Raw genomic sequence first — 57,671 nt, 5'->3', positions numbered from 1 at the left:
ATCGAGGACGAACTTCTCGTCGTCGTGGATCTTGTGTACGGCGGGATCGAGGCGGGGGAAGGCGTAGAGGGCGCCCTTGGGCTTGACGCAGGAGACGCCCGGGATCTCGTTCAGCCGCTCCCAGGCCCGGTCCCGCTGCTCGCGCAGCCGGCCGCCCGGCAGCACCAGGTCCTCGATGCTCTGCCGGCCGCCGAGTGCGGCCTGGATGGCGTACTGCGCGGGGGCGTTCGGGCACAGCCGCATGGAGGCGAGGGTGCCCAGGCCCTCCAAATAGTCGGCGGCGTGCTCCTTGGGGCCGGTGACCACCAGCCAGCCGGAGCGGAAACCGGCCACGCGGGAGGACTTGGACAGGCCGCTGAACGTCAGGCAGACCAGGTCGGGAGCGAGCACCGCGGCGTGGTGGTGGACCGCGTCGTCGTACAGGATGCGGTCGTAGATCTCGTCGGCGAAGACCATCAGCCCGTGGCGCCGGGCGAGATCGAGCATCCCGTCGAGCAGTTCGCGCGGATAGACCGCTCCGGTGGGGTTGTTGGGGTTGATGATGACCATCGCCCGGGTGCGGTCGGTGATCTTCGAGGCGAGGTCGTCGAGGTCCGGCAGCCAGTCCGCGGACTCGTCGCAGAGGTAGTGCACGGGTTTGCCGCCCGCCAGTGAGGTGACCGCCGTCCAGAGCGGGAAGTCGGGGGCCGGGATGAGGACCTCGTCGCCGTCGTCGAGGAGGGCCTGCACCGCCATCGAGACGAGTTCGGAGACGCCGTTGCCGAGGTAGATGTCCTCGACGCCCACGTCGGGCAGTCCGCGCTGCTGGTAGTGCTGGGCCACCGCACGGCGGGCCGAGAGGATGCCCTTGGACTCGGTGTAGCCGTGTGCGCGGGAGAGGTTGCGCATCATGTCCTGGAGGATCTCGTCCGGGCACTCGAAGCCGAACAGCGCCGGATTGCCGGTGTTCAGCCGCAGCACGCTGTGGCCCGCCTCCTCCAGCGCGTCCGCGTGCTCGATCACCGGCCCGCGGATCTCGTAGCAGACGTCGGCCATCTTGCTGGACTGCTTGAACTGCATGCGGTGGCCTCCCGGTCCCTCGCTCACCGCGCGGCGCGGCAGCATTCGACACAACGTACTTGGTTTTACCAAGCCGGTACTTGGAAAGTCCAACCTCTGTCTATGCTGGTGTCATGCCGCGCCGAAGCTATGACCAGTACTGCGCCGTCGCCCGAGCCCTGGACGCCGTCGGCGACCGCTGGACGCTCCTGATCGTCCGGGAACTGCTGGGCGGCCCCCGGCGTTACACCGATCTGCACGCCGACCTGCCGGGCGTCAGTACCGACATGCTCGCCTCCCGGCTCAAGGACATGGAGCGGGACGGCCTGGTCACCCGCCGTCGGCTCGCCCCGCCCGGCGCCGCCTTCGTCTACGAACTCACCGGCCGCGGGCGCGCGCTGCTGCCCGCGCTCACCGCCCTCGCCGACTGGGGAGCGCCCGCTCTCGACGAGCGGCGCCCGACGGACGCGGTACGGGCCCACTGGTTCGCGGTTCCCCTCATGACGAGGCTGGCCCGGCACTTCACGGACGGCGTCGACGTGGTCGATATCGCCCTGGACGAGGGGGAGTTCCATGTCGTCCTCCGCGGCGACGGGCCGGAGGCCGGCGGCCCGGAGGGCGGGGCCCGTTACGCGGACGGTCCGGCCGAGCGCCCTGATGTCCGGCTGCGCATGGACACCGCGACCTGCGCCGCGCTCGCGTACGGTCGCCTTTCCCTCGCGCGGGGGATCGAATCCGGCCGGATCGTGGTCACGTTGCCCGAGGGGTCCGGTGAACGGCAGCGACGGAAGAGGACGACAACGGCATGACGACGCGCCCCCTGGCGGTCTTCGACCTGGACGGCACGCTCGCCGACTCCGGCCACCGCCGGCATCTGCTGCAGCGCACCCCGAAGGACTGGCGGGCCTTCTTCGCGGCGGCCACCGAGGACCCTCCCCCATGCCTTAAGGGCATGGGAGGTACCCCCACCCCGCCGAGGGGGTGGCCCTGGCCCTGCGCAGCACCGAGGACTGCGACGACGATGAACTCGTCTGCGACGCCTGCGAGGAAGCCGGCTTCCGGGTCGTCCGGGCGCGGTGGGCCACCCCGTCCGAGACCCTGAAGGACGCCCAGCAGCGGGCCGGACGCACGTAGCGCCCGAGCCGCCGGGTCCTTTGCGCCGGCCCCGGTCCGCCCGGCCCGCGTCCGCCCGGCCCCCGGCCGCGTCCGTTCGGCGGAACTGACGATACGTCAGGAGCGGGACCGGGTAGCGCTCGGGAAATGGATCATGTATCAGGAACCCGGGCGCGCACCGGGGCGGCGCTACTGCTGGCCATGGCATTGCTCACCGGGCTCTGGGCCCCGGCGTCCGCGGCGACCAAGGAACCCCGCAGCTCCGGGCGTACCGGATCGGCCTGGCTGCCCTACTGGGGTGATGTCGACGCCGCCTACCGCGACGCGCTCCGGCACGCCTCCCAGCTGCACACCGTCAGCCCGTTCTGGTACGAGACCTCCGACGACACCACCGTCAAGGGTCATCAGGGCGCGGGGCGGCGCGACATCATCGACGGGCTGCACGACGCCGGGATCGATGTCGTGCCGACCGTGACCGAGACCCTCGGTGCCGGGAAGATGGCCGCGCTGATGCACGATCCCGACCGGCGGCGGGACCATGTCGACACCCTGCTGGACCTCGTCGACAGCCGTTCCTACGACGGGCTCGACCTGGACTACGAGGCGATGGCCCTCACCGGCGACCGCGAGGACCGCGACCGGGTGCGGACCGGCTACAACAAGCTCGTCGAGGAACTGTGCGCGCGGCTGCACGACGAGGACAAGCAGTGCGTGGTCACGGTGCTGGCCCGGGTCCGCGGCAGCGGCCAGGCCTTCGACTACGAGCGGCTCGGCCGGTACGTCGACGGGTTCCGCATCATGGGCTACGACCTGCACTGGTCGGGCGGCGACGCGGGCCCGCTCTCCGCCAAGGACTGGTACGACGCGTTCCTGCGCTACGCCACCGGCACCGTCCCCCGGCACAAGATCGAGGTGGCCTTCCCGGGCTACGGCTGGGACTGGGTCAGCGGGGTCACCGGCCATGCCGCCCATGTGACCTGGAAAGAGGCCGAGGCGCTGCGCGAGCGGGAGGGTGCGGAGTACCACTTCGACGAGGAGTCCGGCACCCCGCACTTCAGCTACCGCAAGAACGGCGAGCGGCACGAGGTCTGGTACCAGGACGGGCGCGGCGTCCGCGAGCAGCTGCCGCTGCTGAGGAAATACGGGGTACGGGGCACCGGCCTGTGGGCGCTGGGCTTCGAGGACCCGGACTTCTGGTCCGCGCTCCGCGACGCCTAAGGGGTGTCGAGGCGCCGCCCCGGTCGCCCCTGTCCCTCCCTGTCGTCCCGGTCTCCGCCGCCCCGCCGTCTGTCACCCCGTGCCTTTCGGTGGTGTGGCGGAGACTGTTCCCTGACGGATACCGACCGCTTAGTATGTCGCTGGCGAGGGGCCGGTGCGCTCTTCGCCCACCCGCGTATCCGAGTCTGTGGAGGCACCAGGTGAAGGCATGGCGCGTACACGAGAACGGCGAGCCGCGTGCGGTGATGCGGCTGGAGGAGGTGCCGGACCCGCAGCCGGGACCGGGGCAGCTCCTGCTGCGGGTACGGGCCGCCGGCGTCAACTTCCCGGACGCACTGCTGTGCCGCGGCCAGTACCAGGTGCGGCCGCCACTGCCGTTCACGCCGGGCGTGGAGATCTGCGGCGAGGTGCTCGCCGCGGGGGAGGGCGCGGCCGGTGCGGCCGGGGCACGGGTGCTGGCCCAGCCGCCGCTGCCGGACGGCGGCTTCGCCGAACGCGTGGTCGTCGACGCGGCGACGGTGCGCCCGGCGCCCGAGGCCCTCGACGACGCCGAGGCCGCCGCGCTGCACATCGGCTACCAGACCGGCTGGTTCGGACTGCACCGCCGCGCCCGGCTCCAGGCGGGCGAGACCCTGCTCGTGCACGCCGCGGCGGGCGGCGTCGGCAGCGCCGCCGTACAGCTCGGCAAGGCCGCGGGCGCCACGGTCATCGGCGTCGTGGGCGGCGCCGACAAGGCTCGTACCGCCCGCGAACTGGGCTGTGACCTCGTCCTCGACCGGCGCTCCGACGACCTCGTCGCCGCCGTGAAGGACGCCACCGGCGGCCGCGGCGCGGATGTCGTCTACGACCCGGTCGGCGGCGAGGCGTACGCCAAGTCCGTCAAGTGCATCGCCTTCGAGGGCCGGATCGTGGTCGTCGGCTTCGCCGGCGGTGCCGTCCCCACCCCGGCCCTCAACCACGCGCTGGTGAAGAACTACGCGATCCTGGGCCTCCACTGGGGCCTGTACACCACCAAGGACCCGGCCGCCGTCGACGCCTGCCACGAGGAACTCACCAAACTCGCCGACCGGGGCGTCATCAAGCCGCTGATCGGCGGCCGGGTTCCGCTGGAGGAGGCCGCCGACGCCGTCCAGCGGGTCGCCGACGGCACCTCCGTCGGCCGGCTCGTGGTCATCCCCGGAGCGGGGGAGGCCCGATGACCGACGCCGACGACCTGCGCCGGCGCACCGCCGAACTGCTCGCCGCGCACCCTCCCGCCACGACGGACCGGCTGGAGTTCCTGCGCGCCCGCTTCGACGCCGGGCTGGCCTGGGTGCACTTCCCCCAGGGGCTCGGCGGACTGGACGCGCCACGCTCCCTCCAGGCAGTGGTGGACGCCGAGTTGGCGGTCGCGGGAGCCCCCGACAACGACCCCGGCCGGATCGGCATCGGCCTCGGCATGGCCGCGCCGACGATCCTGCGCTTCGGCACCGACGAGCAGAAGCAGCGCTTCCTGCGCCCTCTGTGGACCGGCGAAGAGGTCTGGTGCCAGCTCTTCAGCGAACCGGGCGCGGGCTCCGACCTGGCGGCCCTGGCGACCCGCGCGGTGCGGGACGACGGGGGAGACTGGACCGTCGACGGCCAGAAGGTCTGGACGTCCAGCGCGCACCTCGCCCGCTGGGCGATCCTGATCGCCCGCACCGACCCCGACGTCCCCAAGCACCGCGGCATCAGCTACTTCCTCTGCGATATGACCGACCCCGGCGTCGAGGTGCGGCCGCTGCGGCAGATCACCGGCGAGGCCGAGTTCAACGAGGTGTTCCTCACCGGCGTCCGGATTCCCGACGCCCACCGTCTCGGCACGGTCGGCGAGGGCTGGAAGGTCGCCCGGACCACGCTGATGAACGAGCGGGTCGCCATCGGCGGCGCCCGTATCCCCCGCGAGGGCGGCATGATCGGCATCGCCGCCGCCGACTGGCGCGGCCGCCCCGAACTGCGCACCCACGCTCTGCACCAGCGGCTGCTGAAGCTATGGGTGGACGCCGAGGTCGCCCGGCTCACCGGCGAGCGGCTGCGGCAGCAGTTGTCCCCCGCTCTCAACTCCGTTCGAGCGGGAGGTGCCCCCATGGGCCAGCCCGGCCCCGAGGGCAGCGGCATGAAGCTGGCCTTCGCCCGGCTCGCCCAGGAAATCAGCGGCTGGGAGGTGGAGTTCCTCGCCGAGGACGGACTGACCTACGACGACTGGACGATGCGCCGCCCCGACGGCGTCGACTTCACCGGACGCGAGGCCGGCTACCGCTATCTGCGCGCCAAGGGGAACTCCATCGAAGGAGGCACCTCGGAAGTGCTGCTCAACATCGTCGCCGAACGCGTGCTGGGGCTGCCGCCCGAGCCGCGTACCGACAAGGACGTCGCGTGGAAGGACCTCCCCCGATGACCGACGGGATCACCCTGCCCGGCGCCGACCCCGACCTCCTGTATTCCGAGGACGAGAACGCGCTGCGCGCCGCCGTACGCTCGCTGCTCGCCGACCGTAGTGATCCGGCCACCGTGCTCGCCGGCCTGGAGTCGGATGTCGCCTACGACACCGGCCTGTGGCACGCCCTGGCCACCGAGATCGGCACCGCGGGCCTGCTGGTGCCCGAGAAGCTCGGCGGTGCGGGCGCCAGTGCCCGCGAGGCCGCCGTCGTGCTGGAGGAGACCGGCCGCTCCGTCGCGCCCGTCCCCTATCTGACCAGCGCGGTCCTCGCGGTGACCGCCCTGCTCGGCTGCGATCACGACCGGGCGGACGTCGCGGTGCCGCTCACCGCGCTCGCCGAGGGCCGCACCGTCGGTGTGCTCGCGGTCCCGCTGCCCACCGCTCCCGGCGGGCTCACGGCACCGGCGTCCGTACGGGCCGATGCGAGCGGCGCCCTGACCGGCCGGGTGACCTCGGTCGCCGACGCAGCGGGCGCCGAACTCCTGCTCGTCCCGGCCGAGGGGCCCGACGGCCCGGCCCTCTACGCGGTGGCGGCCGCGGCGGACGGCGTGCGCGTCGACACCGTCACCCCGCTCGACCTCACCCGCCCCCTGGGCCACGTCACCCTCGACGGTGCCCGGGGCCGTCTGCTGGCCGGCGGGGACCGGGCCCGCGCCGCCGTCGACCGCGCCCTGCTCACCGGCGCCGGACTGCTCGCTTCGGAGCAACTGGGCGTCGCCGAATGGTGCCTGACCGAAACCGTGCGCCACACCGCCGAGCGCACCCAGTTCGGCCGCCCCGTCGGCTCGTTCCAGGCGCTCAAGCACCGGATGGCGGCGCTCTGGCTGGAGGTGGCCTCGGCCCGCGCCGCCGCCCGTAACGCCGCCGACGCGCTCGCCACCGGCAGCCCCGACGCCCCGGTGGCGGTGGCCGTCGCCCAGGCGTACTGCGCGCCGGTGGCGGTCCGTGCCGCCGAGGAGTGCGTCCAGCTGCACGGCGGCATCGGCATGACCTGGGAGCACCCGGCCCATCTGTTCCTCAAGCGGGCCAAGAGCGATGAACTCGCCCTCGGCTCGCCGGGACGGCACCGGGACGCCCTGGCGGGGCTGGTCGGGATCCCCGCGCCGTAGAGCCCGTCCGCCGGTCCGCCGGTCGCCCACTGGTCGGTCCACCGGCCCGGTGCGGCCGGTGGCGGCGGTCAGTCGGTGATGGCGAAGGTCCGGCTGAAGCCGCTGACCGCGCCGTCGGCGGTGGCCACCTCCAGGAAGTAGCGCTTGCCCGGCGCCACCCTGGGCAGCGTCACCAGCGTCTCGCCGGTCCGCCCTTCACCGGCCCGGGTCGCGACCAGCGCCACCCGCTCCGACTCGCCCTGGCCGGTCGCCGTGCGCAGCCAGATGTCCACCTGCTCGCCGGTGCTGTTGTTCCAGGCCACCGAGAAACTGCCGTGCGCCTTGTAGTCGACGCCGGGCGCCGGGGCGGTCACCTCGATCCGCCCCGTCGTCGGCGAGGCGAACTCCTCGGGCTCCGCCGTCCCCTCCGGGCCGGCCGCGGGGGCGGCGCCCGCGCCGAGGGCGGAGGTGGCGGCCCGCGCGGCCGAGCCCGCATGGCCGGAGGCGGCGGCCATCGCGCCGCCCGCCGCGGGACCGCTCTTCCCGGTGTCCGGGTGCGTCGGCGCCAGCGAGATCACCAGTATGCAGCCGACGGCCGTGGTGGCGACGGCGACGGCCAGATTGGTGGCCATCGAGGTGGCCCTGCACATCGTTCCTCGTTTCGTCGGCGGGGGTGGCGAGCCGAACATCCCCGGCACTCCGGGCGTCAAAAACGACGCGCTGAGCGATCACCTGGATGGCCAGCTCCGGCGCGACAGCCCCCTGGACACCGGGGAGAATCCACCGCTCCGGACCGCATCGGGCGCGGCTTCGGTGATGTCCTGAAAGTGCGGTTCGGGTAGCGTCGAACACATGAAGACCGCAACGCGTCGTGCGCTGATCGGACCAGTCCTCCTGCTGGTGGCCGCGCTGCTGGCGGTGGCCGCCGCGATGGCACCGGGGGCCCGTGCCGCCGGTGGGCTCGACGAGGCCGCGGCGGCGCTCGGGAAGGGCCCGGTCTACGTCGATCCCCGCGCCGCCGACCTGCTCTCCGACGCCCAGGCCGACGCACTGGCCAAGAAGATCACGGACGCGGACAAGCCGGTCTTCGTCGCCGTGCTGCCGCGGACCGCCGACTACCCGCCCAGCACGCTGCTGCGGGATCTGCGTACCAAGGTCGGCGTCAGCGGCGTCTACGCCGTTGAGCTCGGCAACGGCTTCAACGCCGGCGCCGACCCGAGCGTGATGTCCCGCAACGCGGTGCAGAACCTCGTCGGATCGGTCAAGAGCTCCGGCTACCCGACCGTCAACGAGCGGCTGAACAGCTTCGTCGACACGGCGCTGCGGTCGGCACACGGCCAGGCCCCCGCCTCCTGGGGCGGCTCGGCCGGCAGCGGCTTCGGCACCGGAACCGCGATCGGCCTCGGGGTGCTGGTGGCCGTCGGCGGTGGCGGCGCCTATGTGATCGCCCGCCGCAACCGCAGGAGGCGGATCGAGGAGGAGCGGGCCGCGCTGGAGGACCTGCGGGTCGTCGTCGACGAGGACATCACCGCCTTCGGCGAGGAGCTGGACCGGCTCGACTTCAACCCCGGTGAGCCCGGCGCCGATGACGCGATGCGCACGGACTACAGCCATGCGCTGGACTCCTACGAGACCGCCAAGTCGGCGATGGCGGCGGCCGGGCACCCGCGCGAGGTGCAGACGGTGACCCGGGCCCTGGAGGACGGCCGGTTCTCGCTGGCCACCCTCGCCGCGCGACGGGAGGGCCGGCCGCTGCCCGAGCGCCGGCTGCCCTGCTTCTTCGACCCGCGCCACGGACCGTCCGTCGTGGACGTCCAGTGGGCACCGGAGGGCGGCGCCGAGCGCACCGTGCCGGTCTGCGCCGCGGACAAGAGCCGTCTGGACGACGGGCGGGAGCCGTTGGCCCGTACGGTCCGCACCGCGAGCGGCGACCGCCCGTACTGGGACGCGGGTCCGGCCTACGGCCCCTGGGCGGGCGGCTACTTCGGCGGTGGTCTGCTGCCCGGCCTCCTGGTGGGCACCCTGCTCGGCAACGTGATGATGTCGTCGCCCGCCTACGGCGCCGACTGGGGCGGTGCGGGCGCCGACGGCGGCGACTACACCGGATCCGACTTCGACGGCGGTGACTTCGGCGGCGGCTTCGGTGACGGCGGTGGTTTCGGGGACGGCGGCGGCTTCGGCGGTGGCGGCTTCGACGGCGGAGGCTTCTGAGCGCTCGGCGCCCGCCCCTCAGAGCCCCGGCGGCTCAGCGCCCGGTGCCCGGCCGGCCCGCTTGACGCGCTTGGTGCCGAGGAACCGCCCGTAGCGCGGCCGCGCCGCGAAGTCCGCATAGCGCCACACGACGGGCCGGCCGGCCTCCCGGCACAGATGCAGCACCTCGTCCGGTCCGAGGTGGACACCGACGTGCGCGCCGTAGCCCGGTGGCCGTCCGGCGGCCGGTCCGCCGTCGAACAGCACCAGATCCAGCGGCTGCGGACGGTCCACGCGGTGGGTCGCGCGGGTGTCGGCCCAGAGTTCCGCCGAGCGCAACGGCGGTATGAGCAGGCCGAAGTGGCGCAGCACGGCGTAGGCGTAGCGCTGGCAGTTCGCGCCCCGGTCCAGGTCGTCGAAGGGGCCAGGGGCGGGTCGGCCGGCCGGCCCGCCCGCCGTGTGTGACGGGCATTCAGGTGTCGTCGCTCCCGGATGGCGGGCGCCCGAGTAGGTCACATTGCGCAACGCCTCCGGAAGCTGCCGGAACGCCACCGTGCCGTGGGCGGTGGGGACTTGACGGCTCGATTCACCGAACACCCGGACATCATGCCGGGGCCTGACTCGTGCCGCACGCCCCGGTGTCGAGCACGCTCACCACATTCGTCCGACGTGCACTCGACACCGCGAGGAGACCCCCGATGCAACGCCGCTTTCGCAAGGCAGCTCTCTGGGGCGCGACCGTCGCCGCCGTCGCGGCGGCGGTCGGCCCGTTCAGCCCGGCGCACGGCATGCCCCGGCCCGATCCGAAGCACCGTCCCTCGCCCCGCGGCATGCTCGACGCGATGCGCCGGGACCTCGGGCTGACGGCGGTGCAGGTACGGACCCGGCTCGCGCAGGAGACCGATGCACACCGCGCCGCGGCGACCGTGCGCCGGACGCTGAGCGCTCCGCCCGCCGGGATGTGGTTCGACCGGACCACCGGAAAGCTCGTCGTCGCGGTCACCGGCGCCGCCGACGCCCAGCGGGTGCGGGCCGCCGGGGCGGTCCCCAAGACGGTGCCGCACAGCCGGGCCACGCTCACCGCCCTGGTGGGGCAGATCACCGACCGGGCCGGCGACGGGGTCCCCGGCGTCACCGGCTGGGGCGTGGACGAGCGCGCCAACGGTGTGGTGCTCCGCGTCGACCGCACCCGGCACACCGTCCGTACCGCCGCCTTCGAGCAGACCGTCCGCGGCATGGGAACGCGGGCGAAGATCCCGGTCACCGTCGAGCGCAGCGATCAGACGCCGCGTCAGCAGGGCGGCACGGTGGTCGGCGGTGAGCGCTGGATGCCCGGCAACGACGGCATCTGCTCCATCGGCTTCTCGGTGACCGGCCCGGGTAGCTTCCAGGGCTTTCTGACCGCCGGGCACTGCACGCTCACCGCCGATCAGGCCGCGTACGGAAAGGACGGCAGCCGCATGGGGACCTCCAACCAGGGCGGCGGGCACAGCGTCAACGACCGCGAGGGGGACTTCGGGCTGGTCGAGGTGGACGATCCGGACTGGACGGTCAGCGCGCAGGTGGCCGGGCAGGGCGGTGCGCCGGTCACCGTCACCGGCGCACAGGAGGGACTGGTCGGCATGTCGATCTGCCACTCCGGGCAGAGCAGCGGCTGGCACTGCGGGGAGATCACCCGGAACGACCAGACCGTGGACTACGGCAACACGGTCATCGAGGGCCTGTCGTTCACCAACGCCTGCTCGGCGCCCGGCGATTCGGGCGGTTCGTACGTCACCCAGCCCAACGCCCCGAAGGCGCTGGGCGTGCACTCGGGCGGCGGCGCGGCCGGCTGCGGCGCCTTCGGCGGTGCCACCCTCACCATCTTCCAGCCGGTCGGCGAGGCCCTGGACAAGTGGAATCTGCGGCTGAAGACCGGCAGCCCCTGACCGGTCCCGGACTCCGCCGTCACCGGGTCCCGCCAACCGCCGGCCGGCCGGGACCCCGGTGACGGGCGCGGGCGTCCGGCCGCTGGACCGCCGTGCCTACGATGTGAAGCCAGTGGCCGATGAGGCCCCGGGGCCCGAGGGGGCGGACCGGTGCCTACGGGGAGCGGGAGGCAGCACGTGACAGAAGCGGCGGAACCGGCAGTGGGGACGGACGCGGCGGGGCCGTTCACCGTCGGGATCACGGTGCGCGGCTACGAGACGGACACCCAGGGCCACCTCAACCAGAGCGTCTATCTCCAGTACGCCGAGCACGCCCGCTGGTCGCTGCTCCAGGAGAGCGGCATTCGCCAGAGCACCATGGTGGACCGCCGGGTCGGCCCGGTGACCGTCGAGACCACCATCCGCTATCTGCGGGAGCTGCGGGCCGGTGACGAGGTCGAGGTGAGCTGCGCGTTCGCCTGGGGCGAGGGCAAGACCTTCCGGATCGAGCAGACCGTCCGCAAGACCGACGGGACGGTGGCCGCCGAGGTGAGCGCCGTCTGCGGACTGCTCGACCTCACCGAGCGCAAGCTGCTCAAGGACCCGCGGGCGGCCTTCCGCGACCTGGCCGAGCGGCCCGCGCTGCTGGGCCTCACCGACGGCTGACCGGAGCGGTCGATGGCGCCGCCCGGCCGTCGCGCAGGGCACCGGGCGGCCGCCGCCCCGAAGGGGTGAATCCGTTCATCCATTGCGATGCCTGGACGTCACCGCGGACCGCGGGCTGATCCACGTTTGAGCCGTCGGGGGCACCACACCCGCCCAGCGAAAGGCTCCTCGGTGGACACGCAGATCGTCCAGCTCAAGATCCATCCCACGATCGGCATCGCCCGGGTCGGCAACAGCGACCAGCCGCCCTTTCTCGGGCCGGAGTCCCCGGACCAGCCGCCGCTGCCGTCCGGCTCGTACAAGGACGGCTCGGGGAAGATCATCCGGCAGGCCGCCCGGTTCCGGGTCTACGGCTACAACCAGGCGGGGGAGGCGGTCCGGGAACTCAAGCTGGGCGAAGCGGGCGTCACCGAGATCAAGTGGTCGGTGCACCTGGCCAACAAGAAGGCCGCCTGGTACCAGTTCCAGCTCGCGCTGGACATCAAAGAGGCCCTCGATCTGAACGCGACCCAGCTGCGCCGGCGGAACTTCGACGTCGAGGGCGCCGACCGGAAGAAACTCGTCATCGACGCCGGCCGCAAGCAGATCCGCGCCTCCCTGCACGAGACCGCCGCCCTCGCCGGGAAGATCATGAACCGGCCGGTCCCCCTGGGGTCGATCGCCACCCAGGCCGACGGCCGGCTGCTGGTCGTCGGCGGCGTCGGGAAGTCGGCCTCCTACGCCGATCCGGAGCGGCCGATCTCCGGGGTCGTCAACAATGACACCTGGTACGACGACGTGTCCGACGGGCCGGTCACGGCCGAGGTCACCCTCGGGGGCGTCACGAAGACCGCGAGCCCCGCATGGGCCGTGGTCGCCCCGCCGCACTTCGCGCCCGGGGTGAAGACCGTCCGCACCCTCTACGACCTGCTCCACGACCTCTTCGTCGCCGAGCACACGCTGCCCGCCGTGCAACAGGTCTCCTACCCGGACCACATCGAACCGCTGCTCAGCCGGTTCTGCGGGCTGCAGTGGGTCAACCACGGCTTCGCCGCTCAGTTCGGCCGGTCGGGCCCGCACGACTTCCTCGACCCGGACCTGCGCACCCGGCTCGCCGACCCGGGCGAGGCGAGCCGGGAACTCCGCCGCCAGGTCTATGTCCAGATGCGTGACTACGACCGGGACGGGACCTCGCCCGTGCCCTGGCCGTGGCTCTACGGCGACGCCATGTCCAGCAAGAAGCCCACCTCCGTCCGCCAGCACCTGAGGATCTCCGGCGAACAGGACCGGATGCTGGCCAAGTGGGCCGACGGAAAGTTCACCACCGGCCCGCCCCGTAAGGGCCACCCGGACGTGGACACGGCACCGGTCGCCGCGCAGCCGGGGCTGCTGGACCGGGGCGCGCTGGAGAACTGCGCCGCCGACGCCTTCCACCCCGGCTGCGAGGTCACCTGGCCGATGCGGCACACGACCCTCTACTCCGAGCCGTTCCGCATCCTGCACCGCGCACCGGACACCCCGGACCCCGACTACGGCGATGTGCTCACCGTGCAGACCGCCCTGGGGAAGAACGGCCCGCTGCACGCCCAGGGGCCCGGCGGCCTCACCCGCTGGATGGCCGCGCCCTGGCAGTGCGACGCCGCGAGCTGCCGCTCCGGCTACCAGGTGCTGTCCGGGCTCGGCCCCCGCTACAGCCCCTATCTGCCCACCTTCTGGCCCGCCCAGGTACCCAACCACGTGCTCAAGCAGTCCGACTTCGCGGCCGTCAACACCCCGCCGGGCGGCACCGACGACAGCGCCCGGGAGAAGGCCTTCGAGAACCGGGCGGTCTGGCTGCGCGGCCTCAAGGGCACCGATGTCAACAAGCAGCGCCGGCAGATGATCGACGACTGGTACAAGTTCGGCATCGTCGAGCCGCGCGAATACACCGTGGGGGACGCCAAGTTCCCCCGGTTCCTCCAGGTCGAGTCCGAGCCCGGCTATCCGCCGGCCGCCGACCACGCCAATCTCATCAACATCCAGGTGCCCGAGGCGGGCGTGCCCCAACGGGCGGGCGTGACCGAGGCCTGGAACGGTGAGGTCCCGGCCGAGACCGTCGAATCCCTGCTGGTCCAGCACGCGGTCGAGGAGGTCATGGCGGCGACCGGCCAGGACGAGACGGCGATCGCCGCCGGATACCTGGAGAAGCTCGACCCCTTCCACGACGCCCGGTGAGCCCCGGACCCGCCTACGACGTCGTGGTCGCGGGCGGCGGCCCGGCCGGCTGCGCCGCCGCGCTCACCCTCGTCCGGACCGGCCGGACGGTCCTGCTGGCCGACGCCGGCACCGGCCCGCCCAAGACAGGCGAGGCACTGGTCGCCACGGCCCGGCTGCTGCTCGCCGACCTCGGCGTCGCCGAACCGGTCCTGGGCAGCGGCCATCTGCCCTGCCACGGCAACCTGTCCGCCTGGGGATCGCCCGAACTGCACGCCGTGGACTTCCTCCACGACCCGTACGGCCACGGCTGGCACCTGGACCGTCCGCTCTTCGACCGGCGGCTGCGCGCCGCGGCCCGCGCGGCGGGCGCCGAGGTCGCCGAGCACACCGCCGTGCGGAGCCCCTCCCGGCAGCCGGACGGCACCTGGCGGCTCGCCCTGCGCGACCGCACCGACGGGGCCGGGGACCGTACCGTGCGCTGCCGCTGGGTGGTGGACGCCACCGGACGGGGCGCGGCGATCGCCGTCCGCCACGGCGCCCGGCGGCACACCGGAGACCGGCTGACCGCCCTCCACCTCACCCTCGACCCGGCGCCCAAGGCCCCCGCCGACGGCCGCTCGCTGGTCGAGTCCGACCGGGACGGCTGGTGGTACACCGCCCTGCTGCCCTCCCGGCACCGGCTGGTCGCCTACTTCACCGACCCCGATCTGCCGGTCGCCACCGCCCGGGGCGCCGAGCGGTTCCGCCAACGGCTGCTGGCCACCCGGCACATCTCCCGCCGGACCCGCCCGCACGGCATCGACGCCCTCCGCCCACCCCGCCGCGCCCCCGCGCACAGTGCCCATCTGGACCGGGTGCACGGCGACGGCTGGACGGCCGCCGGGGACGCGGCGGCCGCCTTCGACCCGCTCAGCTCCCAGGGCATCCTCACCGCCCTCTACACGGGGCTGAGCGCGGGCCAGGCGGTCGACGCCGCGCTGCGGGGCGACCGGACCGCGCAGACCGACTACGCGGCCAAGGTCGGCACCGCCCGCACCGCCTACCAGCAGGGCCACCGCGCCGTACACGCCCAGGAAGCCCGCTGGCCGGACCGGCCCTTCTGGGCCCGGCGGCACCGGGACCGCCGGCCCGGGGCCTCACCCGCGCCCGGCGGGGCCGGGCCCTGACCGCCGCCTCCGTGTCGGGCCCCGGCCCCGATCCCGTCGCTGACCTGCACACTTCGCACACGTTCCGGCACTCAGCGCGTTTGAGCCTGACCGGGGGCTCGGGCATCCTGGAAGTGGCCTGAGTGAGGTGGGTGCCCATGAACACCTACGACGCCCCTCCGTACGCACGGCTGTCGGACACGGAGCTCGCGCCCGTGATCATGATCGACGACCGAGGGGCCGTCTCGGGCTGGAGCCGGGACGCCGAGCGGCTGCTCGGCTACCCGGCCGGAGACGCGGTGGGGCGACCGGCCGCCGAACTGCTCGTCCCCGACGGCACCCCGCCGTTCTGGAGCCTTCCGGCAGGGCAGGACGGCTGGTCGGGAAAGCTGTCCGCGCGGCGGCAGGACGGCGGACTGCTCGCGCTGCGCGGGCTGGGCTACCGCTTCACGGACCACAGTGCCCGCGGCCAGTGGATGCTGGTGGCCGAGGCGCCCGGCCGGTTCCTCCCGCACGAGGCCGAACGCACCATGCTGAACTGGCTGTTCACTCGCTGCCCGGTCGCCGTGACGCTGTTCGACACGGAACTGCGGTGCGTACGGCAGAACGCCGCCATGAGCGAGCTGACCGGCGTGTCCGAGACCGAACGCCGGGGCAAGCGGCTGCTGGAGGTCGTCTCCGGGGCCGATCTGCAGGCGTGGGAAGGGCGGATGCGCCAGGTGATCGAGACCGGCGAGCCCGCCTTCGGCAACGGTCTGCACGGCCGGATCCTCACCGCCCCCGACCACGAGCGGGTCTTCTCCGTCACGGCCTCCGCGCTGCACGACGCGCGGGGCACGGTGCTCGGACTGTGCACCACGGTCGCGGACGTCACCGAGCAGCACCGGGCCCGGGAGCGGCTGACCCTGCTCAACGAGGCCAGCACCCGCATCGGCAGCACGCTGGACGTCATGCAGACGGCCCAGGAACTGGCCGCGGTGGCCGTGCCCCGACTCGCCGACTGGGTCACCGTCGACTTGCTGGAGACGATGTTCACCGGCGACGAACCGCGCCCGTTCGCCGGTGTCGTGGTGCTGCGCCGGGTGGCGAACCAGTCCATCCTCGAAGGCGCTCCCGAGGCGGTCCACCAGCCCGGGGACGCCGACTACTACCCTGCGCACTCACCCCCGGTGCGCTGTATGGTGACGGGCCGCTCGGCGGTCCACCGCGTGACCGACCCCGCCATGCGGGCCTGGCTGTCCGACGACCCGGCCAGGGAACGCAAGTTCCAGGAGTACGGCTTCCAGTCGATCATGAGCGTCCCGGTGCGCGCCCGGGGCATGACGCTGGGCGTCACCGTCTTCTTCCGGCGGACCGGCGAACCCTTCGCGGACGACGACCGCCTGCTCGCCGAAGAGCTGGTCGCCCGTGCCGCGGTCTGTCTGGACAACGCCCGCCGCTTCACCCGCGAACGCACCGCCGCCCTCACCCTCCAGCAGAGCCTGCTCCCACAGGGCGTCACCTCCCGGACGGCCATCGAGACCGCCTCCCGCTATCTCCCCGCGGGCGGCCAGTCCGGCCTGGGCGGCGACTGGTTCGATGTGATCCCGCTGTCCGGCGCGAGGGTGGCGCTGGTCGTCGGTGACGTCGTCGGCCACGGCCTGATGGCCGCCGCCACCATGGGGCGGCTGCGTACGGCGGTGCGCACCCTCGCCGATGTCGATCTGCCGCCGGACGAACTGCTCACTCACCTCGATGACGTGGTCATCCGGCTCGCCACCGAGGACACCGAGTCCACCGGCGACCACGCCGTCCTCGGCGCGACCTGCATCTACGCGGTCTACGACCCGATCACCCGGAAGTGCTGCCTGGCACGGGCCGGACACCCGCCGCCGGCCGTGGTCTCCCCGGCCGGCGAGGTCCAGCTCCTCGCGCTGCCCGCGGGACCGCCCCTCGGCCTGGGCGATCTGCCCTTCGAATCCACCGAGATCGAACTCCCCGAAGGCAGCCTGCTCGCCCTCTACACCGACGGACTGCTCGGCGTCCGCGAACGTGACCCCGATGACGCGCTGGAGTGGCTGTGCCGCGCCCTCGCCGAGCCCGCGCCCTCACTGGGCGCCCTGTGCGACCAGGTGCTGGAGGCCTCGCTGCCGGAGCGGCCCGCCGATGACGCCGCCCTGCTCATCGCGCGCACCCAGGCCCTGAGCAGAGATCAGGTCGCCTTCCTGGACGTGCCGGTCGACCCCTCGACGGTGGCCACCGCCCGCTCGTGGGCCACTGCCCAACTCGCCGCGTGGGGGCTGGAGAACGCCTCCTTCATCACGGAGCTGGTGGTGAGCGAACTGGTCACCAACGCCATCCGCTACGCCGCCGCACCCGTCCAACTGCGCCTGATACGGGACCGCACCCTCATCTGCGAGGTGTCCGACGGCAGCAGCACCGCCCCGCACATGCGCCGTGCCCGGCTGTCCGACGAGGGCGGACGCGGTCTCCTCCTCGTCGCCCAGCTCACCCAGCGCTGGGGCACCCGCCATACGCGCGAGGGCAAGACCATCTGGTGCGAACAGCTCATCGCCGAGGGCTGAGCGCGCATCCGACAGGCCCCGGGGAGAGTGCATTCCGGGGCCGCGTTCCCGGGCGCATCGCGGGCGAAGCCGCACCATGACAACTCCCCTTCCCCTGCGCGGAGTTCCCGGGCCGGCTGTGACATTCCCCCACCCTTCCGCGCCTTCCGGTCACCTCTGTCACCTGCGCATACTCCAGGGCCGCCGTGCTGTGAACCGTCGAGCGGCGACGGCCGGCCGTCGGGCGCGAGGAACGGGCGAGAAACCCAAGGAGCTGAAGCGCAACATGACAACGGACACGGTCTCCGCGGCAGCGGCGGGCACCTGGTTGCTCGGGGACCTGGAGATCAACCGGCTCGGCTTCGGTGCCATGCGCCTGACCGGCAGTGCCGCTTTCCACCAGGGCACGCCCAGGGACCGGGGCACGGCGATCGAGGTATTGCGCCGCGCGGTCGCCCTCGGCGTCAACCACATCGACACCGCGGACTTCTACTTCTCCCGGCTGCGCTCCGCCAACGAACTCATCAACACGGCGCTCGCGCCGTACCCGGACGACCTCGTCATCGCCACCAAGGTCGGCCCGGCCAGGGACGCCTCCGGCGCGTGGACCACCCCCGCCCGGCCCGACCAGTTGCGCGGCCAGGTCGAGGCGAACCTGCGCCAACTCGGCCGCGACCACCTGGACCTGGTCAACCTGCGCCTGATGGGACAGGACTCCCTCGGTGAGCACTTCGGGGCCCTCGCCGAGCTGCGCGACGCGGGGCTCATCCGCCACCTCGGCCTCTCCAACGCCCGGCCGGAGCACCTCGCCGAGTCGTCGGCGATCGCTCCGGTGGTGTGTGTCCAGAACCGCTACGGCATCGACGCACCCGGCGGCACACCGATGCTGCGCGCCTGCGCGGACCGGGACATCGCCTTCGTGCCCTTCTTCGCCATCGCCGGGGACGGGCGCGAGGCGGGAGCCGTCCGTGCCGAGCGGGACGGGGTCCTGGCCGTCGCCCGTGCCCACGGGGTGTCACCGGCGCGGGTCCGCCTGGCATGGATACTGCACCAAGGCGCCCATGTGCTGGCGATCCCGGGTACGGGCAACCCGGATCACCTCGTCGACAACGTGGCCGCCGGCGCCCTGCGGCTGACGGACGACGACCTCACGCTGCTCGACGGGGCCGGCCGCACGGCAGGCTGACCGGGGCAGCAGTCCCGCCCCGGCACCCGCCACCGGGCGGCCCCGCTCAGTCGAGCCACTGGGAGGCGAGGCCGGTGAGGTAGGAGAGCGACAGGGCCGTGGTGGTGATCTGGAACCCGGTCGTTCCTCCGCTCCAGTGAGTGAGGGCGGCCATGGTGGAGCCCACCCACACGCTCGTACACCAGCCGCAGTTGACCAGGTAGGAGGGTTTGGAGTCGTCACCGAAGCGGTCGGCGACCCAGGACCGCAATCCGGCCGCGAGGGTGTCTTTCGTGAGGAATCTGGTGAGGCGGCAGGTGGCGCCGAGGGCGAGCAGGAACTCCGGAAGGCTCATGAGGCCCACCCCCGCCGCCGCCCTGAAACCGCACATCCTCCGGGGCGGTTCATCACTGCTGGATGATGAGGATGGTGCCGGTCCCGCCGGCCCGTTGGTTGGCCGCCTCGGCCTCCTGCCAGGTGTAGTAGTGGCGCACGGTGCCGTCCGGCAGGGTCAACTGGTAGAGAGTGACGGTCCTGCGGGCACCGCCGCCGCAATTGCAGCCCATGTTCTGCTCCTTCGGTGACTTTTCGCGAGGGGGGCAAGACGGCCCGGCCGGCGGGGGAGAATGCCTCCGGGCCTGTCGTCGGGGCCCGGCAGCCGTCCCCCGTATGTCCGTTACGGGGGACGGCTGCTTCACCGGCGCGGGGGCGTCAGGTGAGGCACATGGCCAGGGTGCTGGACGAGGTGAGCGTGCCACCGTCGGACGGGGTGGTCGCGGTGTAGCTGCCGAACAGCACCTGCGCGACGTTGAGCGTGGCCGTGCAGCTGGCGTTGCCGCTCGCGTCCGCGACGGCGGTGCACACCACGGGGCCGGCCGGACCGTCCAGGTGGAAGGTCACCAGTGCGCCCGGCGTCGCGCCGCTGGCGCTGAACGTGGCGTGGGCGAAGGCCCAGGGCAGCGGCGGGAAGTTGACCGAGTAGCAGGCCGGGTGCGCCGTGAATCCCTTCGTCAGGCCCACGGTCACGGTTCCCGTCCCGGAGGCCCCGGTGCAGGAGCAGGTGGTGCCGCCGAGGAGGACGGTGGCGGTGACGACGGTGCTGCCGACGGGCAGCGCGGTGGTGACCACGCTGGCCTGCCCCGAGGCGTTGGTGATGCCGATTCCGAGGGGGCCGCCGGTGGTGCTGAAGAGGACGATGGCGCCCGGGACGGGGGTGCGGCCGCAGGTGACGGTGGCTGTGACGGTCACCGGCTGGCCGGCCGTCGGCGAGGCGGGCGTGGACGACAGGGTGACCACGCAGCTCGGCGGTGCCGTGACGGTCACGGTGGTTGTGGCGGCGATGCCGACGCAGGTGCAGGTGGTGGCGGCGGTGGTCACGGTGGCCGTGACGACGTTGGCTCCCAGCGGCAGGGCGCTGGTGGTGAGGCCGGCCTGGCCGGCCAGGTCGGTGATGCCGATTCCGAGCGGGCCGCCGGGGGTGGTGAAGAGGACGGTGGCGCCTACGACGGGTGCCCCGCCGCAGGTGACGGTGGCGGTGAGGGTGACCGGCTGGCCGGCGGGTGCGCTGGACGGTGTCGCCGACAGCGAGACCACGCAGCTCTGCGGTGCGGTGATGGTCACGCTGGTGGTGGCGGCGATGCCGACGCAGGTGCAGGTGGTGGTGGCGGCGGTCACGGTGGCTGTGACGGCGTTGACGCCGGTGGGCAGGGTGGTGGTGGTGACGCTGGCTTGTCCGGTGGCGCCGGTGACGCCGACGCCGAGGGATCCGGCTGTGGTGGCGAAGGCGACGGTGGCGCCTACGACGGGTGCGCCGCCGCAGGTGACGGTGGCGGTGAGGGTGACCGGCTGGCCGGCGGGTGCGCTGGACGGTGTCGCGGTGAGGGTGACCTCGCAGTTTTGCGGTGCGGTGATGGTCACGCTGGTGGTGGCGGCGATGCCGACGCAGGTGCAGGTGGTGGTGGCGGCGGTCACGGTGGCCGTGACGACGTTGACGCCGGTGGGCAGGGTGGTGGTGGTGACGCTGGCTTGTCCGGTGGCGCCGGTGACGCCGACGCCGAGGGATCCGGCTGTGGTGGCGAAGGCGACGGTGGCGCCTACGACGGGTGCGCCGCCGCAGGTGACGGTGGCGGTGAGGGTGACCGGCTGGCCGGCGGGCGCACTGGACGGTGTCGCCGACAGCGAGACCTCGCAGCTCTGCGGTGCGGTGACGGTCACGCTCACCGTGGCGGAGACGCCGACGCAGGTGCAGGTGGTGGTGGCGGCGGTCACGGTGGCCGTGACGACGTTGACGCCGGTGGGCAGGGCGCTGGTGGTGACGCTGGCCTCTCCGGCGGCACTCGTGATCCCGACGCCCAGGGATCCGGCTGTGGTGGCGAAAACGACGGTCGCGCCCTGGACGGGTGTGCCGTCACAGGTGACGGTGGCCGTGACGGTCACCGGCTGACCGGGGGTCGCGGGGTCCGGTGTCGCCGACAGCGTGACCACGCAGTTCTGCGCCGCATTGACGGTCACGGTCGCCGAGGCGGCGCCACTGGTGGGACCGGCGGCGACCACCACTCCCGTCGTGGTCCCGGTGAAGGTGGCGGTCGCGGTGCCGGTGGCGTCGGCGATGACGGTCTGCGGGGTCGCCGCACCGTAGGTGAAGGTGATTGCTTCGCCCACTGCGGCACCGGTCACCACGGCTTGGAAGGTCTGCCCCGCCGTGACCGTTGACGGGGTGAGGGTGAGAGCGAGTGCCATGTTGGACAGCCCCTTTCGAAGGCTCCGTAAGGAGGTGGGGGGCCGTGCACGCCGGAGGGTTCGAATTTCCGAGCGCGCTCACCTGCCGGGGTGCCCAGAGAACGACGGCGCCGCATCATGCCGGCAGCGTCCATGGTCCCCGCCAGGGGATGGGCACCCCACCGTCGGTTACCCCCGATTGAAGTGACAGGCCTGGTGCCACACCATGGCCGACGGTCGAGTTAGCCCGAATGGCGCAGCGCGCTTCGGCGCGCACATCCGTCAGGTCGCGGCAGCGCCCCCCTCCGGTGCCCGGCCGGGGTCGGTGGCTCCTGGCGAACTCGGCGTGATCGGCGACCAGTAGCCGCGGCCGGTGCTCCGCTGTGCCAACCCCGAGGTGCTGTGGGCGGGTTGTGGCCCGGGGGTCGGGTTTCGGTCGCCGCCGCGGCGGTGGAGCGGCCCGACAGGGCCCGTACAGGGACGGCGTACGGCAACGAAGCGCAGGTCGGCGTGGGGGAGCGGGGGGCACGGGGCGCTCCGGGGGCCGCGGTCGTGACCTTGGCGCAATCAACCACCGCCTGTTGCGCCTGCGTTGACAGTGCACGGGGGTGGCCTCACGATGCAACGCGGCATCAGCGGGCTTTACCGCTGGTTACCACAGGTGGCAGTGGTCAGCGTGTTCGCCCCCCTCAGCAGAAGGAGCGCCCGTGGTCCCCCGGCCCCCGTTCCCCGGCACCCCCCTCTCCAGATCTTCCGGCCCCGATGCCCCGCCCGCCGGCCCCGGCTCCGGCCGTCCCGTCGGACCCGAGCCCGTTGCAGCCGCCCGGACCCCTGGCTCCTCCTGCCCGGACGCCGCCGCCCGCGAGCTCGTCGTGGTGCTCTCGCCGTTCGAGGAACCGGGCGAACGGATCGTCCTCGCCGCCGCCCGCGCGGGCGCGCTCGGCCTGCTGGATCTCGGCCGGGACCCCGGCGCGGCACGCACCGCGCTCGCCCGGCTCGGCGGGGTCTCCTACGGGGTCCGGATACCGGTGGGGTGCCCGCTGACCCCCACCGACCTGCCCGCTGACGTCGACACGGTGCTGCTCGCCGACCCACGTGCCTGTGCTGATCCATGTGCCTGTGCTGACGCATGCGTCTGTGGCGGCCCATGTGCCTGTGCTGACGCATGCGTCTGTGCCGACCCACGCACCTCCGTCGCCCCCGAGCCGCACACCGCCCCCGAGCCGCACCTCACCGGCGCCCACGACACGGCTCCGGCGCGGCCGGCCGACTGGGCCGACGGCGGGCGGCGCCGGGTCTGGGCCGAGGTCACCACCCCCGAGGAGGCCGCGGCGGCGTGTGCCGCCGGGGTCAGTGCGCTCGTCGCCCGTGGCCACGAGTCGGGCGGCCGGGTGGGCGAACTCACCACCTGTGTCCTGCTGCAGCGCCTGCTGTCCGACCCGTCCGTGAGCGTCCCGGTACTCGCCGCGGGGGGCATCGGCCCGCACACGGCCGCCGCGGCCGTGGCCGGCGGGGCGGCCGGGGTGCTGCTCGACTCGCAGCTCGCCCTCACCACCGAGGGCGCGGACCGGCTGCCCCGTGCGGTCGCCGCCGCGATCCGGGCCATGGACGGCAGCGAGACCACCCTCGTCGCCGGCCACCGGGTCCTCCTCCGCCCGGAACTCCGCCCGCCCGCGGCCGTCACCGACGACGCGGCCGGGGAAGGGGAAGCGAAGGACGGGCCCACCGGCCACGCCCCCGATCCGGCGCGGGTCGCCACCCGCCTCGGCGCCCGGAACCTGCCGGGCCAGCTGCTCCCCATCGGCCAGGAGGGCGCCTTCGCTGCCCGGCTCGCCGCGCGCCACCGGACCACCGGCGGCATCGTGCAGGCCGTACGGGCCGCCGTCACCGGCCACCTGGCCGCCGCGGCCCGCATCCGTCCGCTCGCCCCGCGGCCCGGCGCCCGCCATCTCCCCGTGGCCCAGGGCCCGATGACCCGCGTCAGCGACGAGGCCGGGTTCGCCGCCGCCGTGGCCGCCGAGGGCGGGCTGCCCTTTCTCGCCCTCGCCGTCATGGACGGCGCACAGGTACGCCGGCTGCTGGCCGAGACCGCCGAGCGGCTCGGCGAGCGGCCCTGGGGCGTCGGTCTGCTCGGCTTCGCCCCGCCCGAACTCCGGCGCGAACAGCTCGCCGCGGTCGCCGAGTTCGCCCCGGAGTACGCACTGATCGCCGGCGGCCGGCCCGCCCAGGCCGCGCCCCTCGAAGCGGCCGGGACCCGGACCTACCTCCATGTCCCCGCGCCCGCACTGCTGGAGCGCTACCTCGCCGAAGGCGCCCGGCGGTTCGTCTTCGAAGGGCAGGAGTGCGGCGGCCACATCGGCCCCCGGGGCAGCTTCCCGCTCTGGGAAGAGCAGATCGAGCGGCTCACCGCCCATGCCCGCACCCACGGCGGGACCGCCGAGGGACTGGACGTGCTCTTCGCGGGCGGCATCCACGACGCCCGCTCGGCCGCCATGGCCGCGGCCGCCGCCGCCCCGCTCGCCGAACTCGGCGCCCGTACCGGCGTCCTGATGGGCACCGCCTACCTCTTCACGGAGGAGGCCGTGGCCACCGGCGCCGTGCTCCCGGGATTCCAGGACACCGCCCTGGCGTGCGACCGCACCGTACTGCTGCGGACCGCACCGGGCCACGCCACCCGCTGCGCCGACACCGCCTACACCCGGGACTTCGCGGCGGCCGAACGGCGCCTGGCCGCCGACGGCACGGACCCCCGGGCCCGCTGGGAGGAGCTGGAGCGGCGCAACCTCGGGCGGCTGCGGATCGCGAGCAAGGGCCTGCGGCACACGGACGACGGTTCGCCCGCGCCCGTGGACGAGCGTGCCCAGCGCCGGGAGGGCCTGTACATGCTGGGCCAGGCCGCCACCGTGCGCAGTGCCCCCACCACCGTCGCCGCGCTGCACACTGCCGTAACGGAGGGCGCCACCGCCCAACTGGAGGCGCGGGCCGGGGAGTTCCGGCCGCCCGTCGCGCAACCGGACCCGGCGGCGGCGCCGCTGGACATCGCCATCGTCGGCATGGCCTGCTGCTATCCCGGCGCCGCCGACACCGCCCGCTTCTGGTCCAATGTCGTCACCGGCGTCGACTCCGTCACCGAGGTGCCCGCCGAGCGCTGGGACGCCGGCACCTACTACGACCCGGACCCCGCGCGGGCGGGCGAGCGCACCCCCTCACGCTGGGGCGGCTTCCTGCCCGACCTCCCCTTCGACGCCCTCGCCCACGGCATCCCCCCGGCCTCCCTCACCGGCATCGAACCGGTGCAGCTGCTCGCGCTGGACGCCGCCGCCAAGGCCCTGGCGGACGCCGGATACGCCGCCCGCGACTTCGACCGCGCCCGCACCAGCGTCGTCTTCGGCGCCGAGGCGGGCACCGAACTGGCCGGCGCCTACGGGCTGCGCGCACTGCACCCGGCCTACCTGGGCGCCCTGCCGCCTGCCCTCGACGCCGAACTGCCCCGGCTGACCGAGGACTCCTTTCCCGGAGTGCTCGCCAACGTCATCGCCGGACGCATCGCGAGCCGCCTCGACCTGGGCGGCGCCAACTGCACCGTGGACGCCGCCTGCGCCTCCTCGCTCGCCGCCCTCGACCTTGCCTGCCGCCAACTGCGCGACCACGACAGCGACATGGCGCTGTGCGGCGGCGCCGATCTGCACAACGGCATCAACGACTACCTGATGTTCGCGTCCGTGCAGGCCCTGTCGCCCACCGGCCGCTGCCGCCCGTTCGACGCCACGGCCGACGGCATCGCGCTCGGCGAGGGCGTCGGCTGCCTGGTCCTCAAGCGCCTCGCGGACGCCGAACGGGACGGCGACCGGATCTACGCCGTCGTCAAAGCGGTCGGCACGTCGAGTGACGGTCGGTCCCTCGGGCTGACCGCACCCCGGCCCGAGGGCCAGCGGCGGGCCCTGGAACGCGCCTACCGCCGCGCCGGGATCAGCCCCGCGCGGGTCGGACTCCTCGAAGCCCACGGCACCGGCACGGTCGTCGGTGACACGACCGAACTCGGCGTCCTCACCGAGCTGTTCGAGGCGGCCGGCGCGGCCCCCGGCAGCTGCTCGCTCGGTTCGGTCAAATCGCAGATCGGGCACACCAAATGCGCCGCCGGCCTGGCCGGTCTGATCAAGGCCGCCCGCGCCGTGCACACCGGGGTACGGCCGCCGACCCTGCATCTGACCCGGCCGGCCGCTGCGGAGACCGGCCCGTTCCGCTTCGACACCGGACGCGCCCGGCCCTGGCCGGTCCCGGCGGCCCGGCGCATCGCCGGAGTGAGCGCCTTCGGCTTCGGCGGCACCAACTACCATGCCGTGCTCGCCGGTTATGACGGAGCCCCGGAACCCGCCCACGCCCTGATGAACTGGCCCGCCGAAATCTTCTGCTTCCGCGGCACCGACCGTCCCGCCGCCGTACGGTCCATGGACCGCCTCGCCGCCCGCCTGGCCGAGAACGACCGGGCCGGACGCCCCTGGCCGCTGCGCGACCTGGCCGCCGAGACTTCGGCGGCGGACGGGCCGGTCCAGGTCTGCGTGGTGGCCGAGGACCTCGACGACCTCGCCGCCAAGCTGCCCGCGGCCCGCCAATTCACCCCCGCCGACGGGGTGTACCTGCGCGGCCGCGACGCCGACCCCGGGCAGCTGGCCTTCCTCTTCCCCGGCCAGGGCAGCCAGCGCACCGGCATGCTCGGCGATCTGTTCCTCGCCTTCCCGGAGCTGCGCGGACTCCTGGACGACGCGGACCCGGACTGTGTCGCGGCCATGTTCCCACCCGCCGCCTTCACCGACGGGGGCCGGGCCGCCCAGCAGGCCGCCCTCACCGACACCCGCGTCGCCCAGCCCGCGCTCGGCCTCGCCTCCGCCGCCGCCCACCGGCTGCTCACCACGCTCGGAGTCCGCCCCGACTGCACGGCCGGGCACTCCTACGGCGAACTGACCGCCCTGTGGGCCGCGGGCGCCTACGACACCCCGGCGCTGCTCCGGCTCAGCACCCGCCGCGGCGAGGCGATCCTCTCGGCCGCGGGAGACGATCCCGGCGCGATGGCCGCCGTCGTGGCCACGCCGGAGCGCGTACGGGAGCTGACCGGCGACCTCGACGTGGTCGTCGCCAATCACAACGCGCCGGAACAGAGCGTCATCTCGGGCCCCACGGACGCCGTGGAAGGGGCTGTGGCGGCGCTGCGCACGGCCGGCGCCGAGGCCCGTCGCCTGCCGGTCGCCTGCGCGTTCCACAGCCCGCAACTCGCCGCCGCCCGCGACGCGCTCGCCACGGAACTCCACGCCACCGAGGTGGCCGCGCCCGCCCTCCCGGTCTGGTCCGGTGCCACCGCACGCCCCTATGCCCGCACGGCGTCCGCGGTGCGTGACACCCTCGCGGAGCAGGTCGCCGCACCGGTGCGGTTCGTGGCACAGATCGAGGACATGTACGCGGCCGGGGTGCGCACCTTCGTGGAGGCCGGGCCCGGCCGGGTGCTCACCGGTTTGGTCGGGCAGATCCTGGGCGACCGTCCGCACACCGCGGTGCCGCTGGACGTACCGGGCGAGCCCGGACTCGCCCGGCTGCCGCACGTACTGGCCCGGCTGGCCGCGGCCGGCGTCCCGGTCGACCCGGAGGCACTGTTCCGCGGCCGCACCGAACCCCTGCCCGACACGGCACCGCGCCGCCCCGGCTGGCTGGTGAACGGCCACACGGTACGCACCGCCGACGGCGCCGGCCTGCCCGGCGGCCTGCGCCCGGCACGGCGGGTGGAAGCCCGGAGGGGCGAGCAGGGCGCAGTGCGGGTTACGGGGGCAGAGGGCGTTGCGGCGGGGGCGCCGGGTGTGGAGTTTGAGAGCGCTGCAGCTTCCGGCGAGGCCGCCCGGCATGCCGCCGTACTGGAGTATCTGCGGGCCACGAGTGAGCTGGTGGCAGCTCAACGGGATGTCGTGCTGCGGTACTTGGGGGAGGGCGACGGTGGGGGCGGTGCCCAGTCCGTCGGCGCCGCGCCGGTCCCGGAGGGGCGGATGGCGCCTCCGTACGCCGAGACTGCCGGGCGCAGGGCCGGAGGTGTGGCCGGGGCCGGATTCGGTGCCGATGCCGGGCCTGCTGTCACTGCCAATGCCGCTTCCGCTGCCGCGCCCGTGCAGCCGGACCCCGCCGGGACACAGCCGCTGAGCCCCGCCGAACTCCTCGATGCCGTAAGGGAGATCATCCACCAGCGGACCGGCTACCCCCACGAGATGCTCGATGCCGGGCTCGATCTGGAGGCCGATCTCTCGGTGGACTCCATCAAGCGCGTGGAGATCATCGGCGCGCTGGCCGACCGCATCGGACTGCCGCGGGACGCGGACGGGGCCATGGAGTCGGCGGTGGAACAGCTCGCCCGTGTCAAGACCATCAGTGGCATCGTCGACTGGATCGCCCACACCCGCGCCCCCGAGCCGCCAACGGCTTCCGCGGAATCCTCTCCGCTTGCCGCCGACCCCTGCTCGGCTTCCCCTGACCCCGTCCCGCTTTTCGCCGCCGAGCCCTTGCCGTCTCCCGCCGCACCCGGGTCCGCACCACTCACACCGTTCGTACCGGACGCCCCACCACAGCGGGCCGTCTCCGCTCCCGCGCCCGCCATGCCCGCCGGCCGACCGGCCGCCCCCGAGGAGCCCGACCGCGCCCCGGTGCCGCTGCGCCCCACCCGTTCCCTGGTCCGGGTCACCCCGCTCGGTCCGCCCGCCTTCCGCCCGCCCTCCGATGTGGTCGCGGGCCGTGACTTCGCCGTGGTGGAGGACGGTCAGGGCGTGGCGCTGGCGCTCGCCGCGCTGTTGGAGAGCCATGGCGCGCGGGTGCGGACCGTTCCTGCCGAGCGGCTGGCCCGGTGCGCCGCCGAGGGGGTGGGCGGAGTGGTGGACCTCAGCGCCCTGCGGGCCGGCCGTGACGCCGTGCTGCCGGGGCAGTTCGACGGGTGGCGCACCGCCCTGACGGGTGGCGCCCGCAGTCTGTTGCTGGCCACCGCGGCCGGTGGCACCTTCGGCCAGGACGCCACTGCGGACGCCCCCGATCCGCTGCCCGGCGCCGGACTGCGCGGCTTCGCCCGTACGGCCGCCCTCGAATACCCCGATGTCCTGATCCGCGCCGTCGACATCGACCCCAAGGACCGTCCCGAACGCATCGCCGCCCACCTCCTCGCCGAACTCTGTGCCCCCGGCGAACCGGTCGTCGTGGGCCGTACCAACGGCACCCGCACCACCCTGCGCACCGTCCCCACCCCCCTCCCCGACGAGACCGTGCCCGGCCGGCCGATGCTCGACGCCGACTCCGTGGTGCTGCTGACCGGCGGGGCCCGCGGGATCACCGCCCGTACGGCCCTCGCCCTGGCCCGCTCTCACGGATGCCATATCGAACTCCTCGGCCGGACACCCCTGCCGGAGACCCCCGAGGACCCGGCCCTCGCGCACGCCCACGACCGCATCGCGCTGCGCGCCGCGCTGCTCGCCCAAGGGCTGCGCAGACCCGCCGAGATCGAGGTGGCCGCCGGTGCGGTCCTGGCCCGCCGCGAGATCACCGCCACCCTCGACGCCCTTGCGCCGCTCGCCGCCTCGGTCCGCTACCACGCGGCCGATGTCGCCGACGAGGCCGCCGTGCACACGGTGGTGCGGGACATCCGGGCCCGGCACGGCCGCCTGGACGGGATCGTGCACGGCGCCGGCACCCTGGCGGACAAACTGCTGCGGGACAAGGAACCGGCCTCGTTCGCCCGGGTCTTCGCCACCAAGGTCGACGGCGCCCGCCATCTGCTGTCCGCCGCCGGCGACGACCCCGGCTTCGTCGTCCTCTTCGGCAGCGTCGCCGGCGTCTTCGGCAACCGGGGCCAGGCCGACTACGCCGCCGCCAACGACGCCCTGGACACCCTCGCCACCGCCTGGTCGGCCCGTACGTCCCGGCGCGTACTGGCCGTCGACTGGGGCCCGTGGGCGGCCGGGGGCGGCGGCATGGTCACCCCCGAACTGGAGAGGGCCTACGCCCGCCGGGGCATCCCGCTCCTGGACCCCGACACCGCGGTCGGCGCCCTCCTGGACGAGCTGGCCCACGGCACGGCGGCCCAGGTCGTGCTGGCGGCGGAGGCCGGCGGGGAGGTGGCGGGCGATGAGTGAGCCCCGGGCCCGGTCGGCCGGACCCGGCCCCCGGGCGACGGACGCCGCGATCGTCGGCATGGGGGCGCTCTTCCCCGGCGCCGGGGACCTCGCCGCGTACTGGCGCAACCTGGTGGCCGGTACGGACTGCATCACCGAGGTGCCGCCCGGCCGCTGGGACCCGGAGATCTACTACGACCCGCACGGCGCACAGGGCCCGGCCCGCAGCGACCGCTTCTACTGCCGGCGGGGCGGCTTCCTGGACGATCTCGCCGTCTTCGACCCCACCCGCTTCGGCATCATGCCCTCCGCCGTCCAGGGCGCCGAGCCCGATCAACTGCTCGCCCTGCGCACCATCACCGACGCCATCGCCGACGCGGGCGGTCCGGAGCGGCTGCCCGCCGACCGCTCCCGGATCGGCGTCATTCTCGGCCGCGGCGGCTTCATGGGCGTCGCCACCGCCCGGCTCGACCAGCGGGTCCGTACGGCCCACCAGCTCGCCGTCATCCTGCGCGAACTCGCCCCCGAATGGGACGAGTCGAGAATCACGGCGGTGCGGGAGGCCTTCCAGGCGAGTCTCGGCCCCGAACGGCCGGAGGCCTCCATCGGCCTGGTCCCCAGCTTCACCGCCGCCCGCACCGCCAACCGGCTCGACTTCCGCGGCCCCGCCTACACCCTCGACGCGGCCTGCGCCTCCTCCCTGCTGGCCGTGGCGCAGGCCGTCGATCTGCTCGCCGCGGGCCGCTGCGATCTCGTGGTCGCCGGAGCCGTGCACCACTGCCATATCGCCACCCTGTGGAGCGTCTTCACCCAACTACGGGCGCTCAGCCCCAGCCAGCACATCCGCCCGTTCGACCGCCGGGCCGACGGCACCCTGCTGTCCGAGGGCACCGGGGTGGTCCTCCTCAAGCGCCTGGCCGACGCCGAGCGCGACGGCGACCGGGTGTACGCGGTCATCCGCGGCACGGGCGTCGCGGGGGACGGCCGCGCCGCCGGGCTGATGAGCCCGCACCCGGAGGGCCAGGTCCACGCACTGCAGCAGGCCTGGGCCGGCGCCGGGCTGGACCCGGCACACCCCACGGCACTCGGCCTGCTGGAGGCCCACGGCACCGGGACCCCGGTCGGCGACGGCGTCGAACTCGACACCCTGGCCCGGGTGTTCGGCCCGCCGGGCGCCGGGATGCCGCCGGTCGGTCTGGGCTCGGTGAAGTCGATGCTCGGCCACACCATGCAGGCCGCCGGTATCGCCGGACTGATCAAGGCGGCGCTCGCCGTCCACCACCGGACGCTGCCGCCCACCCTGCATCTGGACGAGCCGCACGAGGGCCTGGCCCGGACCCGGATGCGTCCGGTCACCGAGGCCGAACCGTGGGACGCCGGACGGGCGCCGCTGCGAGCGGGCGTCAACGCCTTCGGCTTCGGCGGCATCAACGCCCACGCCGTCCTGGAAGAGGCCCCGGGCCGCCGCACCCCGGCCGCACCGCTCCCGCCCCCGACGCCCCGGATGCGGACGGCCCCGCTGGACAGACCCCCGCTCCGGAAGCCCCCGTTGTGGACGGCCGAACCGGAGCGCACCGTCCTGCTCGCCGCAGACACCATTGAGCAACTCGCCGATGAGCTGCAGGACTTGGTGGATGGTTTCGACACGATGGCGGACGGCGCCGGTACCCCCGCGCACGACGGTCCCTGCCGGCTCGCCCTGATCGACCCCACCCCGCAGCGCCGGGGCCTGGCCGCCAAGGTCCTCGCCCGTGGGCTGCCCTGGCGGGGCCGCGGCGAGGTGTGGTTCACCCCGAGCCCGCTCTTCGGCCCGTACGCGCGGCAGGAAGGGGCCCGGCTCGCCTTCCTCTTCCCGGGGCTGGAGGCGGAGCCACCGCCCCGTGTGGACGACGTCGCCGACCGGATGGCCCTGCCCCGCCCCACGGTCTCCGGCGGCAGCGGTCTGGTCGAACGCGCTGTGGACACCCTCGCCGTCGGCCGGCTGCTCGCCCGCGCCCTGGACGGACTGGGCGTCCAGCCCGACCTGCTGACCGGGCACAGCCTCGGGGAATGGACCGCGATGGTGGTCGCCGGGATGTACCCGCCGCAGGCCGTGGACGCCTTCCTCGACTCGCTGCGGCCCGGCTCCCTGGCGGTGCCCGACCTGGTCTATGCGGCGCTGGGCTGCGGGGCCGCGCAGGCGGCCGACGCGCTCGCCGGCCTGGAGGGGATCGCGGTCAGCCATGACAACTGCCCGCACCAGTCGGTGATCTGCGGAGCGCCGCAGCCGCTGGCCGAGGCCGTCCGCCGACTCGCCGGACAAGGCGTACGGGCACAGGAGATGCCCTTCCGCTCCGGCTTCCACACCCCGATGTGGGCGCCCTACCTCCATCAGACCGGCACCGCCTTCGACGCGCTGCCCCTACGGGACCAGCGGCTCCCCGTATGGTCGGCGACCACCGCCGCCCCCTTCCCGGAAGGCCCTTCCGCGATCCGCCGGCTGGTGCTGCGGCACCTCCTGGAACCGGTCCGCTTCCAGGAGCTGACCCGACGGCTGTACGAGGACGGCGTCCGCGGTTTCGTCCAGGTCGGCGCCGGCAGCCTCACCGGCTTCGTGTCCGACACCCTGCACGGGCAGGACCACCTCGCCGTCGCGGCGGCCGACTCCCGCCGCGACGGTCCGGCCCAACTCCGCCGCCTGGCCGCCGCGTTGTGGACGGAAGGCCTGACTCCGCGCTGGGACCGGCTGGTGGGGGCGCGCGACGCCGGCCCGGTCACGGGGGCACACGACGCCGGACCGGCGACGGCGGTGGGCGCTACGGATCGCGCGATGGACCACGTCGGGGACCATGCCAGGGATCACCTGACGGAGCGCGCCGCGGACCGCGCACCGGCCGCCGCAGACGCCGGTGCGGCGACCCGGCTGGACCTCGGCTCGCCCCTGGTCCGCCTCGGCGGGGGAGTGCCGCCCCACCCCCGGCCGGCCGCCGCGGAACCGGTCCGGCAGGCCCTGGACGCCGTCCTCTCCGAAACCCGGGCCGCCACCCGCGCCGTCGCTGCCGCTGTCACCGCGGCAGGCATCCGCAGCACCGCCGCTCCCACACCCCGCACCGTCACCGGGCCGCGCACCGCCACACCCCTCGCCCCGACTCCACCCCCACCCCCACCTCCTGCCCACACCACATCGACACCGGCATCACCCCCGCCTCCACCCCCGGCAATGACGGAACCTCCCCCGACCACCCTCCGCACCACCCGCCGCCTCTCCCTGCAGACCGTCCCGTACGTGCGGGACCACTGTGTCTACCTCCAGCCCGACGACTGGCCCGAGCCCGCCGACCGTTTTCCCGTCGTCCCCATGACCACGCTGCTGGAACTGGCCGCCGAGGCGGCCCGCGAGACCTGCCCCGGCCACCTCGTCACCGGCTACTCCGACGTACGGGCCCTGCGCTGGCTGGCCGTCGCGCCGCCCGTCGAGCTGAACCTTGACGCCACCCCCGAGGGGGACGGACGGGTGCGGGTGCGTCTCGGGGACTACGCCACCGTCACCGTCCACCTGGCGTCCGGCTACCCGGCCCCGCCACCCCCCGACCCCGCGGCGCCGGCCCCCGGCCGCCCGGCCCCGGTCAGTGCGGAGGCGCTCTACCGGGACCGGTGGATGTTCCACGGGCCCGCGTTCGCCGGGGTCCACGAGGTCCGCACGCTCGCCGCCGACGGCATCCGCGGCACCCTGCGCGCCCTGCCCGCGCCCGGTGCCCTGCTGGACGCCGCGGGACAGCTCCTCGGCCACTGGATGCAGCTGCAACTGAGCGGTGACCGGCTGGTCTTCCCCGCTTCCCTGGACCGCGTACGGCTCTACGGCCCGCCGCCCCATGAGGGCGCGCTGCTGGCGGCCACCGCCCGCATCCGCGAGGTGCGGGCCGGATCGGTGCGCGGCGAAGTGGAGCTGTGCGGTGCGGACGGCCGCGTATGGGCGCGCCTGGAGGGCTGGACGTACCGGCGCTTCGGTGCCGATGAGCGGGTGTGGCCGATGAAGTTCACCCCGGAGGTGTGCGGCATCGGTGAACCCCGGCCGGGCGGCTGGTGCCTGGCCCGGCGCCGCTGGTCGGACCCGGCCTCGCAGGAGCTGGTCATGCGCCGCTATCTGGGCGCGGCCGAGCGTGCCCGCTACGAACGGTGCGCACCGCGTGCCCGCGCGGCCTGGCTGCTGGGCCGGATCGCGGCCAAGGACGCGGTGCGGGAACTGCTCTGGGAGTCGGGCGCCGGGCCCGTCTTCCCGGCCGAGATCCCGGTCGGCACCGACCGGCACGGCCGCCCCTGCCCGCAGGGCCCGCTCGCCCACGGGCTCCACCTCTCGCTCGGGTACCACGACCGGATCGCCGTCGCCCTCGCCCACCGCGCGGGCCCCGTCGGGATCGGCATCGAGCGCGTCACCGACGATCCGCAGGCCCCCGCCCGGCTCGCCCTCACCCCGGCCGAACACCGTCTGGCCGACGACCTGCACACCCGGCACACCCCCGGGGACACCGGCCGCGCCTACTGGCTCACCGCGCTGTGGTGCGCCAAGGAGGCCGCGGCGAAGGCGGCGGGCGGCGGCCTCGGCGGCAGTCCGCAGGCATGGGCCGTGACCCCCGAACCGGGCGGCGCGCTCCGGGTGGTCTCCCCGGACGGCCGGCCCCACCTCGTCCACCTCGACTCCGTCGACGATCTGTCCGGGCGCCACGTCGTCGCCTGGACCGGGCCGCGGCCCACGGACCGTACGGGCACCGACACCCTCACTCCCACGGAGGCCACCCATGGCAGCTGACCCGCTCCCCGAGCGCACCCGGACGATCCTGGCCGAGATCACCGACATGCTGGTGAGCGTCGTCGGCGACGAACTGCTCGTCGTGGGCGAGATCACCTGCGCCACCACCTTCAATGACGATCTGGCCCTGGAGAGCATCGAGTTCGTCGCGCTGGCCGAACTGCTGCAGGAGCGCTACGGCACCTCGGTGGACCTCCTCGGCCTGCTCGCGGAGAAGGACATCGACCAGATCCTGGCGATGACCGTCGGCGAACTCGCCGCCCATGTCGAGCGGGTCACCGCCGTCGACCGGGCCTGTGCGGGCTGACCGCCCATGGCCCTCACCCCCGCGGGCGGCCTGCGCCTGCACACCCAGCGGCTGCCGGGCCACGGCGGCGGCCCCCGGTCCGACGCCCCCACTGTCGTCTTCCTGCACGGGCTCGTGATGGACAACCTGTCGAGCTTCTACTGCACCCTCGCGGGCCCCGTCTCCCGCGCGGGGCACGAGGTGCTCCTCTACGACCAGCGCGGGCACGGCCGCAGCGACCGCCCGCCCAGCGGCTACGACCGGGACTCCTCGGTGGCCGATCTCCTTGCCCTGCTCGGATCGCTGGGCCTCGACCGCCGCCCGGTCCATCTGGTCGGCAACAGCTACGGCGGCGCCCTGGCGCTGCACACCGCCCTCGTCCGGCCCGATCTCGTCGCCTCCGTCGTCCTGATCGACTCCCATCTGACCGGCGACTGGATCGAGGACATGACCGACACCCTCTCGGTTGCGGCCCTCGGTCTCGAACATTCCCCGCTGGCCGGCCAGTTGGCCGTGATCGGGCACCGCAAGGAGGCCAAGCTGACCGCCGCGGCCGACGCCCTGCTCAACCACACCACCCTGATCGAGGACATCGCCGCGGGCACCCCGTTCACCTCCCGCGACTTCGCCCGGCTGCACCGCCCGGTCCTGGCCGTCTACGGGGAGCATTCAGAACTCCTGCCGGGCGCACGTGAGTTGGCGGCCTTCGCACCGGACTGTGAGCTGTGTGTGCTGCCCGGCGTGGGGCACACCGTGCTCAACGAGGCCACCGAGGCCTTGTGCGACGCGCTGCTGGGACGGCTCGGGATACCGGCCGGGGCGGTGGCCCGATGAGAGTGCTGTTCGTCGTCCCGCCGCTGACCGGGCACGTCAACCCCACCCTCGCCGTCGCCGCCGAACTCACCGCGCGCGGCCACCGGGTCGCCTGGACCGGCCCCGCCGCGGCCCTGGCACCGCTGCTCCCCACGGGCTCCGCGCTCTACCCGGCGGGGGACCGGGACCCGGCCGGCGGCCATGACCTCGGCGGTACGCGCTGGCGCGAACTGCGGGGCGTCGCCGCGCTGCGCTTCCTGTGGGCGGAGGCCCTCATCCCGCTCGCCCGCGCGATGCTCCCCGGCGTGCACACGGCCGTCGAAGCCTTCCGCCCCGATGTGGTGGTGGCCGACCAACAGGCCCTCGCCGGGCCCCTGGTGGCGCGCCGGCACCGGCTGCCCTGGGCGACCTCGGCGACCACCTCGGCGGAGATCGTCCGGCCCTTCGACGCCTTCCCGAAGGTGGGGGAGTGGGTCAGCCAGCGCATCGCGGCCCTGCTCGCCGAGTGCGGGGCGCCCGGCGGCTGGGACCCACGCTTCTCCCCGCACCTCGTCCTGGTCTACTCCACCCCCGCGCTCATCGGCGAGGACGGTCCGAAGAGCCCTGCGGCGAGCCCCGGAGAGCCGGCCGGCGACGGGCCCGGTGGCGTCCCCGGGAGGTACCCGCCGCACTACGCCTTCGTCGGCCCGGCCTTCGGCGCCCGCCCGCCGGCCGGTGACTTCCCGTGGCGCCGGCTCGACCCCGTGCGTGCCCGGGTGCTGGTCTCGCTGGGCACCCTCAACCGTGCGGCGGGCGCCCGCTTCTACCCGGCTGTGCTGCGCGCCGCGGACGCCCTCGCGGGCCGGGCGCAGCTGATCCTGGCCGCGCCGGGCGACCTCGCCGGCGACATCCCGCCGCACATGCTGCACCAGGAGTACGTCCCCCAGCTGCAACTGCTGCCGCACCTCGACGCGGTGCTGTGCCACGGCGGCCACAACACCGTGTGCGAGGCGCTCGCCCACGGGCTGCCGCTGGTGGTGGCACCCGTACGCGACGACCAGCCGATCGTCGCCCGCCAGGTGGCCGAGGCCGGGGCGGGGGTGCGGGTGCGCTTCGGCCGGGCCCGCGCCGACGAGCTGCAGCAGGCCCTGACCGCCGTGCTGGACTACCCGGCCCACCGCCACGCGGCCCGCCGCATCCAGGCGTCCTTCGCCGCAGCGGGCGGCGCCGCCACCGCCGCCGACCGCCTGGAGAAACTGCGGCCCGGACCGCGCACCGGCCCGTCCGCACCCGGCACCGCCCCGTTGGAGAACGAGAAGGGACCGTGAGCCAGATGACGCGAGCGCACCGTTCGGGACACCGCGCGCGATGGGCGGCGGCCGCCGCCGTGACGGCCCTGGGTGCGGGCACGCTACGCGCCCGCCGCCGGCTCGCCGCGCTGCCCGTGCTCGACCTCGCCGGGCCGCCCGGCCCCGCGCCGTCGCAGGACCCCGCCGGGTCACCGCCCCTCGGCTGGCAGTTGATCACCGCGCCCGGTGTCGTGGCCGACGAGGCGACCCTGCGTGCCGCGGTCGCCCACGCCACCCGCGCAGGACTCCAGGTCGTGGACCTGATCCCGGCCCACCTGGACGCCGAGAGCGTGCTCGGGCTGTTGCGGCTGCTCGACCCGGCGGCCCACCGCGCGGACCGGTGCGCGCCGGGCCACGGCGCGGGCCACGCCCTGCTGGTGACCGACGAGATCCACCGGCGGGCCGGACTCGACACCGGGGCGCCGCCGCAGTCGGTGGCCGGTCTGATCCGCCTGGTCCGCACCCTCAAGGAGTACGCTCCGGACGCCACCGGCTGGGCCGTCGCCCCCGGACTCAGGGCGCCGCACCCCGATCCCGCGCGGCGCGCCGAGGAACTCCGCACCCGGGGCCTCCCGCCGGCCCTGATGTCCGCGGCACAGCTGGCAGGTCTGGCCCTGCTGGCCAAGTGCGCGCTCTCGGCGCCACGTTGGGGCATGACGGCCGCCGCCCTGTACTGGCTCCAGCCGGCCGCCGTACTGAGCCCGGCCCGCGGTCTGCGCCCGGCCGGCCTGGCCCGCGCGACCGCGGCCCGTCCGCTGCGCTCCGCGACCACCGCGCTGCGCACCCTGGCCACCCCGTCCGCCGAACCGCCCCGGCCGGCCGGTACCGCCGCCCGGTACGCCGCGTACACCGCCGAACTCGCCGCCGGCACCGACCGGTTCTTCGAACCCCGTCGCGCGGACTGCCCCTGGTGCGCGGCTCCCGACCCCGTCGTACGGGTCCGGATGCCCGACCTGCTCCAGGCCAAGCCCGGCCGCTTCACCCTGGAGGAGTGCCGGCACTGCGGCCATGTCTTCCAGAACCCCCGGCTCACCCCGGAGGGACTCGACTTCTACTACCGCGACTTCTACGAGGGCTTCGGCGGCGAGGGCGCCTCGCTGGTCCTCGGCCGGATGACCGCCACCTACCGCGACCGCGCCGAACTGCTCCGGCCCTTCACCACACCCCGGGCCTGGCTCGATGTCGGCACCGCCGCCGGGCACTTCTGCAATGCCGCCCGCGGGGTCTGGCCCGACACCCGCTTCGACGGCCTGGACATGGGCGAAGGCGTTCACGAGGCCGCCCGGCGGGGCTGGATCACCACCGCCTACCAGGGCCAGTTCCCCGAACTCGCCGACCGGCTGGCCGGCCGCTACGACACCGTGAGCATGCACCACTACCTGGAACACACCCGGGACCCCCGCGCCGAACTCGACGCGGCCGTCAAGGTCCTGGCCCCCGGCGGCCATCTGCTGATCGAACTCCCCGACCCCGAGGCCCGGATCGCCCGGCTGCTCGGCCCCCACTGGCTGCCCTGGTTCCAGCCCCAGCACCAGCACCTGATGCCGGCCGGCAACCTCAAACAGGACCTGGAGGCCCGGGGCTTCACCGTCCTCGCCGAGCAGCACGGACCCGCCCACCAGAGCAATGACTTCCTCGGCGCCGTCGCCCTCACCGCGAACCGGCTCGCCCCCGACCCGTTCGCACCGTGGGCCACCATCCCCGCCACCCGCACCCGCCGCGCCGCCCGAAGCGCCGTACAGGCCATGGCCGTCCCCTGCTACGCCGCCGCGCTCGGCCTCGACCACCTGCGCACCGCGGTCGCACGGGCCACCGACGGCGGCAACGCCTACCGGCTGCTCGCCCGCAAAGAGCTGGGATGAACGGGGTGGACCTGGCCCACCGTGCGACGGCCGACCCCCTGCTGCGGCTGCTCGCCCACGGCTTCGCGACGGCGTACCACCGCCGGCCCGAAGCGGTGTGGCGGGCGCCGTACGCCTTCCGGATCACCCCGCCCGCCGCCCCGCCGGACACCGGTACGGCACCCCGGACCGGCTGGGTCGCGGCGGCCGACCGGCAGGTCGCCGCGGCCGTCGCCCCGCGCGACGACGGCATGCTGCACTGCGGCTCACCCCAGCACCCGGCCGAGACCGCCGAACTCCCGCTCACCGGACCGGCCGCCGACGCCCCCGCCTGGGCCGCCCGCCCGTATGCCGCGCTGCGTGCGCTCGCCGCCGCCGGAATCGGCCGGGACGGCGCCGACCTGCACCTGGACGCCACGCTGCCGGATTCCGTGGGGCTGCCAGTCGCCGAGCCGCTGGAGTGCGCGGCCGCGCTGGCGGTGGTGTCGGTGCACGCCGACCGCGGCGGCCGTCCGCCGGTCCGCGCACAGCTGGCGCGGCTGCTGTCCGCCACGGTCCCCGGCGACGACGCGCTGCGCCGGGCCGTGCTCTTCGCCCGCACCGGGCAACTGCTCGCGCCCGACGGCAGCTGCCGCCCGCTGCGCGCCCCGGACGGTGGCCCGCAGCCGAGCCTGCTGCTGGTGACGGCCCGGCTGCCGAGCGAGGGCCGGGAGGACGGCGACAGCGCCGGCCGGGCAAACGGCGACCTCACCGCCACCGCGCTCGCCACCGCGGTCCACGAAGCCCTGGGCGCCGGCGCCTGGTCCGCCTCCTGGCCCGGACGGCGGCCGGGCCGCAGCGTGCTGCTGCTGATGCCGCCCGAACGGCGCGCGGCGGTCCGGGCCGCGGTGGCCGCCGCCTGTCGCCGCGCCGACCTGCCCGTACCGCGCCTTCTGCGGATCACCGTCGCGGACGCGGCCCGACGCGAGGACTGACACCCGGCACCCCGGGCCCCTATCCCCCCTAAGGGCCCACCCCTCACCGGACTCTCCCCCGGACAAGGAGCTGACCCCCGATGAAACGAAGAGCCATCCGTCTGCGCAGAGCCGTCGTGGCGGCCCTCGGCACGCTCGGCCTGCTCGCCGTCGCCACCGCGGCGGACGCCCGGCCCGTCCGTTCCGCGCTGCCGTCCTACGACCACGTCGTGCTCGTGGTCTTCGAGAACAAGCAGTACGGCGAGATCATCGGCAATTCCCAGGCGCCCTACCTCAACCAACTCGCTCACGACGGCGCCGAACTGACCTCGATGAAGGCCCTGACCCACCCCAGCCAGCCGAACTACTTCAACCTCTTCTCCGGCGCCACCCAGGGCATCACCGGCGACGGCTGCTACACCGCGCAGTCGCTGTCGGCGCCCAACCTCGGCCAGGAGCTGATCGCCGCCGGCAAGACCTTCGCCAGCTACAACGAGGGGCTGCCCGAAGAGGGCTCCACGACCTGCTCCAGCGGCCGGTACGCGCAGAAGCACAACCCCTGGTTCGCCTTCAAGAACGTCCCGGTGAACACCGGCAAGACCTTCGCCCAGTTCCCCAAGGACGACTTCACCAAGCTGCCGACGCTGTCATTCGTCATCCCGGACATGTGCAACGACATGCACGACTGCGCGGTCGGCAGCGGCGACACCTGGCTCCGGAACAACCTCGACTCCTACGCCCGGTGGGCCAAGGACCACAACAGCCTGCTGATGGTCACCTGGGACGAGGACAACTACCTCGGCTCCAACCGGATCGCCACCGTCTTCCACGGCGCCCATGTCAAACAGGGCGCCGTCAGCGGCGACTACAACCACTTCAGTCTGCTGCGGACCTTCGAGGACATGTACGGCACCGGCCACGCGGGCAACGCCGCCACCGCCACCCCGGTCACCGGAGTGTTCGACACCGGCGGCACCGAACCGCCCGGCGACGGCCTCGAACTCACCACCCCCGGCCCGCAGACCTGCCGATTCGGCCAGTCCTGCACCGTCCAGCTCACCGCCACCGGCGGCACACCCCCGGTCACCTACCGCGCCACCGGCCTGCCGCTGCTCCTCGGCCTGGACGCCGCCGGCGGCCGGATCACCGGCAGACCCTGGCAGACCGGCAGCTTCCCGGTCACCGTCACCGTCACCGACGCCAGGGGCGCCACCGCCACCGCCTCCTTCCCGCTCACCGTCAACTGGTTCTGAACGCACGCCTCTTGGCGCCGGACCGGCATGGAATCACCGGCCGGACACCGCGGACTCCGGGCCAAGGTCAGGAGTTGTAGCGAAGATCGACTCCCGTGCGGAGGGAAGCGGAAGGAGCCGGTACGTTCTGGTGGCAACCGGAGCCGGGCGCGTGATCGCCGCTGTGCGATCGGCGCCCGGCTCGTCATCGTCACCATAAGAAGGCAAGTTCTTGGCTCTTCACCGCCTCCACCGCCTCATACCGGCGTCCCTCGCCCTGACGACCGTGTGCGCGGCCCTCCCGGCCTCGACGGCATACGCCGCGGACACCCCGCCCACCCCGCATCTGGACGCCATCGAACGATCGCTCCGCGACACCTCCCCCGGCCTCGAAGGCTCCGTGTGGGAGCGCACCGACGGCAACCGGCTGGACGCCCCGGACGGCGACCCGGCCGGCTGGCTGCTCCAGACGCCCGGCTGCTGGGGCGACGCCCACTGCAAGGACCGCCCGGGAACCCGGCGGCTGCTCGACAAGATGACCGCCAACATCGCCGCCGCGCAGCACACCGTGGACATCTCCTCGCTGGCCCCGTTCCCCAACGGCGGCTTCGAGGACGCCGTCGTCGCCGGCCTCAAGGCGTCCGTCAAGGCCGGACACTCCCCGAAGGTGCGCATCCTGGTCGGCGCCGCCCCGATCTACCACCTCAATGTGGTGCCGTCCCGCTACCGCGACGACCTGATCGACAAGCTCGGCTCCGCTGCCGGGAAGGTCACGCTCAACGTCGCCTCGATGACCACGTCCAAGACGTCGCTCTCCTGGAATCACTCCAAGCTCCTTGTGGTCGACGGGAAGACGGCCATCACGGGCGGGATCAACGGCTGGAAGGACGACTACCTCGACACCGGCCACCCGGTGTCGGACGTGGACATGGCGCTCAGCGGGCCGGCCGCCCGCTCGGCGGGCAAGTACCTCGACACGCTGTGGGACTGGACCTGCCGCAATGCCACCGACCCCGCCAAGGTCTGGCTCGCCACGTCGAACGGCGCCTCCTGCATGCCGTCCCTGGAGAAGGAACGGGCCGCCGCCCCCGCCGAACCGGCCGGTGACGTCCCCGTCCTCGCCGTCGGCGGCCTCGGCGTGGGCATCAAGGAATCCGACCCCTCCTCCGGCTACCACCCGGACCTGCCCACGGCCCCCGACACCAAGTGCACTGTCGGACTGCACGACAACACCAACCACGACCGCGACTACGACACGGTCAACCCCGAGGAGAACGCGCTGCGTTCGCTCATCGGCAGCGCCCGGGAGCACATCGAGATCTCCCAGCAGGACCTCAACGCCACCTGCCCGCCGCTGCCGCGCTACGACATCCGGACCTACGACACCCTCGCGGGCAAGCTGGCCGCCGGGGTGAAGGTCCGCATCGTCGTCAGCGACCCTGCCAACCGCGGAGCCGTCGGCAGCGGAGGCTACTCCCAGATCAAGTCCCTGGACGAGATCAGCGACACCCTCCGCAAGCGGCTCGTCGCCCTCACCGGAGACAACGAGAAGGCGTCCCGGGCGATGTGCGGCAACCTCCAGCTCGCCTCGTTCCGCAGCTCGGACCGGGCCACCTGGGCGGACGGCAAGCCCTACGCGCTGCACCACAAGCTGGTGTCGGTCGACGACTCGGCGTTCTACATCGGCTCCAAGAACCTCTACCCGGCCTGGCTCCAGGACTTCGGCTACATCGTCGAGAGCCCGGCCGCGGCGAAGCAGCTCAAGACCGAACTGCTCGACCCGGAGTGGAAGTACTCCAAGGCGGCGGCATCGACCCCGGCCGGGTGCTCCGCCGGCGGGACGGCCTGACCTGCGGCACGGCTGACGCCGCGGACGGGGAGGTCCGTTCCGCCCCGCCCGGGTGATCCCGGGCACCGCCCCTGACCGGCGCCCGTGAACGACCGAGGCCACCCCCGCGACATGGGGGTGGCCTCAACCGTCTCGCGCCCGCCGGACTCCGGTGCGTCAGCGGCGCCGCACCAGCGGGAACGGCAGGGTCTCGCGGATCGACAGACCGGTCAGGAACATCACCAGCCGGTCGACGCCGATGCCCAGACCGCCGGTCGGCGGCATCGCGTACTCCAGCGCCTGGAGGAAGTCCTCGTCCAACTCCATCGCCTCCGGGTCACCGCCCGCCGCCAGCAGCGACTGCGCGGTGAGCCGGCGGCGCTGCTCGACCGGGTCGGTCAGCTCCGAGTAGGCGGTGCCCAGTTCCGTGCCGAACGCGACCAGGTCCCAGCGCTCGGCGAGCCGCGGGTCCTTGCGGTGCTGCCGGGTCAGCGGCGACACATCGGTCGGGAAGTCCTTGTAGAACGTGGGGAGCTGGGTCTTCTCCTCCACCAGCCGCTCGTACATCTCCAGCACGACGTCGCCGCGCCCCATCTCCGGCTTCACCGGTACCGCCGCGGCATCGCACAGCCGGCGCAGCCGGTCCGGCGCGGTGTCCGCGTCGACTTCTTCGCCGAGCGCCTCGGAGATCGCCCCGTAGACGGTCTTGACCGGCCAGATCCCCGAGATGTCGTGCTCGACGAGCTTGCCGTTCCCGTCCGCCTTGCGGGCGGTGGCACTGCCGAACGCGGCGATGGCCGCACTCTGGATCAGCTCCCGGGTCAGGTCGAGCATCACGTCGTAGTCGGCGAACGCCTGGTACGCCTCCAGCATCGTGAACTCGGGGTTGTGCTTGTACGAGATGCCCTCGTTGCGGAACGTCCGCCCCAGCTCGAAGACCTTCTCCATACCGCCCACACACAGCCGCTTGAGATACAGCTCCGGCGCGATCCGCAGATACAGATCGAGGTCGTAGGCGTTGATGTGGGTGTGGAACGGGCGGGCGTTGGCACCGCCGTGGATCTGCTGGAGCATCGGCGTCTCGACCTCCAGGTAACCCCGGTCGATCAGCCCCTGGCGCAGCGCCTGCACCGCCCGGCTGCGCGCCCGGACGTTCTCCCGGGCGTCCGTCGAGACGACCAGGTCCACATACCGCTGGCGGACCTTGGCCTCCGGGTCGGACCGCCCCCGCCGCTTGTCCGGCAGCGGACGCAGACACTTGGCGGTCAGCCGCCACCGGGTCACGAACACGGTCAGCTCACCGCGGTCGCTGCTGCCGACCTCGCCCTCCGCCTCGACATGGTCGCCGAGGTCGATGTCCGAGCCGAAGCGGTCCAGCAGCTCCTTGCCGCTGCCGTCCCGGGTCAGGGCGATCTGCAGATCGCCCGACCAGTCGCGCAGCACCGCGAACAGCACCCCGCCGTGGTCGCGGGTGAGCAGCACCCGCCCGGCGATGCTGACGGATTTGCCGCTGCGCGTCCCCGGCGTCAGATCCGGGCACTCCTCGCGGACCTGGCCCAGGGTGTGGGTACGCGAAACCCCCACCGGATACGGGTCGGTGCCCGCCTCCCGCAGCCGCTCCAGCTTGCGGTGCCGCACCCGCACCTGCTCGGGCAGCGCGGCCAGCTCCTGCTCGTGGAGCTCCTCCTCGGTGGCCGGGGCGGTCTGCACCAGGCCGAGTTCGTCCAGCGACGGCAGGCCCGCGGTGCTCGCCGGGGCCAGCACCCGCTTCTTGTGCCCCTTGCCCCACAGCTTGCCCAGGCTCGGCACGGCCACGAAGCCCTCGGCGATACCGGAGGCCAGACCGATACGGGCCAGCGCACCGGCGTCGGCGTAACACAGGAACCGCGGGTACCACTCCGGGTTGTACTTGGCGTTGGAGCGGTAGAGCGCCTCCAGCTGCCACCACTTGGAGAAGAACAGCAGCAGCCGGCGCCAGACCTTCAGCACCGGACCGGCACCGATCCGGGCGCCCTCTTCGAAGGCGGACCGGAACACCGCGAAGTTCAGCGAGATCCGCCGCACGCCCATCGCCCCGGCCTGCGCGCACAGCCGGGCCACCATGAACTCCATGACGCCGTTGGGCGCGGAGCGGTCCCGGCGCATGACGTCCAGCGAGATGCCCTCCTTGCCCCACGGCACGAAGGACAGCAGCGCGATCATGTTGCCGTCGCCGTCGAACGCCTCGGCCAGCAGGCACTCCCCGTCCTCCGGGTCGCCCAGCCGGTCCAGCGCCATCGAGAAGCCGCGCTCGGTCTCGGTGTCCCGCCAGGCGTCCGCCCGGTGGATGACCTCCTGCATCTCCTCGTCGGTCAGCGCGGAGTGGCGCCGGACGCGGAACGTCGCTCCGGTCCGCTCGACGCGGTTGACGGCCTGGCGGGTGACCCGCATCTCCCGGCCGTCCAGGTCGAAGTCCTTCACATGCAGGATCGCCTCGTCGCCGAGCTGGAGCGCCCCGAGGCCGCAGCGGGCGAACGCCTTGGCGCCGCTCTCGCTCGCGCCCATGACGGCCGGCTGCCAGCCGTACCGCCCGGCGACCTCCAGCCAGGCCTCGATGGCCTGCGTCCACGCCTCCCGGTCACCGACCGGGTCACCGCTGGCCAGACAGACACCGGCCTCGACGCGGTAGGTGACGGCGGCCTTGCCGCTGGGGGAGAAGACCACGGCCTTGTCGCGGCGGGAGGCGAAGTAGCCGAGCGAGTCCTGACTGCCGTAGCGGTCCAGCAGCGCCCGGATACGGGCCTCCTCGTCGCCGTGCAGCGCGGCCTCCATCCGCTGCGAACGGAACAGGGTGGCCGCGGCGTTCAGCAGCGCCAGCGCGCCGAGCAGACCGAGGACGGCGCTGACCCAGTGCGGTGGATGACCCTCGACGAGATGGCCGCCGACCAGCCCGCCGCAGACGCGGTTGGCCGTCCACAGCAGCCGGTTGGCGGCGCCGTGCTCCAGGGTGCCGGGGGCCAGCGCCACCAGCCCCCAGCCGATCAGCACCGCCGCCACGAGCCCGCCGATCAGCACCAGGATGGCGCGCAGGAACGCGCCGCGCCGGGTGATCGCGTAGAACTCGCGGTGCGAGACGAGCAGCAGCACCAGCGCCGCGGTGCACAGCACCAGGGAGAACGCGAACTCCCAGTACCCGGCGGCCAGGAACAGCGCGTCGGCGAGGGTGACCAGCACCATGTAGGCCACGACGAACCACAGCGCCACCCGCTTCCGGGCGGTCATCGCCGCGCCCAGGAGGAAGAGGAACGCCGCATAGGCGAAGTTCGGCGCCACCGGGATGGTGAGGGTGTCCAGCCAGTAGATCACCGGGTGGAGTCCGCGCCGGAGGGGCCCGATCAGCGCCGTCAGGGCACAAAACAGCCCCAATACGCTGAAGATGATGGCGAAGCCATTGGGGACACGGCGCCGGAAGCGCCGCCACCCCGTGAGTTGATCCTGGTCCTGCACGGTGCTCATTCCGTCACACTAGGCTCTGAAAGGGGTCAGCTGCTCGACGCGGGGGTGCGGTTTCTCCGCCACGGGAGGATCAGCCGTCATATCAGTCTCCGATCCCGGTGGTGTCGTCGTCTTTCCCTCGTACGGGGGAGGAGGCGACCCCGGCGGGGTCACCCACGTGGACCTTGCCACAAACCCGTCCCGGGTCCGAGTCGGTGCAACTCCGGCTGATGGTGAAGTTCAGGTCATAGTCGCCGGAGAAGTAGCGCCCGCCGCCGGAGTCCACCCCGTCGAGTTCCGCCCGCAACGTGACCTCGGTGCCCGGCTTCCAGTGCTCCTTGGGCCGCCAGGCCACCTGGTCCTTGCCGTTGGGGTCCTTCGTCCAGTCCCACGAACCGGCCGTCCGCTCGTCGGCGGTGACGCTCAGCCGGCGCTGCACCGCGGCCCGGTCGGTCACCGGGTGCTCGAAGGTGAGCGTGAGCAGCCGGTCGACGGCGACCACCGCGTCCTGGATGCCGGGGTCGAGCACCACCGTGTTGAGCCTGGCGGCCCGCGCGGTGGTGAGCGACTCCTTGGCCGCCCCGACGCCGCCCCGCTCGCTCCGGGTCCGGGCGACGACGGAGTACGTGGTGGCCGGGGCGATCTCGGCGCTGGAGGTCCAGACCGTGGCGCCGTTCGCGAACCCGCCGGGCAGCCGCCGGCCCCGGGGGTCGGTGACCGTCACCTCGGTCAGCACACCGCCCTTCGCGGATACCTCCAGCTTGTCGCCGGCCCGCACGGTCCTGGTGCCGTCGGCCGACCCCAGCGCCACCTTCACCGGGTCGCTCACGGGCGCCGGCGCCGCGAAGCCCGCACACGCGCTGAGCGTGCCCGCGCCGGCCACCGCGGCCAGGGCGAGGGCGGCGCGCCGCGGCCGGCGGGGCCTGCGGCAGGGAGAGGGGAACTGGCTCATCTCGGGCTTTCCGTCTGCGGTGGGGGAGGGCGGCGATGTCGGCGGCTAAGACGGCCGATCGACACACTTCGTTGCAGGGAGTGATGTGATCCACGCCACGGGCGGTGGAGCGCGTCGTCCGGTCCGCCCGGTCATCGCCGTCCGGCCCGCGCCGCCACCGTGGTCCGGCGCCGCTCCACCGGTCCGTGACCCGCAGTGATCACCCGATCGGAGCACCCGCACAAGAACCGGACATACCCCGAAATACGCCAAACTGGCCACCCCTTGCCGCTCGTTCGGGCGGCGGTAGAGGAGGCATGCGTCCCATGGCGATTTCCATCTCGGTCGTCCTGCTGCTGGTGGTCCTGACCGTGATCTTCCTGCGCAGCGGCAAGCTCAAGTTCTCGCACGCCCTGGTGTGCGCCATGCTCGGCTTCTATCTGGCGAGCAGCAGCCTCGCCCCGGACATCCACCAGGGGCTGTCCGGCGCCGCCGACGTGGTGAGCAGTCTGCGTCCGTGACGGGGGCGGCCCGCCGCACCGGGCCGCTCACCCGGCGGAGAACACCCCGAGCGCATTGGGCACCGGCCGCTCCGCGCCCCCCGACGGATGGTTGCGGACCGTGGCCCCGTACGCGTCGCCGGTGACCAGGGTCGAAGACCCGCCGCCGTCCAGGTCCATCGCGTCCCGCGCGCCCAACTCCGCCATGAGTTCCGCCAGTTCCCGCACCGTCAGCCCGGTCTGGCCCGGCGCCCCGTCCAGCGCCATGAGGTACAGCACCCGGCCGCCGGTCCCGATGCCCGCGGACGTCCGCACCGCCACGGCGCCGGTGTCCAGACCGGCCACCGGCGCGCCGTCCCGCACGATCGGGAAGCCGCCCACCGCACAGCGCAGCGGACCGGGCCCCCGGCCGACGAGGTACGAGCCGACGCGCACCGGCTCCCCGATGCGCAGTGAGCGCAGCTGCCGCGCCCCTTCCTCCCGGCCCACGAGCACCACACTGCCCACCGGCACCCCACCCGCGCCCGGTGCCTCACCGACCGCCGTGACCCGGCCGTGCCGCACCGTCACCTCCGCGGTCTCCGTGCTGCACGGCGCCGCCCGGTCGGTGTCCGTACCGCAGATGGCGCGCACCCGGGACGCCGGGCCCCACTGCGCGGTGTACGCGCCGATCCCGCCGACCGGCAGCGCGTACTGGTTCAGCCCGCGCAGCGGCAGCGCCCCCTCGCCGGTCAGCACCGCACCGCGCAGCGTCAGCCGGTCCAGGCGGGCGCGGCGGTCGTAGCCGACGCCGATGACGTCCTCGGTGGTCGCGCCGGGCGGCATCACCGGTCCGAACCGCTGCCCGTCGGGTACCGCGCCCTTCAGGTGCCGCCCCGCGGCGACCGCCGGGCCGACCGCGGCGCCGGTCGGCGGCACGCCCGGGTGCTGGGTCTCGGTGATGTTGAAGAAATCCCCGTTGACCGCCCCCACCGCCCGGCGCTCCGCGGCCAGTTGGGAGACCGGCGACCGCGCGCCGACCACCCCCGGATGCAGCAGGTCCACCGAGACCCGCGGATCGGTCAGGGCGACGGTCAGCAGGTGGCCGTGCACGGTGCCGCGCGGCAGCGTCATCCGGAACTCGTCGTAGGTCACACCGGGTGCCACCGCCGCCGCACCGGAGCGCCGGAGGTCCGTCCCCGCGGCGGTGGCCGGCGGCCCGCCCGCCAGCCCTCCGCCGGTCAGCGCACCCCACACCACCAGCACCGTCAGCACCGCGCGAACCCGTCCGAATCGCCGCTTCACGATTGCCCCCTGACGTCACGCCAACTGTCCCAGGTGCCGGAGACGCCCACTATGGCCCGGAGGTGTCAGGAATGCGTAGACCCGCGGAGCGGCCGTCGTGTCGTCTGCCGGTCATTCCGCGGGCTGCCAGGAGACCTCGTTGACCAGCTGGAGATAGCGCGCCCAGTCCCAGAACTCACCGGGGTCGGTGTGGTCGGTGCCGGGGACCTCGACATGGCCGATGATGTGCTCCCGGTCCTTGGGGATGCCGTACCGGTCGCAGATGGCGGCGGTGAGCAGGGCGGACTGCTCGTACAGCGGGTCGGTGAACCACGTCGGGTCGTCGATCCAGCCCTCGTGCTCGATGCCGATGCTGCGGGTGTTGTACTTCCAGTTCCCGGCGTGCCAGGCGACGTCCCGCTCGCGAACGCAGCGGGCGATATAGCCGTCGGCGGACCGTACGACGTAGTGCGCGGCGGCCTTGTGCGCCGGGTCCTTGAACAGCTTCAGGGTGTCCGGGTAGGTCTCCTGGGTCACATGCACCACGACTCGCTCGACCGGATACTGCGTAGGGCGGTCGGCGACGGTGAAGTTGGCCGGGTTCGCCGGAACCCACTCGACAGGGGGGTAGGTGCCGCCGGACGGTGTCCGCCGGCGCGCGGCGGAAGCGGCGGCGGCAGTGAAGGGGGTGAGTGCGGCGGACGCGGTGAGCGCGGCCGCACCGGTCAGCAGGCGCCGGCGGGCCGGGCTGCGGGGGGTGGGCTCCATGTGAACTCCTGACAAGGACCGAAGGGCTGGTCGCGTACATGTCACGCACATGTGGTGCGTTCATGATGCGCAACAAGGCATGCCCTGCCAAGAGAAGGGCCGTTCCGCCAATGGCTCGACCAAAGGCAGAACGGCGCAGGTCAGGAGTGGGACGGGATACCTGATCGGACGTCACCCGGGTGCCACGCGGACGGCTTCGGCGGCCGCTGGGAGGCCCGGCACCCGGGTGCGGGGACCCCGCGGTCAGTGGCCGATCTCGACGTCCTCCAGAATGCCCAGCGCGTCCGGCACCAGCACCGCCGCCGAGAAGTAGGCGCTGACCAGGTACTTGATGACCGCCTGGTCATTGATGCCCATGAAGCGCACCGACAGTCCGGGCCGGTACTCGTCCGGGACGCCGGTCTGATGCAGTCCGACCACGCCCTGGTTCTCCTCGCCGACCCGCAGTGCCAGGATCGAGCTGGTCTGGTCCGGAGTGACCGGAATCTTGTTGCAGGGCAGCAGCGGAATGCCCCGCCAGGCACGGACCGCGGTGCCCTCGAACTCCGCGGTGGTGGGGTAGATGCCCCGGGCGTTCCACTCCCGCCCGATGGCCGCGATCGTCCGCGGATGCGCCAGCAGGAACTGCGTCTTGCGGCGCCGCGAGATCAGCTCGTCCAGATCGTCGGGGGTGGGCGGACCGCTGCGGGTGTGCAGACGCTGCTTGAGGTCGGCGTTGTGCAGCAGCCCGAACTCGGGGTTGTTGACCATCTCGTGCTCCTGGCGCTCCCGCAGCGCCTCCACGGTCAGCCGCAGCTGCTGGTCCAGCTGGTTCATCGGGTCGTTGTAGAGGTCGGCGACCCGTGAATGCACCTTCAACACCGTCTGCGCCACGCTGAGTTCGTACTCCCGCGGTGCCTGTTCGTAGTCGGCGAAGGTGCCCGGCAGGACCGGCTCGCCGACATGGCCCGCGGCCAGCTCGATGGCCGCCTCACCGTGCTTGTTCTGCGCCGGCACCAGCGCCGCACCGACCTCGGCGAGATGGCTGCGCAGCGACTCCGAACGGCCCAGCACCTCCTCCAGGTCGCTGCGGTACAGCGTCAGCGCGGTCACCCGGGTCACCGCCCGCACGGAGTGCTCCCACTCCGCGTCCGCGGTCAGCAGCGCCGCCGCGCCGATAGCGTCACCGTCGGCCAGCACCCCCAGCACGGTCTCGTCGCCGTACTTGCCGGCACCGATACGGTCCAGCTTGCCGTGGGCGATCAGCACGACCCGGTCGGTCGGTCCGCCCGCGCGGGCCAGCACGTCACCGGGCGCGAACTCCCGCTGGACGAAGCGCTCCGCCAGCGCCTCCAGCGTCGCGGTGTCGGCGAAGCCGCGCAGCGGCGCCAGCTCGCGCAACTCCGCCGGAATCACCCGGACTTCGGAGCCGGTCGAGACGAACTCCACCCGGCCGTCACCGAGGGTGTGGGTAAGCCGGCGGTTGACGCGGTACGTACCGCCGGAGACCTGTGTCCAGGGCAGGATGCGCAGCAGCCAGCGGGAGGAGATCCCCTGCATCTGCGGCACGGTCTTGGTCGTGGTCGCCAGCTTGCGTGCTGCCGCGGTGTCCAGGCTGGAGCGGGTCTGCTCGCTCGCGGACGCCTGCGGGCCGGACGTCGGGTCCACCGATGTGGTCATGAGGAAGGCTCACCTGTTCTTGTTTGTGCTGTGCGTGGACCGGTGCTGTGCGCAGACCGGTGAGATACGCGGAAATCCGAGCGTCGGGGCGGTGGGAACTGCCGCTGCCGGAACGCTCCGGTTCGCTGTCGTGGGGGCGCTCAGTGGCCGATCTGTACGTCGTCGAGAACACCCAGCGCATCGGGCACCAAAATGGCCGTCGAATAGTAGGCGCTGACCAGATACTTGATGACCGCCCGGTCGTCCAGGCCCATATAACGCACCGAAAGGCCCGGCTCGTATTCATCGGGAATTCCGGTCTGATGCAGACCGACGACGCCCTGCTTCTCCTCGCCGGTGCGCAGCAGCAGAATCGAACTCGTCCGCTCCTTCGTCACCGGAATCTTGTTGCACGGGAAAATCGGCACCCCGCGCCAGGACGGCAGCGAATGCCCCATGAAATCGACCGCGGTCGGATACAGTCCGCGGGCGCTGCACTCCCGGCCGATGGCGGCGATCGTCAGGGGGTGGGCGAGCAGGAAGCCCGGGTCCTTCCAGACCGTGGCGAGCAGTTCGTCGAGGTCGTCGGGGGTGGGCGGGCCGGTGCGGGTGTGGACGCGCTGCTTGAGGTCGGCGTTGTGCAGCAGGCCGAACCCGGGGTTGTTGATCATCTCGTGCTCCTGGCGCTCCCGCAGCGCCTGGATGGTCAGCTTCAGCTGCTCCTCGACCTGGTTCATCGGGTCGCTGTAGAGGTCGCCGACCCGGCTGTGGGCGCGCAGCACCGTCTGCGCGACGCTGAGTTCGTACTCCCGGGGCGCCAGGTCGTAGTCGACGAAAGTGGCGGGGAGCGACGGCTCGCCATGATGCCCGGAGGCCACGGAGACCGCCGATTCGCCGCTGGTGTTCATCGGCCGGGTGGTGTCCGCACGGGCCGACGAAAGGTGTTCGCGCAGCCCGGGGGAGCGATCGGTGATCTCCTGCGCGGCCTGCCGGGACAGCGTCATGACGGTCACCCGGGTCACCGCGCGATAGCTGAAGCGCCAGGTCCCCTCGGGGTCGGTGAGCGGCTCGTCGCCGAGGTGGTCCCCGCCGGCCAGCGCCTCCAGCACGGTGTCCTCGCCGTATTTGCCGGTGCCGATACGGTCCACCCGGCCGTGCACGATCAGCACCAGCCGGTCGCCCGGACCGCCGGCCTCGGCGATGACTTCACCGGGCGCGAATTCCTGCTGGGTGAAGCGGTCGCCGAGCGCGGCCAGGACCTCGGTATCGGTGAACTCCCGCAGGGCGGGCAGCTCGCGCAGCTCCTCGGGGATGATCGCCACATCGCTGCCGCTGGTGTCGAAATCGATGCGCCCGTCGCCGAGCGTGTAGGTCAGCCGGCGGTTCACGCGATAGGTGCCACCGGACACCTGCACCCAGGGAAGCAGCCGCAGCAGCCATCGGGAAGTGATGCCCTGCATCTGCGGTGCGGTTTTGGTGGTGGTCGCCAGATTCCGCGCCGCAGTGGTGCTCAGGCTGGAATTCTGGGCTTCTTCCGCACTGCCGTGCAGCGATTCGTCGGCAATTGTCACAATGCCACCTGTCCATTCGAAGGGTGCGATGCGGACCGCCCCGAAACCCCGTTTTCAAGGCAGCTCCGCGGCACCCCGCCGAACCGACGGTAGTCGTGCTGTTTTTATCAGCACAATCGCTCGATTGGGTGGCATGGAATTCCCGCGCCATGGAAAGGTTTAGCGGGCTCAATTCCGGGGAGAGTGTGCCGGGGCACGGGAGTGCAGGGGATCGTCCAGGACGCCCTGGAGTGCGGCGTGCGCCGCCCCCAGCAGCGGTCCGTCGGCGCCCAGTTGGGACACCGCCACCCGGGGGCCGTCGCCGCTCCCCTCCTCCGGCGCAGGCCCGTTCCCCGGCGCCCGGCCACCACCCGCGACGGCCGTCCGCAGCGTCAACTCCCGCTCCAGGGACGGCAGGACCCAGGGCGCCAGCCCGGCCAGCGCACCCCCGAGGACCACCGCCTGCGGGTCGAGCAGATTCACCGCCCCGGCGAGCGCGATCCCCAGCGCCGTCCCCGCTTCGTGCAGCGCACGGACCACGGCGGCGTCCCCGTCGGCGGCACGGCGCGCCAGCAGACCGGTACGGGCCCCGGGCCCCGGATGCGCCGCCGCCTGCTCGGGGGTGAGCCCGCCCGCCCGCAGCACCGCCGGTTCCCCCGCGTACTGCTCCAGACAGCCACGGCCGCCGCAGTCGCACGGCGGGCCGTCCGGATACACCGGCACATGCCCCAGCTCCCCGGCGAACCCCCGTGCACCCCTCAGGAGTTGGCCGTCCACGACGACCGCGGCGCCGATCCCGGCCTCCGCCGACACATGCACGAAGTCCGGCGGCGGGGCGGTCCGGCCGGCGCCCCCGCCCAGCCACAGTTCGGCCAGGGCGCCGAGGTTGGCCTCGTTCTCGACGGTGAGGGGAAGGGCGGACGTGCCACCTTCCGGGGCGGTCGACCCGGTGAGCCCCGGGGCGAGATCGGCCGTCCGCCAGCCGAGGTTGGGGGCGTGCACCACGGTCGTCGCATCCCGGGCCACCAGGCCGGGCACCGCGACCGTCAGCCCGGCCGGCCGCAGTCCCTCGGCCGCGAGCTGCGCGGTCACCCCGGCCAGCAGGGCGGACAGCCGCCGCAGCACGGGCCCGGGAGCGCTGTGCCGGTTCGCCGCATCGGCCGCCACCCGGGCCCGGACCCGTCCGCGCAGATCGACCGCACAGACCGCCAGGTGGTCGACGCCTATCTCGGCCCCTATCCCGGCCGGGCCGCGGTCGCTGACCGTCAGTTCACTGCCCGGCCGGCCCCGGCCACCGGTCGCCGCCCGCGCCGACTCGACCAGCAGCCCGGCCCGCAGCAGCTCGTCGACGAGCGGGGCCACCCCCGCCCGGGTCAGCCCGATCCGGGCCGCGACCGCCGGCCGGGAGAGCGGCCCGTGCGCGGCCACGGTCCGCAGCACACGGGCCAGATTGCGCCGCCGGATGCCGCGCTGGGTGTCGCCGCCGGGCGCGGTCACAGGGTCTCCTCGGGGTGCGGGCGGGAGGCGCTCTCCCGCCGGGTCCACGGCTTCGCGGAGGCGGTCACCGCAGCAGCGGCGCGCCGTCGGCGAGCGTATCCGTCAGCCGCTCCCAGGCGGCGTCGTCCCGCGGCTGCGCCTCGTACTCCGCACCGTGCGCCGTCCCCCAACGCCGGGCCACCGCCGCCGGATCCTCCTCCAGCAGCAGCCCGGCCGCCTGCGCCGCCGCCCCGAGCGCCACCAGCTCCTGCGCCTCGGGCACCACCACCGGACGGCCCGACAGCCGGCGCACGGTCTCCCGCCAGGCCCGGCCCCGCGCACCGCCGCCGATCAGCAGCAGCGGCGCGTCGGGCGCGGCCTCCGCGTCCAGCACCCGGTCCAGCGCCTGCAGCAGGGTGAACACCGCGCCGTCGTAGGCGGCCTGGAGCAGCTGGCCGGCCGTGGAGTCGTGCCGCAGCCCGTGCACCAGGCCCGAGGCGCCGGGCAGATTCGGGGTGCGCTCGCCGTCCAGGAACGGCAGCATCACCACACTGCCGCCCTCCTCCACGGCCTCCCGGTCGCGGCCCAGCAGCGCCGCCACCCGGTCAACGGCGAGCGTGCAGTTCAGCGTGCAGGCCAACGGCAGCCAGTCGCCGCGGGCATCGGCGAAACCCGCCACGGTGCCGGTCGGATCGGCGGGCCGCCGCGTGGAGACCGCGTAGACGGTGCCCGAGGTGCCCAGGCTCAGCACCGGGCGGCCGGGACGCAGGCCCAGACCGAGTGCGGCCGCCATGTTGTCCCCCGTGCCGGCCGCCACCAACGCGCCCTTGGGCAGCGGCAGTTCACCGGCGTGCACGGTCCCGGCGGCCTCGCCCGGCCGTGCCACCCGCGGGAGCAGACCGGGGTCCAGTCCGATGTGCGCCAGGAGGTCCGCGTCGTAGGACTCGGTGGACGACGCCCACCAGCCGGTCCCGGACGCATCGCCGCGGTCGGTGACGGCCTCGCCGGTGAGCCGCTCGGTGAGGTAGTCGTGCGGCAGCCGGACCGCGGCGGTGCCGGCGGCCGCGGCCGGCTCGTGCTCCCGCAGCCAGGCCCACTTGGCCGCCGTGAACGCCGGGCCCGGCACACTCCCGAACAGGTCCGCCCAGGCCTTCGCGCCGCCCCGCTCCGCGATCAGCCGCTCGCTCTGCGGCGCCGGCCGGACGTCGTTCCACAGCATCGCGGGCCGCACCGGCGCACCGGCCGCGTCCAGGGTGACCAGCCCGTGCTGTTGCCCGCCGACGGACACCGCCGAGGCCTGCCGCGCCGCGTCGCCACACTGGTCCAGCGCTTCGCCCAGCGCCTGCCACCACTGCCGGGGATCGCTCTCCTTGCCGGCGCCGCCGCTGACCGAGTGCGGCGCCTGACCCCGGGCGAGGACCGCACCGGTCACCGCGTCCACGACCAGTGCCTTGGTCGACTGGGTGGAGCTGTCCACCCCGACGACCAGCGGTCCCGCTGACTGTGCGCCCATCGTGCGGTCTCCCTCGGTGGCCGGTCGTCCATGGTCTCGGTCCAGGGGGTTCCCCGGTGTGCTGCCGCATATTAGTTTGGCCGCGGCAGAATTTGTAAAGTGCCTTGACGAAATGATCGAGGGAGTTGCGATGAGCCGCCGGCCCACGCCCGGGGACAAGTTCAGCTTCGGCCTGTGGACCGTCGGCTGGCAGGGCCGCGACCCCTTCGGGGACGCCACCCGCAGCGCCCTGGACCCCGTCGAGACCGTGCACCGCCTCGCCGACCTCGGCGCGTACGGCGTCACCTTCCACGATGACGACCTGATCCCGTTCGGCGCCGGCGGCATCGAGCGCGAGGCGGCCGTCAGGCGCTTCCGGCAGGCGCTGGACGCCACCGGCCTGATCGTCCCGATGGCCACCACCAACCTCTTCACCCACCCCGTCTTCAAGGACGGCGCGTTCACCGCCAACGACCGCGACGTCCGCCGCTACGCCCTGCGCAAGACGCTTTGCAACATCGACCTCGCCGCCGAACTGGGCGCCCGCACCTATGTCGCATGGGGCGGCCGGGAGGGCGCCGAGTCCGGTGCGGCCAAAGACGTCCGGGCCGCCCTGGACCGGATGAAGGAGGCCTTCGACCTCCTCGGCCAGTACGTCCTGGAGCAGGGCTACGACCTGAGGTTCGCCCTCGAACCCAAGCCCAACGAGCCGCGCGGCGACATCCTCCTGCCGACCGTCGGCCATGCCCTCGCCTTCATCGAGCGGCTGGAGCACCCCGCGCTCTTCGGCGTCAACCCCGAGGTCGGACACGAGCAGATGGCCGGGCTGAACTTCCCGCACGGCATCGCCCAGGCGCTGTGGGCCGACAAGCTCTTCCACATCGACCTCAACGGCCAGAGCGGGATCAAGTACGACCAGGACCTCCGCTTCGGCGCGGGCGATCTGCGCGCCGCCTTCTGGCTCGTCGACCTGCTGGAGGTGGCCGGCTACGACGGGCCGCGGCACTTCGACTTCAAGCCGCCGCGCACCGAGGACCTGAATGGCGTCTGGGCCTCGGCAGCCGGCTGTATGCGCAACTACCTGATCCTCAAGGAGCGCGCGGCGGCCTTCCGGTCCGACCCGGTCGTCCAGGACGCGCTGCGGGCCGCGCGCCTGGACCAGCTGGGCCGGCCCACCGCCGAGGACGGACTGGCCGGCCTGCTCGCCGACACCACCGCCTACGAGACCTTCGACGTCGAGGCGGCGGCCGCCCGCGGGATGGCTTTCGAGCATCTGGACCAGCTGGCGCTGGAGCATCTGCTCGGCGCGGTCTGAGCGGCCGTGGGCGGTCCGCTCACCCGAGCAGGCAGCGCAGGAACGCGATCTCGGCGGCCCGCTGTTCACCGCCGCCGCTCTCATGGGCGTTGAACCGCCATATCTTCAGCTCCTTCGCGCCCGTGTAGTGATGGAACGCGGCGAAGCCGGTGGACGGCGGCACCACGTCGTCGCGCAGCGCGGTGCCGAAGAGCGCCGGGGCGGTGGCGCGGGCGGCGAAGTTGAGGCCGTCGAAGTGGTCCAGGGTGTGCAGCGCGGTGTCGATCCGGCCGCGCGCCCCCGCGAAGTAGCGGATCAGTTCGCCGTACGGGCCGGCATCGGTGATCTCGACCGCGCGGCGGATGTGCGTCAAAAACGGTGCGTCGATCAGCGCCCCCGCCAGGCCGGGGACCAGGCCCGTCATCGCCAGGGCCAGTGCGCCGCCCTGACTGTGCCCGGCGACCACGATGCGGTCGGCGTCCACCGCGTCGTGCCCGCGCGCCGCCTCCACGGCCCGTACCGCGTCGGTGAACAGCCGCCGGTAGTAGTAGCCGTCGGGATCGAGCAGTCCCTGGGTCAGCTTGCCGGGCACGCCGGGATTGCCGGAGCCGACCGGATCGGGGGTGTCGCCGGGCCGGTTGGGGCCGCTCTGGCCGCGGGTGTCC

39 protein-coding genes and 1 pseudogene (2 of these 40 only partly in view) are annotated in these 57,671 nt (G+C 73.7%); 25 read left to right on the top strand and 15 right to left on the bottom strand.

Going from position 1 to position 57,671, the window contains the following annotated elements:
• Positions 1-1,059: the 5' portion of a pyridoxal phosphate-dependent aminotransferase gene (locus ACFW5B_RS08350; protein WP_386435100.1), read on the bottom strand. The gene continues 153 nt to the left of window position 1, outside the view; 1,059 of the gene's 1,212 nt are visible here — the first part of the coding sequence; its start codon is at positions 1,057-1,059; its stop codon lies off the left edge, out of view.
• 113 nt (positions 1,060-1,172) lie between these two features.
• On the opposite strand from ACFW5B_RS08350, the gene ACFW5B_RS08345 reads away from it, so the two are divergent.
• The 6 genes and pseudogenes from ACFW5B_RS08345 to ACFW5B_RS08320 all read left to right on the top strand — a co-directional run bounded on the left by ACFW5B_RS08345 (position 1,173) and on the right by ACFW5B_RS08320 (position 6,936).
• Positions 1,173-1,847, top strand: a complete 675-nt coding sequence (locus ACFW5B_RS08345; RefSeq protein ID WP_386435097.1) for a winged helix-turn-helix transcriptional regulator — start codon at positions 1,173-1,175, stop codon at positions 1,845-1,847.
• Positions 1,844-2,172: pseudogene (locus tag ACFW5B_RS08340) on the top strand (hypothetical protein). The gene ACFW5B_RS08345 and the pseudogene ACFW5B_RS08340 overlap by 4 nt, the downstream one beginning before the upstream one ends.
• 180 nt (positions 2,173-2,352) lie before the next feature.
• Positions 2,353-3,369 carry a glycosyl hydrolase family 18 protein gene (locus ACFW5B_RS08335; RefSeq protein ID WP_386435095.1) on the top strand — a complete coding sequence of 339 codons (1,017 nt, stop codon included), beginning with the start codon at positions 2,353-2,355 and terminating at the stop codon, positions 3,367-3,369.
• A gap of 200 nt (positions 3,370-3,569) precedes the next feature.
• Positions 3,570-4,568, top strand: coding sequence for an NADPH:quinone oxidoreductase family protein (locus ACFW5B_RS08330; protein ID WP_386435092.1), 999 nt, complete (start codon positions 3,570-3,572; stop codon positions 4,566-4,568).
• Positions 4,565-5,785, top strand: a complete 1,221-nt coding sequence (locus ACFW5B_RS08325; RefSeq protein ID WP_386435090.1) for an acyl-CoA dehydrogenase family protein — start codon at positions 4,565-4,567, stop codon at positions 5,783-5,785. The genes ACFW5B_RS08330 and ACFW5B_RS08325 overlap by 4 nt, the downstream gene beginning before the upstream one ends.
• Positions 5,782-6,936, top strand: coding sequence for an acyl-CoA dehydrogenase family protein (locus tag ACFW5B_RS08320; protein ID WP_386435087.1), 1,155 nt, complete (start codon positions 5,782-5,784; stop codon positions 6,934-6,936). Before ACFW5B_RS08325 ends, ACFW5B_RS08320 begins: the two co-directional genes overlap by 4 nt.
• A gap of 68 nt (positions 6,937-7,004) precedes the next feature.
• On the opposite strand, the gene ACFW5B_RS08315 is transcribed toward ACFW5B_RS08320, so the two are convergent.
• On the bottom strand, positions 7,005-7,547 hold the full coding sequence (locus ACFW5B_RS08315; RefSeq protein ID WP_386435084.1) for a Ser-Thr-rich GPI-anchored membrane family protein: 543 nt from the start codon (positions 7,545-7,547) through the stop codon (positions 7,005-7,007).
• Between ACFW5B_RS08315 and ACFW5B_RS08310 the strand changes: the two genes are divergently transcribed.
• Positions 7,540-7,740 carry a hypothetical protein gene (locus tag ACFW5B_RS08310; RefSeq protein WP_386435081.1) on the top strand — a complete coding sequence of 67 codons (201 nt, stop codon included), beginning with the start codon at positions 7,540-7,542 and terminating at the stop codon, positions 7,738-7,740. The two genes, ACFW5B_RS08315 and ACFW5B_RS08310, sit on opposite strands and share 8 nt — an antisense overlap.
• A gap of 27 nt (positions 7,741-7,767) precedes the next feature.
• Entirely contained in the window at positions 7,768-9,126 is a 1,359-nt protein-coding gene (locus ACFW5B_RS08305) for a hypothetical protein (protein WP_386435078.1), read from the top strand.
• An 18-nt stretch (positions 9,127-9,144) separates the two neighbouring features.
• Here the strand turns inward: ACFW5B_RS08305 and ACFW5B_RS08300 are convergent, their stop codons facing one another.
• Positions 9,145-9,702, bottom strand: a complete 558-nt coding sequence (locus ACFW5B_RS08300; protein ID WP_386435075.1) for a cell wall hydrolase — start codon at positions 9,700-9,702, stop codon at positions 9,145-9,147.
• A 101-nt stretch (positions 9,703-9,803) separates the two neighbouring features.
• On the opposite strand from ACFW5B_RS08300, the gene ACFW5B_RS08295 reads away from it, so the two are divergent.
• The 6 genes from ACFW5B_RS08295 to ACFW5B_RS08270 all read left to right on the top strand — a co-directional run bounded on the left by ACFW5B_RS08295 (position 9,804) and on the right by ACFW5B_RS08270 (position 18,727).
• Positions 9,804-11,033 (top strand): S1 family peptidase, encoded by a 1,230-nt coding sequence (locus ACFW5B_RS08295; RefSeq protein WP_386435072.1) that lies wholly within the window; start codon positions 9,804-9,806, stop codon positions 11,031-11,033.
• A 177-nt stretch (positions 11,034-11,210) separates the two neighbouring features.
• Positions 11,211-11,678, top strand: a complete 468-nt coding sequence (locus ACFW5B_RS08290) for an acyl-CoA thioesterase (protein ID WP_386435069.1) — start codon at positions 11,211-11,213, stop codon at positions 11,676-11,678.
• A 171-nt stretch (positions 11,679-11,849) separates the two neighbouring features.
• Positions 11,850-13,871: a LodA/GoxA family CTQ-dependent oxidase gene (locus ACFW5B_RS08285; protein WP_386435066.1), complete on the top strand. Its 2,022-nt coding sequence runs from the start codon at positions 11,850-11,852 to the stop codon at positions 13,869-13,871.
• Positions 13,868-15,019 carry an FAD-dependent oxidoreductase gene (locus ACFW5B_RS08280; RefSeq protein WP_386435063.1) on the top strand — a complete coding sequence of 384 codons (1,152 nt, stop codon included), beginning with the start codon at positions 13,868-13,870 and terminating at the stop codon, positions 15,017-15,019. Before ACFW5B_RS08285 ends, ACFW5B_RS08280 begins: the two co-directional genes overlap by 4 nt.
• A 137-nt stretch (positions 15,020-15,156) precedes the next feature.
• The gene (locus tag ACFW5B_RS08275) at positions 15,157-17,562 is read left to right on the top strand and encodes a SpoIIE family protein phosphatase (protein WP_386435060.1); all 2,406 of its coding nucleotides are present in this window, start codon (positions 15,157-15,159) and stop codon (positions 17,560-17,562) included.
• Positions 17,563-17,827: 265 nt separating this feature from the next.
• Positions 17,828-18,727, top strand: a complete 900-nt coding sequence (locus tag ACFW5B_RS08270; protein WP_386435057.1) for an aldo/keto reductase — start codon at positions 17,828-17,830, stop codon at positions 18,725-18,727.
• Between the two features lie 46 nt (positions 18,728-18,773).
• Here the strand turns inward: ACFW5B_RS08270 and ACFW5B_RS08265 are convergent, their stop codons facing one another.
• The 3 genes from ACFW5B_RS08265 to ACFW5B_RS08255 form a co-directional block, all read right to left on the bottom strand.
• Positions 18,774-19,061 carry a hypothetical protein gene (locus ACFW5B_RS08265; protein WP_386435054.1) on the bottom strand — a complete coding sequence of 96 codons (288 nt, stop codon included), beginning with the start codon at positions 19,059-19,061 and terminating at the stop codon, positions 18,774-18,776.
• A gap of 52 nt (positions 19,062-19,113) precedes the next feature.
• Positions 19,114-19,272 carry a hypothetical protein gene (locus ACFW5B_RS08260; protein ID WP_386435051.1) on the bottom strand — a complete coding sequence of 53 codons (159 nt, stop codon included), beginning with the start codon at positions 19,270-19,272 and terminating at the stop codon, positions 19,114-19,116.
• A gap of 145 nt (positions 19,273-19,417) precedes the next feature.
• Positions 19,418-21,445: an Ig-like domain repeat protein gene (locus ACFW5B_RS08255; protein ID WP_386435048.1), complete on the bottom strand. Its 2,028-nt coding sequence runs from the start codon at positions 21,443-21,445 to the stop codon at positions 19,418-19,420.
• 851 nt (positions 21,446-22,296) lie between these two features.
• On the opposite strand from ACFW5B_RS08255, the gene ACFW5B_RS08250 reads away from it, so the two are divergent.
• The 9 genes from ACFW5B_RS08250 to ACFW5B_RS08210 all read left to right on the top strand — a co-directional run bounded on the left by ACFW5B_RS08250 (position 22,297) and on the right by ACFW5B_RS08210 (position 42,641).
• On the top strand, positions 22,297-29,574 hold the full coding sequence (locus tag ACFW5B_RS08250) for an SDR family NAD(P)-dependent oxidoreductase (protein WP_386435189.1): 7,278 nt from the start codon (positions 22,297-22,299) through the stop codon (positions 29,572-29,574).
• On the top strand, positions 29,567-34,339 hold the full coding sequence (locus ACFW5B_RS08245) for a beta-ketoacyl synthase N-terminal-like domain-containing protein (protein ID WP_386435045.1): 4,773 nt from the start codon (positions 29,567-29,569) through the stop codon (positions 34,337-34,339). The genes ACFW5B_RS08250 and ACFW5B_RS08245 overlap by 8 nt, the downstream gene beginning before the upstream one ends.
• Positions 34,329-34,646, top strand: a complete 318-nt coding sequence (locus ACFW5B_RS08240) for a phosphopantetheine-binding protein (protein ID WP_386435043.1) — start codon at positions 34,329-34,331, stop codon at positions 34,644-34,646. The genes ACFW5B_RS08245 and ACFW5B_RS08240 overlap by 11 nt, the downstream gene beginning before the upstream one ends.
• Positions 34,647-34,652: 6 nt before the next feature.
• Positions 34,653-35,459 (top strand): alpha/beta fold hydrolase, encoded by an 807-nt coding sequence (locus tag ACFW5B_RS08235; RefSeq protein WP_386435040.1) that lies wholly within the window; start codon positions 34,653-34,655, stop codon positions 35,457-35,459.
• Positions 35,456-36,745 (top strand): glycosyltransferase, encoded by a 1,290-nt coding sequence (locus tag ACFW5B_RS08230; RefSeq protein WP_386435038.1) that lies wholly within the window; start codon positions 35,456-35,458, stop codon positions 36,743-36,745. The genes ACFW5B_RS08235 and ACFW5B_RS08230 overlap by 4 nt, the downstream gene beginning before the upstream one ends.
• A gap of 5 nt (positions 36,746-36,750) precedes the next feature.
• Positions 36,751-38,628 carry a class I SAM-dependent methyltransferase gene (locus tag ACFW5B_RS08225; RefSeq protein ID WP_386435035.1) on the top strand — a complete coding sequence of 626 codons (1,878 nt, stop codon included), beginning with the start codon at positions 36,751-36,753 and terminating at the stop codon, positions 38,626-38,628.
• Positions 38,625-39,581 (top strand): galactokinase, encoded by a 957-nt coding sequence (locus ACFW5B_RS08220; protein ID WP_386435033.1) that lies wholly within the window; start codon positions 38,625-38,627, stop codon positions 39,579-39,581. Before ACFW5B_RS08225 ends, ACFW5B_RS08220 begins: the two co-directional genes overlap by 4 nt.
• An 80-nt stretch (positions 39,582-39,661) precedes the next feature.
• Positions 39,662-40,813, top strand: coding sequence for an alkaline phosphatase family protein (locus tag ACFW5B_RS08215; RefSeq protein WP_386435030.1), 1,152 nt, complete (start codon positions 39,662-39,664; stop codon positions 40,811-40,813).
• Positions 40,814-41,024: 211 nt separating this feature from the next.
• Entirely contained in the window at positions 41,025-42,641 is a 1,617-nt protein-coding gene (locus tag ACFW5B_RS08210) for a phospholipase D-like domain-containing protein (protein WP_386435027.1), read from the top strand.
• A 156-nt stretch (positions 42,642-42,797) separates the two neighbouring features.
• On the opposite strand, the gene lysX is transcribed toward ACFW5B_RS08210, so the two are convergent.
• Together lysX and ACFW5B_RS08200 are read right to left on the bottom strand one after the other, a co-directional pair.
• Entirely contained in the window at positions 42,798-46,115 is a 3,318-nt protein-coding gene (lysX, locus tag ACFW5B_RS08205; protein WP_386435024.1) for a bifunctional lysylphosphatidylglycerol synthetase/lysine--tRNA ligase LysX, read from the bottom strand.
• An 82-nt stretch (positions 46,116-46,197) separates the two neighbouring features.
• On the bottom strand, positions 46,198-47,046 hold the full coding sequence (locus tag ACFW5B_RS08200; protein ID WP_386435021.1) for an Ig-like domain-containing protein: 849 nt from the start codon (positions 47,044-47,046) through the stop codon (positions 46,198-46,200).
• A gap of 305 nt (positions 47,047-47,351) precedes the next feature.
• On the opposite strand from ACFW5B_RS08200, the gene ACFW5B_RS08195 reads away from it, so the two are divergent.
• On the top strand, positions 47,352-47,546 hold the full coding sequence (locus ACFW5B_RS08195) for a hypothetical protein (protein ID WP_386435018.1): 195 nt from the start codon (positions 47,352-47,354) through the stop codon (positions 47,544-47,546).
• A 27-nt stretch (positions 47,547-47,573) separates the two neighbouring features.
• Here the strand turns inward: ACFW5B_RS08195 and ACFW5B_RS08190 are convergent, their stop codons facing one another.
• The 6 genes from ACFW5B_RS08190 to xylB form a co-directional block, all read right to left on the bottom strand.
• Entirely contained in the window at positions 47,574-48,809 is a 1,236-nt protein-coding gene (locus tag ACFW5B_RS08190; protein ID WP_386435015.1) for a phosphodiester glycosidase family protein, read from the bottom strand.
• Between the two features lie 111 nt (positions 48,810-48,920).
• Entirely contained in the window at positions 48,921-49,556 is a 636-nt protein-coding gene (locus ACFW5B_RS08185; RefSeq protein WP_386435012.1) for an N-acetylmuramoyl-L-alanine amidase, read from the bottom strand.
• A gap of 243 nt (positions 49,557-49,799) precedes the next feature.
• Entirely contained in the window at positions 49,800-51,215 is a 1,416-nt protein-coding gene (locus ACFW5B_RS08180) for a family 2B encapsulin nanocompartment shell protein (protein WP_386435009.1), read from the bottom strand.
• Between the two features lie 140 nt (positions 51,216-51,355).
• Positions 51,356-52,768, bottom strand: a complete 1,413-nt coding sequence (locus ACFW5B_RS08175; protein WP_386435186.1) for a family 2B encapsulin nanocompartment shell protein — start codon at positions 52,766-52,768, stop codon at positions 51,356-51,358.
• 165 nt (positions 52,769-52,933) lie between these two features.
• Positions 52,934-54,241, bottom strand: coding sequence for an ROK family protein (locus ACFW5B_RS08170; protein WP_386435006.1), 1,308 nt, complete (start codon positions 54,239-54,241; stop codon positions 52,934-52,936).
• Positions 54,242-54,305: 64 nt separating this feature from the next.
• Positions 54,306-55,733: a xylulokinase gene (gene xylB, locus ACFW5B_RS08165; RefSeq protein ID WP_386435004.1), complete on the bottom strand. Its 1,428-nt coding sequence runs from the start codon at positions 55,731-55,733 to the stop codon at positions 54,306-54,308.
• A 130-nt stretch (positions 55,734-55,863) separates the two neighbouring features.
• Here xylB and xylA point away from each other — a divergent pair, with 130 nt between their 5' ends.
• A complete protein-coding gene (gene xylA / locus ACFW5B_RS08160; RefSeq protein WP_386435001.1) occupies positions 55,864-57,027 on the top strand; it encodes a xylose isomerase in 1,164 nt (387 codons plus the stop codon).
• A 19-nt stretch (positions 57,028-57,046) separates the two neighbouring features.
• Here xylA and ACFW5B_RS08155 read toward each other — a convergent pair whose 3' ends face one another.
• A protein-coding gene (locus ACFW5B_RS08155; RefSeq protein WP_386434998.1) for an acetylxylan esterase crosses the window boundary here: on the bottom strand, positions 57,047-57,671 show its 3' portion. The gene runs 341 nt beyond the window's last position; the window shows 625 of its 966 coding nt (coding positions 342-966); its start codon lies off the right edge, out of view; its stop codon occupies positions 57,047-57,049.

The sequence above is a fragment of the Streptomyces sp. NPDC058773 genome, assembly GCF_042746015.1.
In the GTDB taxonomy this organism is placed as follows: domain Bacteria; phylum Actinomycetota; class Actinomycetes; order Streptomycetales; family Streptomycetaceae; genus Streptomyces.
The sequence above is the reverse complement of the archived record's forward strand: the minus strand, read 5'-3'. Positions and strand labels throughout refer to the sequence as shown.

Bases quoted from the DNA above. Each gene is read 5' to 3' on its own strand.
- ACFW5B_RS08345 (WP_386435097.1), top strand. From the start codon at position 1,173: ATGCCGCGCCGAAGCTATGACCAGTACTGCGCCGTCGCCCGAGCCCTG.
- ACFW5B_RS08335 (WP_386435095.1), top strand. From the start codon at position 2,353: ATGGCATTGCTCACCGGGCTCTGGGCCCCGGCGTCCGCGGCGACCAAG.
- ACFW5B_RS08325 (WP_386435090.1), top strand. From the start codon at position 4,565: ATGACCGACGCCGACGACCTGCGCCGGCGCACCGCCGAACTGCTCGCC.
- ACFW5B_RS08320 (WP_386435087.1), top strand. From the start codon at position 5,782: ATGACCGACGGGATCACCCTGCCCGGCGCCGACCCCGACCTCCTGTAT.
- ACFW5B_RS08315 (WP_386435084.1), bottom strand. From the start codon at position 7,547: ATGGCCACCAATCTGGCCGTCGCCGTCGCCACCACGGCCGTCGGCTGC.
- ACFW5B_RS08305 (WP_386435078.1), top strand. From the start codon at position 7,768: ATGAAGACCGCAACGCGTCGTGCGCTGATCGGACCAGTCCTCCTGCTG.
- ACFW5B_RS08295 (WP_386435072.1), top strand. From the start codon at position 9,804: ATGCAACGCCGCTTTCGCAAGGCAGCTCTCTGGGGCGCGACCGTCGCC.
- ACFW5B_RS08275 (WP_386435060.1), top strand. From the start codon at position 15,157: ATGAACACCTACGACGCCCCTCCGTACGCACGGCTGTCGGACACGGAG.
- ACFW5B_RS08270 (WP_386435057.1), top strand. From the start codon at position 17,828: ATGACAACGGACACGGTCTCCGCGGCAGCGGCGGGCACCTGGTTGCTC.
- ACFW5B_RS08265 (WP_386435054.1), bottom strand. From the start codon at position 19,061: ATGAGCCTTCCGGAGTTCCTGCTCGCCCTCGGCGCCACCTGCCGCCTC.
- ACFW5B_RS08260 (WP_386435051.1), bottom strand. From the start codon at position 19,272: ATGGGCTGCAATTGCGGCGGCGGTGCCCGCAGGACCGTCACTCTCTAC.
- ACFW5B_RS08255 (WP_386435048.1), bottom strand. From the start codon at position 21,445: ATGGCACTCGCTCTCACCCTCACCCCGTCAACGGTCACGGCGGGGCAG.
- ACFW5B_RS08245 (WP_386435045.1), top strand. From the start codon at position 29,567: ATGAGTGAGCCCCGGGCCCGGTCGGCCGGACCCGGCCCCCGGGCGACG.
- ACFW5B_RS08240 (WP_386435043.1), top strand. From the start codon at position 34,329: ATGGCAGCTGACCCGCTCCCCGAGCGCACCCGGACGATCCTGGCCGAG.
- ACFW5B_RS08235 (WP_386435040.1), top strand. From the start codon at position 34,653: ATGGCCCTCACCCCCGCGGGCGGCCTGCGCCTGCACACCCAGCGGCTG.
- ACFW5B_RS08230 (WP_386435038.1), top strand. From the start codon at position 35,456: ATGAGAGTGCTGTTCGTCGTCCCGCCGCTGACCGGGCACGTCAACCCC.
- ACFW5B_RS08225 (WP_386435035.1), top strand. From the start codon at position 36,751: ATGACGCGAGCGCACCGTTCGGGACACCGCGCGCGATGGGCGGCGGCC.
- ACFW5B_RS08220 (WP_386435033.1), top strand. From the start codon at position 38,625: ATGAACGGGGTGGACCTGGCCCACCGTGCGACGGCCGACCCCCTGCTG.
- ACFW5B_RS08215 (WP_386435030.1), top strand. From the start codon at position 39,662: ATGAAACGAAGAGCCATCCGTCTGCGCAGAGCCGTCGTGGCGGCCCTC.
- lysX (WP_386435024.1), bottom strand. From the start codon at position 46,115: ATGAGCACCGTGCAGGACCAGGATCAACTCACGGGGTGGCGGCGCTTC.
- ACFW5B_RS08200 (WP_386435021.1), bottom strand. From the start codon at position 47,046: ATGAGCCAGTTCCCCTCTCCCTGCCGCAGGCCCCGCCGGCCGCGGCGC.
- ACFW5B_RS08195 (WP_386435018.1), top strand. From the start codon at position 47,352: ATGGCGATTTCCATCTCGGTCGTCCTGCTGCTGGTGGTCCTGACCGTG.
- ACFW5B_RS08185 (WP_386435012.1), bottom strand. From the start codon at position 49,556: ATGGAGCCCACCCCCCGCAGCCCGGCCCGCCGGCGCCTGCTGACCGGT.
- ACFW5B_RS08180 (WP_386435009.1), bottom strand. From the start codon at position 51,215: ATGACCACATCGGTGGACCCGACGTCCGGCCCGCAGGCGTCCGCGAGC.
- xylB (WP_386435004.1), bottom strand. From the start codon at position 55,733: ATGGGCGCACAGTCAGCGGGACCGCTGGTCGTCGGGGTGGACAGCTCC.
- xylA (WP_386435001.1), top strand. From the start codon at position 55,864: ATGAGCCGCCGGCCCACGCCCGGGGACAAGTTCAGCTTCGGCCTGTGG.